This window comes from Jiella soli, from assembly GCF_020615385.1.
In the GTDB taxonomy this organism is placed as follows: domain Bacteria; phylum Pseudomonadota; class Alphaproteobacteria; order Rhizobiales; family Rhizobiaceae; genus VKMB-3413.
Window position 1 is genome coordinate 191,848 of record NZ_JAJAVB010000002.1, and the last position, 44,393, is coordinate 236,240.

Sequence of the window (44,393 nt, forward strand, 5' to 3'; positions counted from 1 at the left end):
GGGGCCGACGATGGTGGTGTGCAGCGAGCGATAGTCGTTCTGCTTCGGCGTCGAGATGTAGTCCTTGAACCGGCCCGGCACCATCGGCCAGGTCCGGTGGACGATGCCGAGCGTGCGGTAGCATTCCTCCTCGGTGCCGACGAGGACGCGGAAGCCGAAGATGTCGGACAACTGCTCCAGCGACAGCGCCTTGCGCTGCATCTTGGAGAACACCGAGTATGGCTTCTTCTGGCGGCCGTAGACCGTCGCCTCGATGCCGTCCCTGCGCAAACGCTCCGACAGGTCCTGTTCGATCGCAGCGATGGTCTGGGCGTGCCGGTCGCGCAGCTCCGAGAGGCGCTGGGTCACGGTCTCGAAGGCTTCGATATTCACATGGCGGAAGGCGAGATTTTCCAGCTCCTCGCGCATGTCCTGCATGCCCATGCGCCCGGCGAGCGGGGCATAGATGTCCATCGTCTCCTGAGCGATGCGGGCCCGCTTCTCCGGCGCCATGTGGCCGAGCGTGCGCATGTTGTGCAGGCGATCGGCGAGCTTGACCAGGAGCACGCGGATGTCGTCGGCGATCGCCAGCAGGAGCTTGCGCAGGTTTTCCGCCTGCGCCGCCTTCTTGGAGACGAGGTCGAGGCGCTTCAGCTTGGTCAAGCCCTCGACAAGCTGGCCGATCTTCGGACCGAAGAGCTGGTCGATCTCCTTGCGGGTGGCGTCGGTGTCCTCGATCGTGTCGTGCAGGAGCGCAACCGCGATCGTCGCCTCGTCGAGATGCATCTCGGTGAGGATCGCCGCGACTTCCAAGGGGTGGGAGAAGTAGGGATCACCGCTGGCGCGCTTCTGGGCGCCATGCTTCTGCATGGCGTAGACATAGGCCCGGTTTAGCAAAGCCTCGTCGAGATCGGGCTTGTAGGCCGCGACCTTCTCGACGAGTTCGTATTGGCGCATCATCGGCTTGTGGCGATCGCCTCACTTCTGGAACGCGACGGAAAAAGGGCGCCACCACATTCGCGGCGACGCCCCCAATATAGGAACCTTCAGCAGTGCACCGAAAGTGTCGGCTCGCCGATCCGGTTCAAAAATCTTCCGTCTTCTCCGGCGGGACCAGTCCCTCGATGCCGGCGAGAAGCTCTTCCTCGGACATGCGGTCGAAGGAGACCGGCTCGTCCTCGTCCGCCCCTTGCGGCGCGGCGGCCTCGGTCGGCGCAGCCTCGCCGGCGATCCGGCGCTGATGCTGGGCAGGCTGCGGCTGCTGCTGCTCGGGCTCGTCGACCTCCACATGCTTCTGCAGCGAATGAATGAGGTCTTCCTTCAGATCGCCGGGCGACAGCGTCTCGTCGGCGATCTCGCGAAGTGCAACGACTGGGTTCTTGTCGTTGTCGCGGTCGACCGTGATCTGCTGGCCCTGCGAAATCTGGCGCGCCCTGTGACTGGCCAGCAAAACCAGCTCGAAGCGGTTTTCGACCTTATCGACGCAATCCTCTACGGTGACACGGGCCATGCCTGTCTCCTGGCTCAACCGAATTCGATGGTGAAGGACAGCACATAGACCTTTCCCGCACGGCTCACAAGGCCCCTCGTGATCGCAGTGCGGAAAGTCGGGGAAATGCCCCGTTGGCAACAGGCGACACACCGCTTATTGTTTGCCGGGCTTAATGCGGATTCGCATCGCGGATGACCGCGAATGGCCGTCGGATTCGACGCCTCACTGCCTTTGTTTCATCACCAACGCCATAATCACGGAAGTTGCCTCCATGCAGTTCGATCAACGCGAAAAACTCGCCCTCTTCATCGACGGGGCCAACCTCTACGCGACATCGAAGAATCTCGGGTTCGACATCGACTACAAGAAGATGCTGGTCTGGTTCCACCAGCATGCGTATGTCCTGCGCGCCTACTACTATACCGCGCTAGTCGAGGACAACGAATATTCCTCGATCCGGCCGCTGATCGACTGGCTCGACTATAACGGCTACCGCGTCGTGACCAAGGCGGCCAAGGAGTTCACCGACCAGACCGGACGGCGCAAGATCAAAGGCAATATGGACATCGAACTCGCCATCGACGCGATGGAATTGGCCGACACGGTCGACCATTTCGTGCTGTTTTCCGGCGACGGCGACTTCCGTTCCCTGGTCGAGGCATTGCAGCGCAAGGGCCGCAAGGTCTCGGTCGTCTCCACCCTGTCGACGACGCCGCCGATGATCGCCGACGACCTCCGGCGGCAAGCCGACCATTTCATCGATCTCGTTTCGCTGAAGGGCGATATCGGCCGCAATCCGGCCGAGCGCGAAGCGCGCATGGCCCGCCGCGCCGAGGTCGAAGCCGAAGACGCCGACGACTATTGAGCCAGCCCCAAAAAGGGATCCGCCCTCTCATCCGGGCCCTCTCATCGGGCCTTCGCTTCCGACCTTCCTGACCGTTTGGCGGAAACCGCTCGGCAGGCGTCCGGATCGAAGTGACAGTTATGGAACGTAATCCATCAGCATGACCGATGCTCTCTCTTCCGGCGGCGACGCAGAGGCCGAGCCCGACCGCGACTGTCCGCTCTGCCCGCGGCTCGTCGAGTTCCGAGAGATATGGCGGGAGCGCGAACCCGGCTGGCACAACGCGCCAGTGCCGAGCTTCCTGCCGGCCGACGGACCGGATGCCGTGCGGCTGCTGGTCGTCGGCCTTGCACCCGGCCTCAGGGGGGCGAACCGGACGGGCCGGCCCTTCACCGGCGACTATGCCGGCGACCTCCTCTATGCGACGCTTTCGCGCTTCGGCTTCGCCAATGACCGGTTCGACGCACGGCCGGACGACGGGCTGGAACTCAACGGGACGGCGATCACCAACGCGGTGCGCTGCGTGCCGCCGGAGAACAAGCCGGTGGGCGCCGAGATCAACACCTGCCGCAGCTTCCTCTCGGCGACGATCGCCCGCTTCGCAAAGCTCCACGTCGTCGTGACGCTCGGCAAGATCGCGCATGATTCGACGATCCGCGCCCTCGGCACACGGCTCGCCGACGCGCCATTCCGGCACGCAGCCGTCGCCGAGATCGGGGATCTCAGCGTCGTCTCGAGCTATCATTGTTCGCGCTACAACACGAATACCGGCCGGCTGACGGAAGAGATGTTCGTCGACGTGTTCCGAAAGGTCGCGGAGCGTCTCGGCACGAACTGATCGTACGCGGCATAGGCAGCGGGCCCGCCGGCGTTCCATCTAACGGTCCGCCGTTCCGTCCGGACGTGGATTTCCGCCGCCTCCGACGGCGTTTGCGACGGGTCTCGCGCGACCTCCCGATCAGTAGAAGCAGCGGTACCCCGCATAGGCGTCGCCGATCCCTTCGCGGCGGAACTGGCTCGCCCGGCGTTCGGCCGCGCGCCGGCTCATCGGGCCGCTGCCGACCACAACAAGCCCGCTGCCGGCACTCGGGCTATCGGAATTGTCGAGTTCCAGGACCTGCGCACCGAGCCGGTTCGCCCGCCTGCGGGCCGCGCGGTGATTGCCGAAGGCGCCGGCAAAGGCATAGTAGCCGCAGGCTTCCGCAACCCGGATCTCGCCGCTCGCGGCAAAGCTTTCGGCGGGCATCGCCGCCGCAAAGGCGGCAAGAACGAGAGCAGTCTTGAGGCGGTGGAAACCCATCGCATCCTCCCTTCGCGGGACCTCAGCGGAACCAACTTCCGCAACGTTAGACGAGCCTCGCCATGCTGTCACCCCGAAGTCTCGCGGGATCGCAAGAGACCGACGATCCATGCAGTGTCTCTGAGGCGGCGTCCACCGTCGCGGACAGGGCCGAAGATACCAGGTTCGTCAGCGACTGCAGTGCGTGACCAGAACCGAGCAGTTCGACGTATGCCGCGCGCACTGACCGAGAGCCTTGCGCGAAGCGACGCGCGGGGACGAGCCCCAGGCGCTGCCCCATCCGCCGCGATGTCCGACGGCGACGGCCCCGCAAGCCTTGGTGAACCAGATCGCCGTCCGACATCCGCGGCTGCGCGCCGAACATTCGCTCAGCGCCCGGCGTTCCGCCGCACGTCGGCTCGGATAGTCGTGGGAGAAACCGAAGGCGCCGCTCGACTGGGAATAGGCAATAGCCCCGTAGCCGGCAAAGGCCGGCGATGCGCCCACAAGCAACAACAGGACCGCCGCCGCAGCGGAAACCTTGCAAGAGAACGAAGACATCATCGTCATATCCAGTTTCGAAGACCCCGTCAGATATTGCGCGATACTGCCCCCTTCGACAACACATTCCTTCAGGAATTTGGAGCGAGTGCGATCGTTTGGGTCGACGTCGTTATCGATCACCCGTGTCGCCGGCCCTGCATTGATGGCGGACGGTGCGCACACCCGGCCCCGGTGGATTCGTTCGCATTCGTGCAGAAGTTCTGTCATGAAGAAGGAAGGCTTATTGCAGCGCCATATCTTGCGGCGCCTGTGCGGCCTCCGTCTCGGCTGGCGAGTGCGGCGCGATGGCTCCCGAAGAGGACTGTGCGATGAGGATCCATCTGGGCTGCGAACTGGGCTACCAGTTTCCGAACCCGACGCCGATGATCGTCAATCTCAATGTGCACTTCTCCCGCGTCGGCGCATTGGAGAGGCCGGACCATCTCGTCACGACGCCGGTCGTTCCCATCACCAGCTATCGCGACAGTTTCGGCAATTGGTGCAACCGCCTCGTCGCCCCGTCCGGCGTCTTCACGCTCGGCACGGACGGCGTGATCCACGACGATGGCCTGAGCGACCCGGTGGGGCACGACGCCGTGCAACACAAGGTCGAGGATCTTCCCTCGGACACGCTGCTCTATCTGCTCGGCAGCCGCTATTGCGAAACCGACCTCCTGTCGAACGAGGCCTGGCGGCTGTTCGGCGAAACGCCGGAGGGGTGGGCGCGCGTTCAGGCGATCTGCGACTTCGTCCACAACCATGTCTCCTTCGACTACATGCAGGCGCGCGCGACCCGCAGCGCCGCCGAGACCTATCGCGAGCGCGTCGGCGTCTGCCGCGACTACACGCATCTCGCGGTTGCCTTCTGCCGGGCGATGAACATTCCAACACGCTACTGCACCGGTTATGTCAGCGATATCGGCCTGCCGCCGCCTTATGCGGAAATGGACTTCGCCGCCTGGATGGAAGTCTATCTCGGCGGCCGCTGGTGGACCTTCGATCCTCGCAACAATGCGCCGCGATGGGGACGCATCCTGATCGCGCAGGGACGCGACGCGTCCGACGTGCCGCTCACCCATACTTTCGGGCCGAACACTTTGACCGGCTTCAGGGTCTGGACCGACCAGATCGACGGGTAGGCCGCTCGGGAAGGCGGAGACAACCTCCGCAAGCCGCTTCGATCGTCCGGCACGGCGCTCGGGCGGCGCAGCCGCTGCAGGACCAACCGGGGCCGAGCTTTTCGGACTCGGTCGCAGACCTGCGGTGCTCGATTCAGGCAATTTTCAGCGTCGGCGTAAGATCCCGGTACCGGACCGCGAAGTATCGCGGGTAGTATCGGGAACCGACGATCCGTGATCGCCGGACGGATCGAAGGATCGGGGGCATGCGCGAAGGCAAGGCGGAGCAGATGGTTTCGCGGACGCTCGTTCGGCGTCTCACTTCGGCATTGCCGTGCGGGCGGCGGATGGCGGAGCGCCTCCGCCAATGCCTGCCCTCGGCAGTGCTCGCGCTGTGGCTCGCCCTTTGCAGCAGCACTGCCGTCGCACAGGAGGTGCGCGAGCCGCGGATCGCTCCGGCGGCAACGGCTGAAACTTCGCAGCCTGTCGCCCCGTCTGCGCAGCCGGCGGCGCCCCCCGCCGCGGCCGCACCGTCGACCACCGCTCCGACGACCGCTTCGGCGGAGGGTCCACTCCCGGCCGAGATCGACAGTCTGGCGCGGCTCCTCGCCGACCCGCGTGTCCAGACATGGTTACAAGCTCAAGCCGCCGCGCTTCAGCCCGCAGCGCCGACGGCGGCCGGTTCGACACCGGCCGGACCGGCAACGCCCCGAGGCGCCGGAACTGCGGCCGCCGGCGAGGGCAATGACGACCTCATGATGATGGAAGGCGCGATGATGATGGGCCAGTCGATGGCCCTCGTGCCGAGCCAGTTGCGCTCCGTCCGCGGCTTCCTTCGCGCGCTTGCGGATGCGGTGCCGCAGGTTCCCGCCGCCCTGTCGCAGGCGGGAAGCGTCCTGCGCGCCGATCTTGCCGGGCGCGAGCCGATCACGATCGGCTTCCTGATCCTCCTGTTCGTCGGCTGCGGCGTCGGAGCCGAACAGCTCCTGGCGTGGGCGATGACCGGCTTTCGCCGGCGCCTGACCCTCTTGCCGACGACGACCGCGGAACAGAGGCTTCGTGCCGCCGGCATCCGGTTGTCCTACGGATTCCTGCTTCTGTTCGCCTTCGCGGCAGGCAGTCTCGGCGTCTTTCTCCTGTTCGACTGGCCGCAGCATCTGGGCCGCCTCCTGCTCCTGGCATTGCAGCTCGCGCTCATCGTCCGGCTGGCGCTGCTCTTGTGCCGGTTCCTCATTGCACCCGGCGCGCCGCGCTTCCGCATCGTTCCGATGGCGACGCGCACGGCCGAGTTCTGGTTCGTCTGGTCTGCCGTCATCGTCGGGTATTTCTTCGCCGCGCAATTCGCGCTGGAGATCCTGCGCGCTCTCGCCATGCCGCGGATCGAGCTCCACGTCGTCGGCATCGGCCTCGGGGTCGGGCTGCTCGCTCTTGCCCTCCTGATCCTCTGGAGGGCCCCGGATCGCGAAACCGGCGAGCGCGAGATCGCCGCCAAGACCGGCGATCTCCGGATCTGGGCGCTGAGCTTCGCCCTTCTCGTCACCTGGCTCCTGCTCTTCACCGGGTCGACGCGCCCCTTCTACGTCGCCGTGATCTGCCTCGTCGGCGCCGCCCTGTTGAAGAACGCCCGGCTCGCCGTCAGGAACCTCATGGCCGTGCCGGACAGCGCAGGGACCGGCGAGCCGGTCCCGCAGGAACAGTCGCTGAAGACGCTGACGATCGAACGCGGCGTCGCCACGCTGATCCTGCTCGTCGGCATCCTGTTTCTTGCCACCGTGCTGCATGTCGGCCTGGCCCAGCCGAAGCTTCCGGAAACGCCGCTGCGCTGGGGCCTGCGCGCCGCCGTCAACTTCGCCGTCGTGGTGCTCGTCACGCTGTTCCTGTGGCGCTTTGCCGAGGCCTGGATCGACCGCAAGATCGCAGCCTCGGAGAAGCACGCGAGCGCCGGGCCCGGCCATGGCCAGGCCAACCGGCTGCGCACCATGCTGCCGATCCTGAAGAACCTGCTTCTCTTCGTTCTCGCCATCATCGCGGTGTTGACGGTGCTCTCCAATCTCGGCGTCGACATCGCGCCGCTGCTCGCCAGCGCCGGGATCTTCGGCATCGCCCTCGGGTTCGGCGCGCAGACGCTGGTCAAGGACATCATCGCCGGCCTGTTCTTCTTCGTCGACGACGCCTTCCGGATCGGTGAGTACATCGAAAGCGGCAACATCCGCGGAACGGTGGAGTCCTTCTCGCTGCGCTCCCTGAAAATCCGCCACCACCGTGGCGCGCTGCACACTGTTCCGTTCGGATCGCTCGACAAGATCACGAATTATTCCCGCGACTGGGTGATCGACAAGCTGGAGATCGGCGTCACCTACGACACCGACATCGCCAAGGTGAAGAGGATCATCAAGGAGATCGGCAAGCGCCTCGCCGAGGAGCCGGAATTTGCGCCTCATATCATCGAGCCGCTGAAGATGCAGGGCGTCGACCAGTTCGGCGACTTCGCGATCAAGCTCCGGATGAAGATGATGACCAAGCCGGGCGAGCAATTCGCGATCCGGCGCGCGGCCTACGACCTGATCAAGAAGCGGTTCGCCGAAGAAGGCGTGTCCTTCGCCTTCCCGACCGTCACCGTCTCCGGACATGCGCCGGACGATCGGTCGGCGCGCGCCGCCATCGCCCAGCAGGCAATGGAACTGACGAGGCCTCCGGCGGCGGCACCGGACACGCGCTGACACGGCGCGCCGGAAGCTCAGGCAGCAAATGCTTGACCGCCGCAGGCCGGTGTCGCAGGGTCCCGCGCCGATCGAGGAGAAACGGCTGGGAGGACGAGGATGGCGATTTACGCATTGGATGGCGAGCGGCCGGACCTGCCCGGGGACGGGGACTATTTCGTCGCTCCGGGCGCCCATCTCATCGGACGCGTCCGGCTCGGGCCGGGCGCCGGGATCTGGTTCGGCGCGGTCGTGCGCGGCGACAACGAGTGGATCGAGATCGGCGCGGCCACGAACATCCAGGACAATTGCGCCCTGCATTCGGACATGGGTTTTCCCCTGACCATCGGCGCCGGCTGCACGATCGGCCACAGCGCCATCGTCCACGGCTGCACGATCGGAGAGAATTCGCTGATCGGCATGGGCGCGACCGTCCTCAACGGCGCGAGAATCGGCCGGAACTCGATCGTCGGGGCGAATGCCCTCGTCACCGAAGGCAAGGAATTTCCGGACAATTCGCTGATCGTCGGCGCACCGGCACGCGCTGTCCGCACGCTCGACGAGGCAACAGCGGCGAAGCTCAAGGAATCGGCGGCTCACTATGTGGCGAATGCCCGGCGTTTCGCAAAGGGCCTTGAAAAGCTGACCGACTGAGCGCTGCGCCGAGCTCGCCCCGCCCCGCGACTTCGGTCGGCCGGGCCCTCTCCCCCTGCGCCTCTTCCCCCTGCCCCTTCTTTCTCTTCGTTTCGGACCGCCCATGCCGCTCTTCACGCCGCTCGCCCGCTCTCTGCCTGCAACCGTCCCCTTCGTCGGTCCGGAGGCGCTGGAGCGCCGGATGGGGATCCGTTTTGCGGCACGGCTGGGTGCCAATGAGAGCGTCTTCGGGCCCTCGCCGAAGGCCGTGGCGGCGATGGCGGAGGCGGCCGCCGGCAGCTGGGCCTATGGCGACCCGGAACTCCACGACCTCAAGCATGCGATTGCGGAGCATCACGGGATCGGTCCCGAAAACATCGTCGCCGGCGAAGGCATCGATGGGCTGCTCGGCTATCTGATCCGGCTGGCGGCGGGGCCCGGCGACACCGTCGTGACTTCGCGCGGGGCTTATCCGACCGTAAACTACCATGTCGCCGGCAATGGCGCGGCGCTCGACTTCGTACCCTACCGCGCAGACGATCACGAAGATCTCGACGCGCTCCTGGAGCGGGCGCGCAGGACACGGGCAAAGCTCCTCTATTTCGCCAATCCCGACAATCCGACCGGCAGCTGGCACGACGGGGCGGCAGTGGAGCGGCTGATCACAGAGTTGCCGGAGGAGACCATCCTGGCGCTCGACGAAGCCTATGGTGACCTGGCACCGGCCTCGGCGCTGCCGCCGATGTCGCTGATGCGACCGAACCTCGTCAGGTTCCGCACCTTCTCCAAGGCCTACGGCATGGCTGGCGTCAGGATCGGCTATGCGGTCGGAGAGGCCGCGACGATCGCCGAATTCGACAAGGTCCGAAATCACTTCGGCGTCTCGTGCATCGCGCAGGCCGGGGCGCTCGCGGCGCTCTCGGACCAGGCGCATCTTCGCGAAACGATCGGGGCGATCAAGGCTGCCCGTACGGAGCTGTCGCACATCGCATCGCGGTGCGGCCTGACGCCCCTGCCCTCGGCGACGAACTTCGTGGCGATGGATTGCGGCGGCGACGGCGTCTATGCGCGCCGGCTGCTCGACGCGATCCTGAGACGCGGCGTCTTCATCCGGATGCCCGGCGCCGAGCCGCTGGACCGGATGATCCGGGTGACGGTCGGGCGGCCCGAGGATCACGCCCTGTTCGAGCGGGCGCTCGCGGAGGCGCTGGCGGAGGTCGACAAGCCTGAGGCCGTACAGGTCGCCGGATAGGTCTGCGAGGCGATTGGCGGGTTCGAAGTCTCAGTGGCGGGTGAGCCAGTCGCGGGCAGAGCGAAGCGCGCGGCTGATCTCGGCCTTCGACAGCTGGCTGGCGACGTCCTGGCGATGGAAGGCGGCCTCGACGTAGCCCTTGCGGTCGGCAAGGTTGAAGTACATGTGCGCGGCGACGAGGTCGGCGGCGCCATCGCGGCCGGAAGCCGCGCGCATGCCGAGTTCGAAGAGGATCTCGCCCTCGACGAAATGGGCTCCGTTCGTCTCGGCGTTCTCGAAGGTCTCAAAGTCGATGCGGGCCATTGTCTTCGCTTCCCTGTTGCGATTGCTTGGCTTTCGATGACCCGAGAATGGCGCCAAGACTTGAAGACGCGCTTAAATGTTTCGATTAATTCGAACTAAATGCCGAACATCGCGGGCGCTCGGTGAGCCCGTACCAACCCACTGACAATTCTGCAGTTTTTGACCGAATTCGGCGACAGAACAGGCTCTGAGCCTTTACCTCGCATTCACCGCGACGCAACGTCAGGCGATCCAGATCATCCGCGTTGGGTCAGACCGTGGGTGGTTCCTGCAAGAAGCCCCACGACAATTGCGGCCCCCGCGCGAGCGCCGCGTCCTTGGCGGTCTGATCTGCCGTACGGACCGGCCGAAGCGCCGGTAGTGCCCTGATCGCCTGTGCCTGAACGAAGACGTGTCGGTCTCCCGGCTTCGATCGGGCGGCTTGTCACGCGACGGGGCAGTTAAACCCATGCGACAATCCATGGCCGGGCCGGTAACATTTCCGGAACCCACTCGCATTGTCACAATTCCTTCTCTAACTCCCGCCCCACACGGGTCCCAAACCATCCATTCGACGGAAAGCATGACAATGAAGACTTCAATCCTGGCACTCGCCACAATTTTCGCACTCTCCACACCCGCCCTTTCGGCCGAGCCCATCGTCGGCAAGTGGCGCGCTCCCGGCGGCGGCATCGTTCGCGTTTCGCCCTGCGGCGACGCCTTTTGCGCCACGGTCATCAGCGGCGAACACAAGGGCAAGTCGGTGGGCCAGATGACCGGCAGCGGCAAGACCTACAAGGGGTCGGTGACCGATCCGCGTGACGACCGCACCTATTCCGGCACGGTCTCGATCAGCTCCGGCAGCCTCAAGCTCACCGGCTGCGCGCTGAAGATCTTCTGCAAGACCCAGACCTGGATCCGGATCTAGGGTCGAAACGGGCCGACACGGCGTTCGGCTGCTCTCTGAGCGAGGGCAAGCCATTGCCGAAAGCGCCGCTGTGATTTCCGAAGCGTCAGCGGACGCCGCCTGGCGGTTTCTCCCGTGACATCGCGGACATTGCCCTGCAGCCGACACACCGACGGGACGTCGGCATGAACAAAGGCGCCGGCTCCTCGCCGACGCCTTTGCTTTTTCGAGCCCTCATTTACGCTACCACCGCATCCCTCTGCAGGATCGGCGGCTCGCGGTGCATCCGCCGCGGTCAGCGCGCCCGCTGGCCGAAGAGCACGCCCTGGGCGTTCTTGTCGGTGGCGAGGTTCATCTTCTCGCGCTCGGCCTGACCGACCGCCAGGCCCTTCTCCACCGCCGGCCGCGCCAGAAGTTCTTCGAACCAGCGCTTCAGATGGGGGAATTCCTCGATGTCCTGCCCCTGGTTCTTGTAGGGCTTGACCCAGCCGACCGAGGCCATGTCGGCGATCGAGTATTCGGCGCCGCCGAGATAGGCGTTGGCCTCCAGCCGCTTGTTCATCACGCCGTAGAGCCGGTGCACCTCGTTGGTGTAGCGGTCGATGCCATAGGCGATCTTCTCCGGAGCGTAGTTGCGGAAGTGGTGCGCCTGGCCGGCCATCGGGCCGAGGCCGCCGACCTGCCAGAACAGCCATTCGTCGACCGCGACACGGGCCCGCTCGTCGCTCGGATAGAACCGGCCGAACTTGCGCCCGAGATATTGCAGGATGGCGCCGGACTCGAAGACCGAGATCGGCTCGCCGCCCGGCCCCTCCGGGTCGACGATCGCCGGCATTCGATTGTTGGGCGCGATCTTCAGGAAGTCCGGCCTGAACTGGTCGCCGGCGCCGATATTGACGAAGTGCACGTCGTAGGGGACGCCCAATTCCTCGAGCATGATCGAAATTTTCCACCCATTGGGCGTTGGCCAATAGTGTAGCTCGATCGGGCGGGTCTGCGTTGCCATGTGCGCTCCTAGAAACCGGTCACATTTGAAACGAATCTTCTTTCGGCGGCTTCATGAACACCAAACCGCCATGATGTTGTCGCGACCTAGTGCGTGGGGGAATGCCCGCCCAGGCGGGACATCTGCCGACACTGCGTTCATGAATTTGAACCGGAGCTGTCGCAGGAGATCAGCTTCGCTTCAGACGCATCGTGCAATGACAGATCAAATGGCTTAGGGGAACGTCATGATGACACGCCTTACGATCGTCACCACGCTCATCGGCCTCTTCGGATTCGGCCTGAGTTATCTTGCGCAGCAATCGCCGGTCACCACCGGCAGCGCGGTCGCTTCCGCGGGAGGCGGCGACTGTGACTATACGAGGGGAATCGTCTGCCAGATCGAGCGCGACAATCGCGGCCCGACCGTGAATTTTTAGTCGCGATCGTCTTCCCGACGCCATGGGCCACGTCTAAAGAGGGCCATGGTTCAGTTCGATCCGATGCCCGACGACATCGCCGTGGAGACGCCGCCTCCGGCGCGTCCGCAGGCATTTGCCGATCCCGAAGCCGCGGTTGCGGAGCTGATCCGGCTCTATGATCGCTCGGTCGCCTTTCTGTCGGCGAGTTTCGACGCGCTCATCGCCAATGGCGAGACTGTGCGCCGCTATCGCGCCTTCTATCCGCAGGTCTCCCTGCGCACGACGTCTCATGCGCGCGTCGATTCCCGCCTCGCCTTCGGCCATGTCCCTCGGCCCGGCCACTACGCGGCGACGGTAACGCGCCCGCAGCTCTTCGAGCGGTATCTTGTCGAGCAGATCGGCCTGTTGATCCGCAATCACGGCCAGGCGGTCACGGTGGGCGACTCTTCCACGCCGATCCCGCTGCACTTCGCCTTTCCCGAAGGTGCTTATGTCGACGGGTCCCTCGCCGAGAAGCTCGGGCGGCCCCTGCGCGACATCTTCGACGTGCCCGACCTCGAAGCGACGGACGACCGGATCGTCAACGGCAATTTCGAGCCCCACCCCGGCGAGCCGATGCCGCTCGCCCCGTTCACGGCTCAGCGGGTCGACTACTCGCTGCACCGGCTTTCGCACTATACGGCGACGCATCCGGCGCACTTCCAGAACTTCATCCTGTTTACGAACTACCAGTTCTATGTCGACGAGTTCTGCGTGCTGGCGCGTGAGCTGATGCGCGAGGGCGGCAAGGGCTACAGCGAATTCGTGGAGCCCGGCAACCTCGTCACGGTCGCGGGCGAGGCGCCAGCCGGGCCCGGCCTCGTTCCGCAGCGGCTGCCGCAGATGCCGGCCTACCACCTGAAGCGGGCCGACGGTCACGGCATCACCATGGTCAATATCGGCGTCGGCCCGTCCAACGCCAAGACGATCACCGACCATATCGCGGTCCTTCGCCCGCATGCCTGGATAATGCTCGGCCACTGCGCCGGCCTCAGAAACAGTCAGGAGCTCGGCGACTACGTTCTCGCCCATGCCTATGTCCGTGAGGATCATGTCCTCGACGCCGACCTGCCGCTCTGGGTTCCGATCCCGGCGCTCGCCGAGGTCCAGGTAGCGCTGGAACACGCGGTCGAGGAGGTCACCGGTCTTTCCGGCTACGAGCTGAAGAAGATCATGCGCACCGGCACGGTCGCGACCATCGACAACCGCAACTGGGAACTGAGGGACCAGCGCGAGCCGGTCGAGCGGCTGTCGCAGTCGCGGGCGATCGCGCTCGACATGGAGTCCGCGACGATCGCCGCCAACGGCTTCCGCTTCCGCGTCCCCTACGGCACGCTGCTCTGCGTCTCCGACAAGCCGCTGCATGGCGAACTGAAGCTGCCGGGCATGGCCACGGAATTCTACAAGCGCCAGGTCGCGCAGCATCTGAAGATCGGGATGCGGGCGCTCGAACTGATGTCCGAGCTGCCGTCCGAGCGCGTCCATTCGCGCAAGCTGCGCTCGTTCTTCGAAACCGCCTTCCAGTAGAGCGCCGATGGACCGGACACGCGTCTCGGATCGCTGCCGCGTCGGCCGCACGCTGACCCTGGCCGCGACGCTCGCCTGCAGCCTGGTCGTGGTTTGCGGTTATTTCGGCGACATCGTGCCGTTCTTCGATACGCTGGCGCATTTCCGGGCTCACGCAGCGGTCCTGCTCGTCCTGTGCGGGCTGGCCCTCGTCCTCGCCCGACTTCCGCTTGCCGGGCTGATCGCGGTGGCGATCGCGGCCTACGCCTCGCTGAGCGTCGCGCCCTATCTGCTGCCGGGAACGAAGGCTACCGCGGCCGCCGGGCGCTCGCCCTATTACACACTCCTGCAGATGAACCTGAGATGGGACGCTCCGGATCCGTCAGCCGCGGTGCAGCTCATCGGACGCCTGTCACCGGACGTCGTCACGCTGCAGGAGGCGAACGGACAGTGGCCGGCGATCCTCGACCGGCTCGCGGACCGCTATCCCTACCGCTTCGCCTGCAAGGGCGCGCACGCGGTCCCCGACGCGACAATCCTGTCACGGCGCCCGTTCGTCCTCGACGAGCCCGGCCAGTGCGGGCCGCAGGGGCGCTTCGCCGCGCGGCGGATCAATCTCGGCGGTCAGCCGGTGACCATCGTGTCGCAGCACATGCGCTGGCCCTGGCCGGGCGGCCAGTGGCACCACCTCTCAAGCCTTCAGGGCGAGCTTCTCGGGCTCGAGCCGCCGACGCTCGTCGCGGGCGACTTCAACGGCACCCCTTGGGGCGCCGTGGCGCGCCACTATGCGGAGCTGACGAACACACGGATCGTGCCGCATGTCGGGGCGACCTGGCTGGTGAGGCCGCTCACCGGATCGCTCGGGCCGATCATCGGCCTGCCGCTCGACAATGTCCTGGCGTCGCCGACGATCCAGATCATCAGCGTCGAGCGGCAGGAGGCGACGTCCTCGGACCATCTGCCGCTGTTCGTCACCTTCACCCTGCCCGAGCCGGTGCCGCAGATCCAGCCCACCTCGCGGGTGGTATCGGGCAAGTCCTTGCCCGCATCGACGCGAACCGAATTGGGGCGCGCTGGCTGATCAGACCGCGGCATCTGCGTCTTTGCAGCCCTCGTCCCGATCGGTTATGGTCATTTCGCAATTTGCCCATAACCAGGCATCAGCGATGCACCCATGGCGCGATGCCATATCGCACAGCCTGTCCTCGCTCTCTGACGCCTCACGCGACGTGGTCGGGAAAAGCCTGACATCCGGACTGAAAGATCTCGGCGAAGATCCCGCGCAATTCGCCCTGCCCCTGAGAGCGAATTGAGACCCTGGGCCTCAACCGCCTCACATCACCTGATAGACCGGTCCCTCGCAGCCCTGTGGCGGCACCCAGTTGATGTTCTGGTTCGGATCCTTGATGTCGCAGGTCTTGCAGTGGACGCAGTTCTGGCCGTTGATCACGAACTTCTCCTTGCCGTCCTCCTCGACCCATTCGTACACGCCGGCCGGGCAGTAGCGCTGCGAGGGGCCGGCATAGACGGCGAACTCCGAGGAATGCTGGAGTTCGGGGTCCTTCACCTGCAGGTGGACCGGCTGGTCCTCCTCGTGATTGGTGTTCGAGAGGTAGACCGAAGACACCTTGTCGAAGGTCAGAACGCCATCCGGCTTGGGATAGGTGATCGGCGCATGCTGCGCCGCGGGTTCGAGGCAGGCATAGTCCGGCTTGCCGTGCCTTCGCGTGCCGAAGAAGGAGAAGCCGAACAGCGAGTTCGTCCACATGTCGAGACCGCCGAGCGCGATGCCGAGCATGGTGCCGTAGCGCGACCAGAGCGGCTTGACGTTGCGCACCGGCTTCAGGTCCCGGCCGATCGGCGAGGCGCGCCACGCCGCGTCGTATTCGGAAAGCCGGTCCTGCGAGCGTCCGGCCTTGATCGCGGCCGCGGCTGCTTCCGCGGCGAGCATGCCCGAGGTCATCGCATTGTGGGCGCCTTTGATGCGCGGCACGTTGACGAAGCCGGCGGAGCAGCCGATCAGCGCGCCGCCGGGAAAGTCGAGCTTCGGCACCGACTGATAGCCGCCCTCGGTGATCGCCCGCGCGCCATAGGCGATACGCTTGCCGCCATCCAGCAGTTCGGCGACGTCGGCATGCGTCTTGAAGCGCTGGAATTCTTCGAAGGGCGAGAGATAGGGGTTCTTGTAGTTCAGATGGACCACGAAGCCGACATAGACCTGGTTGTCGGCGAGATGGTAGAGGAAGGAGCCGCCGCCGGTACCGTCCGACAGCGGCCAGCCGAAGGAATGCTGCACCCGGCCGGGCTGCGACTTCTCCGGCGAAATCTCCCAGAGCTCCTTGATACCGATGCCGAATTTCTGTGGCTCGCAGCCGTGGTCGAGGCCGTAAGCCCGGATCAGCTCTTTGGCGAGCGAGCCGCGCACGCCCTCCCCGATCAGCACATATTTGCCGAGAAGCGCCATGCCGCGCTGGTAGTTCGGCCCCGGCTCGCCGGACCGTTCGACCCCCATGTCGCCGGTCGCGACGCCGATGACGCGGTTGGACTCATCGTAGAGAATTTCGGCCGCGGCAAAGCCGGGATAGATCTCGACGCCGAGCGCCTCGGCCTTTTCCGCCATCCATTTGCACACGAGGCCGAGCGAGACGACGAAATTGCCGTGATTGGCCATCAACCTCGGCATCAGCGCATTGGGCAGGCGCAGCGAGCCCTGCGGCCCGTAGAAATAGAAGCGGTCGTCGGTGACCGCCGTCTTGATCGGCGTCTCCTCCTTTCGCCATTCCGGCAGCAGACGGTCGAGCGCCGAGGGATCGAGCACGTTGCCCGACAGGACATGCGCGCCGACTTCGGCGCCCTTTTCGAGGACGACGACGGTCAGTTCCGGGTCGATCTGCTTCAGGCGGATCGCGGCCGCAAGGCCTGCCGGACCGGCCCCGACGATGACGACGTCGAACTCCATCGCTTCGCGTTCGGGCAGGTTCTCGGCTTCGCTCATCGTCATTCCTCGCAGCAGTGATCCAAGGTCGCCAGTCCCACGACCCTTCCGTCCGGCAGAACCGCCGGACTGATCCGAGTTCTAGCCGGAGCGGCTCCAAGGTCAAACGCCGCCCTTTGCGCCTGCGTCATCGAAGAGGCGCGGACTGGCGCCGCGAAGGCCCCCGGTGCTAAGGGGTGCGGACTATCCCCGACCAGCCCAGACACGGAGCAATTGCCTTGAACGCGATCTATCTCGGCATTGCCATCGTCTGCGAGATCATCGGCACCACCGCGCTCAAGTCGACCGCCGGCTTCACCCGCCTGACGCCGGCGCTCGTCACCGTCGTCGCCTATGTCTTCGCCTTCTATTTCCTCGCACTGCCGCTCCGGACGCTGCCGGTCGGCATCGTCTATGCGATCTGGTCCGGCACCGGGATCGTCATCCTGGCGCTGATCGACCTCCTCTGGTTCCGCCAGCCGATCGATATGGCCGGGCTGGCGGGCATCGCGCTGATCCTCGCCGGCGTCCTCGTGATCAACCTGTTCTCGCACAGCGTCGGCCATTGATGGCGTCGGCCCGGCAACGAAAGGACGTCGCGTAACCTTGAATTAGCGATCGCGCGATAGCGTGCAGCCTCGATCCAGCATTGAGGGTGAGCCATGTCGTCCAAGAAATTCCGCCTCGTCACGCGCAGCGACTTCGACGGCCTCGTCTGCGGCATGCTCCTGAAGGAGCAGGACCTCATCGACGAGATCACCTTCGTGCATCCCAAGGACATGCAGGACGGAAAAGTCGCGATCACCGAGCGCGACATCACCACCAATCTGCCTTACGTTCCCGGCGGCCATCTGGTCTTCGACCATCATTCGAGCGAACTCGAGCGCGTCGGCGAACAGCCCGACAACTACGTCACCGACCCCAACGCCGCCTCTGCGGCCCGCGTCGTCTACGAGTTCTACGGCGGCCCGAAGGCCTTTCCGCGCATTCGGCCCGACCTCATGGAAGCCGTCGACAAGGGCGATTCGGCCCAGTTCTCGCGGGACGAGATCCTCAATCCGAGCGGCTGGGTGCTGCTCAACTTCCTGATGGATTCGCGCACCGGCCTCGGCCGCTTCCGCAATTTCCGGATCTCGAACTACGAGCTGATGATGCAGCTCATCGACTACTGCCGCGACCACAGCGTCGAACAGATCCTCGACCTTCCGGACGTGGCCGAGCGCGTCGACCTCTATCGCGCCCACGAAGCGAAGTTCAAGGAACAGCTGCAGCGCTGCGGCCGCGTGTACGGGCCGCTCGTCGTCCTCGACCTGCGCGACGAGGAAATCATCTATGCCGGCAACCGGTTCATGATCTACGCGCTCTATCCCGAGTGCAACATTTCCATGCATGTGATGTGGGGCATGAAGCGGCAGAACACCGTCTTCGCCATCGGCAAGTCGATCCTCGACAGGAGCTCCAAGGTCGACGTCGGCGAGATCTGCCTCGGCTATGGCGGCGGCGGGCATCATGCGGCCGGCACATGCCAGGTCGCCAACGAGGTGGCGGAGGGCGTGAAGTCGCAGCTGGTCGAGACGATCAGCCGGACCCGGCCGCGTCGCCAACGCCAGCTCCTGAGCGCCTGACGGCCAAGGCGTCCGAGGCCGGACCTCGTCGTTGCGGCAGTCGGTCGATGAGCCTGCCGCGATGTCCGAACGGGACGGCTTGGCTCGACCGGCGCCGGCCGGCGCCTCGAATTGCCAGGAACCGGTCGCCCTCGCCCGCGCCATGCACTAGAAGCGTCTCATGAGCGCCGAGACCCCCCTCCTGACCCGCGACGCGGCGATCGCGCTTCTCGAATGGTATCGGGAGGCCGGTATCGACGCGCTCCTGGAGGAGCGTCCGCGCGACCGTTTCGCCGAGACGGCCGCCGAGAGCGCCGCCCGCCAGTCCGCTGCGGGAGCCAGTGGCGCAAAGCCCGTCGCACGCAACGATCCGGCGCCCGAACGCGCCAGCGCGCCTGCTCCAGGTTCCGGTCCGGCATCAGAGCCGAGCGGCGGCTTTCCGGCGATACGGGTTGCGGTGCCGGACGATCTTGCCGTCGCCGATGCGCGCGAGCGCGCCCGTTCGGCGGAGAGCCTCGCCGAGCTTCAGGAGGTCCTTGCCGCATTCGACGGCTGCAATCTCAGGATCAGCGCCAAGACCACGGTCTTCGGCGACGGGCCGGACGTGGCCGAGCTGATGTTCGTCGGCGAGGCACCGGGACGGGAGGAGGACATTGCCGGGGTCCCCTTCGTCGGCCGGTCCGGTCAGCTCCTCAACCGCATGCTGGAAGCGATCGGGCTGGAGCGCGAGGCCGTCCGCGTGACCAACACCGTGCCCTGGCGACCGCCCGGAAACCGGCCGCCCACCCCCGCGGAGACGCAGATTTGCCTGCCCTTCGTCCAGAGGCAGATCGAACTCGTCCGGCCGAAGATTCTGGTCTGCCTCGGATCGCCGGCGGCGAAAGCCATCCTCGGCGCGCAGGAGGGCATCATGCGCATTCGCGGAAAATGGACGCATTACAGTTTCGGTCTGGAGGCGAACCAGACGATCGCGGCGACGGCGATGCTGCATCCGGCCTATCTCCTGCGCCAGCCGGCACAGAAGCGGCTCGCCTGGCGCGATCTCATCGCGCTGAAGGCGCGGCTCGCCGAATAGGGCGAGCGACTCGCAATCGCCATCGAAGCGTCCGCATGCCGTCACGATTTGTCGGCATTCCTCCTCTCGTCAAATCGCTCACGAAGGCATAGGTGCTGCGGACGCGAGTCGGGCCGAATCGACTCCGCGGGCCCCAGCCGAACGAATGAAGTCCGTCCGCCATGCATCTGTTGCCCATCGCCGCCCTCCTCACCTCGACCTTCTTCCTGATGGCCGGAGCGGGTCTGATGGGGATTCTCCTGCCGGTCCGCGGATCGATCGAGGGCTGGACCAGCTACGAGATCGGCGCCCTCGGCACCAGCTATGCGATCGCCTTCACCTTCGGCTGCGTGGTGATCCCCTGGATCGTCCGCAGTGCCGGTCACGTCCGCACCTTTTCCAGCCTCGCGGCGCTGCTGGCGATCTCGATCCTGCTTTGCGCCATCATCGTCGATCCGCTCGCCTGGATCGTCTTCCGCGCGATGGCCGGCTTCGCGCTCGCCGGCACCTACATGGTCGTCGAGAGCTGGCTGAACGAGCGGGTCACCAATGAGAGCCGTGGCGCGATCTTCTCGGTCTACATGATCGTCACCATGGCGGCGATGATGGGCGGCCAATACGTCATGCCGCTGTCGAAGCCCGAGCTGACGATGCCGTTCATGATCTGCGCAATCCTCTTCGCGCTTGCGGTCATCCCGACGGCGCTGTCGCGGGCGCAGTCGCCGAAGCCGTTGACCACGGTGAAGCTTGATGTCGGCATGCTGTTCCGCAACTCGCCGGTCGCCGCCATCGGCGTGCTTCTCGCCGGCATCCTGTCGGGCGCGTGGAACAACATGGCGCCGGTCTTCGGCCAGCAGATCGGGCTGTCGACGACCCAGATCGCCACCCTCGTCGTCGTCGCCATGGCCGGCGGCATCGTCTTCCAGATCCCGCTCGGCCGGATCTCGGACCGGACCGACCGGCGCTATGTGATGACCGCCGCCGGGCTGATCGGCGTCGCGGCCGCAGTCGCCGGCGTTTATCTGGATCATGCGGGCCCGATCGCGCTCTTCTCGGTCGCCTTCGTCGTCGGCGGCATCATCTATCCCGCCTATTCGCTCGCGGTCGCCCATGCCAACGACTATGCGGCCGACGCCGACTTCGTGAAAGTCTCGAGCGGGCTCCTCATCCTCTATGGCGTCGGCACGATGATCGGGCCGCTCTACGCCGCCGTCCTGATGGAATCGCTCGGACCTGCCGGCATCTTCCAGGCTCTCGGCACGGGAATGGCGCTCTATGCCGCCTATTCCTTCTACCGCACGTTCCGGCGCGTCGCGATCCCCGCCGACCAGCGGCCCGACTTCCAGACGGTGCCGATCGCCCGTGTGCAGACGCCGGCGAGCTTCGCGCTCGACCCGCGCGCCGATATCGCCGACACGGAAGAGGACGCGGAGGCGGAGCGGCGGGAGAGCGAACGCCGCGATGCCGAACTGACCGCCGTCAAGTAAGAGAGCGATCGCCCGCGCGGGCTCCGGAATACCGGGGCCGACGGGTTCGAGGGACGCCGTGTCAGCCGTTCGGCGTGGAGGCGCGGCGCGCCTTCTTGCGTTCGATGCCGAGCCGGTGCTCGCGATAGATGATGAAGATGCCGGCCGACACGACGATCGCACCGCCGATCAGCGTCGTCACGGTCACCGTCTCGCCGAACAGGAAGAAGCCGATCGCGATTGCCAGGAGCAGCGAGGTGTATTCGAAGGGCGCGATGGTCGAGGTGTCGGCATAGCGGTAGCAGGCCGTCAAGAGCAGCTGGCCGACGCCGCCGCAAAGCCCCGCCGTAACCAGCAGCGCCGCCTGACCCGGCGTCGGCATCACCCAGCCGAGGACGATCGAGAAGGTCGCGATCAGCGAGCAGGTGAGCGAGAAATAGACCACGATCGTCGCCGTGCGCTCCTTCTGGGCGAGCCGGCGCACCTGGATCATCGCAACCGCCGAAAAGGCCGCGGCGATGATCGAGGCGGTGACGCCGACCGCCTCGCCCTGGCCGGCTCCGTCATCGAACAGCGTGAGATTGGGCAGCGACACGACCACCACCCCGACAAGGCCGATCAGCGCCGCCGTCCAGCGATAGGCGCGCACGACCTCCTTCAGAAGCAGGGCCGCAAAGACGACCGTGAGGAGCGGTGCCCCGTAGGAGATCGTGATCCATTCGGGATAGGCGAGCCGCGTCAGGGCGAAGAAGCCGAGGATCATCGAGGAGACGCCGACAAGGCCGCGCACGAGATGGCCCGGAATGTCGTCGGTAACGAGCGATGTCCTGAGGTCGCCGAGCCAGGCGAGATAGATCGCCACCGGCACGAGCGCGAAGAAGGAGCGGAAGAAGACGATCTCGCCGGCCGGAATACCCTCGCCCCCGGCCTTGATCGCCGTCTGCATGCCGACGAAGACGACCACGGACATGCATTTCAGGGCAATTCCGAGCATCGGGTTGGAGGTCTCACCCGTGCTCGGCCCGCTGTCCATTCTCTGCCTGCCCTTCCCTCGACCGCCTGAAGGCGGCCCATCCTTTTGTCCAGCGCGGATCGCACGCCGGACACGTCCATCACGGGGACAGGCTTACACCCCGAGCTCTGTGGGAAACTGGAAAGATTGCTTCGCAAGCAGAACAATCCTGCCCGCGAAGCATATTCCGTCGCCCTTCGCCTACGCCGCGGAAGAGGCGGACCGCAGGGCCTCCCAGACCCGCAACGGGGTTGCCGGCATGTCGAAGTGCTTCACGCCCGCCTGGCGGAGCGCGTCGGCGACCGCGTTCATGACCGCCGGCGTCGCGCCGATGGTGCCAGCCTCGCCGGCGCCCTTGATACCCAGCGCATTGGTCGTCGAAGGCACGTTCCGGGTCTTGAAGTCAAACATCGGGAAATCCCAGGCCCTCGGCATGGCGTAGTCCATGAAGCTCGCCGTCACCAACTGGCCGTCCTGATCGTAGACCGCGTTCTCGATCAGCGCCTGGCCGATCCCCTGCGCCACGCCGCCATGGATCTGGCCGGCGAGCAGCATCGGGTTCACTGTCACGCCGAAATCGTCGACGATGGTATAGGCGATGAGTTCGGTCGCGCCGGTGTCCGGATCGATCTCAACCTCACAGATATGCGTGCCGTTCGGGTAGGTCGCCTCGTCCTGCTTGAACTCGCCGACCGCCTTGCGGTCCTCCTCCGACTTTGCGGCGGCGGCGAGCGCGGCGAAGTCGATCGCGCGGTCGGTGCCGACGACGCGAGCGGTGCCGTCCGCCAGCTCGATGTCGGCCGCGGCCGCCTCGAGTTCGTCCGCGGCGAGCTTCTTCAGCTTTTCCGCCAGCGTCTGGCTCGCGCGGCGCACCGAAACCGCGCCCAGCGGGATCGAACGCGAGCCACCGGTGCCGCCGCCGGTGGGCGTGTCGTCCGTGTCGCCCTGGCGCACGTCGATACGGTCGTAGTCGAGCTTCAGAGCCTCGGCGACGAACTGCGCATAGGCGGTGACATGGCCCTGGCCGTTCGACTGCGTGCCGATCTTCAGCTCCACGCGCCCGTTCGCCATCAGCTCGACATAGGCCGGTTCCGAACCGGGAAAGGCGCAGGCCTCGACATAGGTCGCCATGCCTATGCCTCGGAGCCTGCCGCGCGCCCGCGCCTCCTCGCGGCGGCTCTCGAAAGTCTGCCAGCCGGAGCGGCGCATGCCCTCGGCGAGGTGTCCGGCGAAGTCGCCGGTGTCGTAGAGCCGGCCGAAGGCGGTGCGGTAGGGGAGCTGGTCGGGGCGGATGAAGTTGCGCCGGCGGATCTCTTCGCGCGGCAGGTTCATGTCGACGGCACACTGGTCGACCAGCCGTTCGATCAGATAAGCCGCTTCCGGGCGGCCAGCGCCGCGATAGGCGTCCACCGGCACGGTGTTGGTGAGGTAGAGCTTGCAGTCGACGTCGATTGCCGGGATGTCGTAGAGGCCCGTCGCCATCGACATGCCGAACCAGGGGATCATCGGACCGAACTGCGAGGTGTAGGCGCCGAGATTGGCGGACAGGCCGATCCGCAGACCGAGGAACCGGCCCTCGGCATCCATCGCCATCTCGCCGGTGACGAGATTGTCGCGGCCATGGGCGTCGGTGACGAAATGCTCGCCGCGGTCGGAGGTCCATTTGACCGGCCGGCCGAGCTGGCGGGCCGCCTCCAGAACGAGCACATATTCGCGGTAGACGAAGGCCTTGGTGCCGAAGCCACCGCCAACGTCATGCGTGACGACGCGGATCGTCTCCGGCTCGACATGGAAGACGGCATTGGCGAGGATGCCGCGCATCCCATGGACGCCCTGGCTGCCCGAGGTCAGCGTGAAATGCGCGGTCTCGGCGTCGTATTCGCCCACCGCCGAGCGGACTTCCATATAGTTGCAGACGAGCCTGTTCTGGACGAGGTCGATGCGCGTCACATGCGCGGCCTCGCCGAAGGCTGCGGTCGTGGCGTCGGCGTCGCCGACATGCATGTGGCCTGCCAGATTGCCCACAACGTCGTCCCAGACGAGCGCCGAATCATCGGCGCGCGCGGCGGCAATGTCGGCGACCGCCGGCAGCGGCTCCCATTCGACCGCGACGAGCTCAGCCGCATCGCGCGCCTGTATCGCCGTGTCGGCCACGACGAAGGCGACGGCATCGCCGACATGGCGCACGATGTCCTTGGCCAGGATCGGCGCGTTGCGCTTTTCCAGCGTCTTGCCGTCCACCTGCTTGGGCGAGGCCATGCAGGGCAGGTCGCCGAGCGCGGCGACATCCTGATGGGTCATTACGCGGTGGACGCCCGGCGCCGAGCGCGCGGCCTCGATATCGGTGATGGTGAAGCGGGCATGGGCGTGGGGGGAGCGGACCACCGCGGCATGCAGAAGCCCCGGCCGGGTCTCGTCGTCGGTATAGCGCCCGGCGCCGCGAAGCAGCGCGTCGTCCTCCTTGCGCAGCACCGAAGCACCGAGGCCGAATTTCGGGGTCATGACGTTCATGCGTGATGCTCCTTGGGCGCGGCAGGCGGGAAAGATGCGGGACCGCGAACGGATCTGCCGGCGCGATTTTCCGCCTTGCCAATTATTGCGGGGGCTCTGCTTCGTCGAGAGGAATAGACGCAACGAGGCCCCGCGCCAAGGAAAAGGCGTTGGCAATCGCCGTCTCGAGGGCTACCTCCGGCCGAGAACGAGAGGATCCGAAGCCATGCTGCGCACCGACGACGGCCAGACCATCAAGCTTGCCGACTACCGCCCGAGCGACTTCCTGCTGCACGCGGTCGATATGACGATCCGCCTCTTTGAGGGGCGGGCCGAGATCGAGACGCATCTTGCCCTGGAGCGCCGGCCGGGCGTCGCCGCGTCCGTGCCGCTGGAACTCGACGGGGACGAATTGTCGCTCGCCGGCCTGACGCTCGACGGCGCGCCGCTCGATTCTTCAACGTACAAGGCTTCGCCGGACGGCCTCACCGTCTTCTCGGCCCCGGCGAGCGGGCGCTTCACGCTGACCGTCGCGACGCGCCTGGTCCCCGAGGAGAACTCCAAGCTGATGGGCCTCTTCCGCTCCAACGGCATCTGGTGCACGCAATGCGAGGCCGAAGGCTTCCGGCGCATCACCTATTTCCTGGACCGGCCGGACGTGCTCGCGCCGTACCGCGTGAGGGTCGAGGCGGACAAGGCGGCGGCGCCCGTCCTCCTGTCCAACGGCAATCCGGTGGAAAGCGGCGATCTTCCCGGCGGGCGCCACTTCGCCGTCTGGGACGATCCCTTCAACAAGCCCTCCTACCTTTTCGCCATGGTTGCCGGCGACCTCGACGCCGTCCACGAGCAGTTCACGACCGCAAGCGGGCGCGCCGTCACGCTCGGCGTCTATACGGAGAAGGGCCGCTCGGCCCAAGCGGCCTACGCAATGGACGCCTTGAAGCGGTCGATGGTCTGGGACGAGCGGCGGTTCGGGCGCGAATACGATCTCGACGTCTTCAACGTCGTCGCCATCGCCGACTTCAATATGGGGGCGATGGAGAACAAGGGCCTCAACGTCTTCAACCACAAATATGTTCTGCTCGACGAGAACATTGCCACCGACTCCGACTATGCCGGCGTCGAGACCGTCATCGCACACGAATACTTCCACAACTGGACGGGCAACCGCATCACCTGCCGCGACTGGTTCCAGCTCTGCCTGAAGGAGGGGCTGACGGTCTATCGCGATCAGGAGTTCTCCGCCGACGAGCGCGAGGCGACGGTGCAGCGCATCGGTTCGGTGCGGCGGCTGAAGGCGCATCAGTTTCCCGAGGACCAGGGGCCGCTGCAGCACCCCGTCCGCCCGGGGGAATACCGCGAGATCAACAATTTCTACACGGCGACCGTCTACGACAAGGGCGCCGAGCTGGTGCGAATGGTCGCGACCATCCTCGGCCGCGATGGCTTCCGAAAGGGAATGGACCTCTATTTCGATCGGCATGACGGCATGGCCGCGACGATCGAGGAGTTCCTCGCCTGCTTCACGGACGCAACCGGTACGGATCTGACCCAGTTCGCGCTCTGGTACGCTCAGGCCGGCACCCCGACCCTCTCCGTGTCGCAGTCCTACGATCCGGAGGCGGACCGGCTGAGCGTCACCCTGAAGCAGGCGCTCGAGCCCGGCGCCGCCGCCACCCAGACGGCACCCATGCATATTCCCGTGCGCTTCGGTCTCGTCGGGTCGAACGGGCAGGACAAAGAGGCGGTCACGACGTCCGAGGCGGTCGTCGGCGACGTCATCCATCTTCGCGAGCCGGAGACGACGGTGGTCTTCGAGAAGCTCGGGGACCGGCCTTATCTCTCCGCTCTCCGGGACTTCTCGGCACCGGTGACGTTGAAGCACGAACAGAGCGAGGCCGACCGCCTGGCGCTCGCACGGCTCGACCCGAACCTCTTCAATCGCTGGCGGATCCTCAACGACCTCGTCGCCGAGGCTCTGACGACGGCCAGCCGCAGCGGTGCAGACGCCACGGCATCTCCCTTCGCCTCCGAGATCGTCGAGGCGATCCTCGCTTCGGCGAGCGATCAGTCGCTCGAGCCGGCCTTTCGGGCACAGGCGCTTGCGCTTCCCGGCGAAACCGACGTCGCCCGCCTCGTCGGTGAGAATGTCGATCCCGACCACATTCACGCGGTGGTCGAGGCCGCCCGGCGCCAGATCGGTGAAAGTGGGGCCCGGCTGTTCCAGGAGCTGCACGCGGAACTTGCGTCGGACGGGGCATTCTCCCCCGACGCCGCGAGCGCCGGCCAGCGGGCGCTCGCCAATTCCGCCCTCGCCTATCTGGTCGCCGCGACGGGCGACCCGGCGCCCGCGACCCGGCAGTTCTCCGAGGCGCGCAACATGACCGACCGGCTGAGCGCCCTCTCCCTTCTCCTTCATCACTTTCCGAATTCGCCCGATACCATTGCCGCACTCGCCGAATTCTACGAGCGTCACGAGGCCGACGAGCTCGTCCTCGACAAGTGGTTTGCCCTCCAGGCGACCATTCCCGATGCTTCGGCGCTCGAACGCGTGGAGACGCTCGCAGCGCATCCGAAATTTACCCTGCGCAACCCCAATCGCGTGCGGGCGCTGATCGGCACCTTTGCCGCGGCCAATCAGGTGGCGTTTCACCGGGCCGACGGAGCCGGATATCGCTGGGTCGCAGACCGGCTCGCCGAGATCGACCGGATCAACCCGCAGATCTCGGCGCGAATCGCCACGACCTTCCGAGCCTGGCGCAGCCTTGAACCCGTCCGGCGCGACTACGCCCGGAAAGTGCTACGCCAACTTGTTGATCTTGAACACTTATCAAAGGATCTTCGAGATATTGTGGAGCGCTCGTTGCGTTAGCGACTCATGTTCTTGATTTGTTGACACCTGCCATAATTGCACTCTGGACAAGCTGATTCGCGTCTGATCAATTGGCAGTGATTCGGGGGTGCGGCGTACCGAATCTGAGATGCGGCAAACGAGGGGTATGGCATGCGAGCGGACGCGTTCAACGCGCCGACGGGGAGACTATTGTCTCGTCTCCAAGGTCTGGTGCGTGGGAATTTCGAAATCGCAGGCTATGCCAAGATGCTGGCGGGGCCGAACTACTCGGCGGGGCTGCGTCCCGAGAAATTCCTCCGGCGTGTCATTCCCTTCCTGATCCTCACCTTTCTGGCGATCATCGCTATCGCCCGCCTCACCTCGCTCATCCAGGAGCGCGCGCATCTCGAGGCGGATGCGCAGAGCGACATCAAGGTCGCCGCGGCGTTGATCCGCGCCAGCAGCCAGTCGGCCGCCGATCAATCCCTCGCCGACGCGCAGGCGCTTCTGACGAGCGTCGCGGCGCCTGAGATGGCGCATTACGGACGCTTCGCCGTGATCAGCGACGAGAGCGGGAAGATCACGGCAACGCTTCCCGGCTTCGAATATCTCGTCGACCGAAGCCTGCAGCTGATGATCGAGGAGCCTCAGGCGCTCCTGTCCTTCGGGGAGCGTGCCGGCGTTCGGCGGACCGTCTTCTCGGGCCAGCCCGCCTATGTCGCGACCGCGGCGCTCGCCGGTGGCGGCTTCGTCACCCTCGTCCAGCCCACGGAATCGTTGCTGACCGGCTGGCGGCGGACGGTCTCGCTGAACGTAACCCTGTTCTCGATGACCAGCCTCGTCATGCTGGTGATCCTCTACGCCTATTTCCGCCAGGCCGGCCGCGCGGAAGAGGCCGATGCGCTCTACATGCAGACGCACCGTCAGGTGGACATGGCGCTGGCGCGCGGCCGCTGCGGCCTATGGGACTGGGACATCGCCCGAGGACGCATGTACTGGTCGCGCTCGATGTTCCAGATCCTCGGAATGGAATCGCGCGACGGCGTCCTGACCTTCGCCGAGATCGCGCCGCTCATGCATCCCGAAGACGGCGGCCTGTTCCATGTCGCCAGGCAGGTGGCCGACGGCAGCATCGCGACGCTCGACCGGGTGTTCCGGATGCGCCGCAGCGACGGCGACTATATCTGGCTGCGCGCACGCGCCGACGTGACCCGCACCGCGGACGACGAGATCCACCTGATCGGGATTGCCGTCGACGTCAGCGACCAGCAGGAACTGGCCCGCCGCAGCAGCGAAGCCGGCGCCCTCCTGAACAACGCCATCGAGAATATTTCCGAGACCTTCGTCCTCTGCGACGAGGACAACCGGGTCGTCCTGTGCAATTCGAAATACCGGGAGACCTTCGGCCTGAAGCCCGCCGACGTCACCCGTGGCACGGCGCTTGACGCCGTAATGGAGAAGGCGCGGCGGCCGATCGAGACCGTCCGGCTGACGAGCCCGACATTCGCCGCCGGCGAAAGTGCCGTCGAGGCGCAGCTTCCCGACGGCCGCTGGCTCCTGATCTCCGAGCGCCGGACCGGCAATGGCAGCCTCGTCTCGATCGGCACCGACATCACCCAGATCAAGCTGCACCAGGCCCATTCGCAGGACTCGGAGCGCCGTCTCCTCGCCACGATCGAGGATTTGACCGCCGCGCGCCGCGAAGCCGACCGCAAGGCCAAACAACTGTCGGACCTCAATTTGCGCTTCGGCGCCGAGAAGGAGCGCGCCGAAAGCGCCTCGCGCGCCAAGACGACCTTCCTCGCCAACATGTCGCACGAGCTGCGCACGCCGCTGAATGCCATTCTCGGCTTCTCCGACATCATGCGTCAGAACACGCTCGGCCCGCTCGGCACTCCCAAATATTCCGAGTATGCCGAGGACATCCACCTCAGCGGACGCTTCCTCCTGCGCCTGATCGACGACATTCTCGACATGGCGAAGATCGAGGCCGGCCGGGTCGAGCTCGTTCCCGAAGACATCGAACTCGGCGATATCGTCAGCGAAGCCACGAAGATCATCGAGGTCCAGGCGCGGGACAAGGACATCACGGTTCAGGTCCGCCTGCCGCGGCCGATGGCGATCCGGACCGACCGCCGGGCCACGAAACAGGTGATCCTCAACCTTCTATCCAATGCGGTGAAGTTCACCGGCCATGGCGGCGCGGTGAAGCTGAAGGTGCGCACGGTCGGCGCCAACGCGCTGATCTCGGTCGCCGACAACGGCATGGGGATCCCGCGCGAGGCGCTGCAGACGCTCGGACGGCCGTTCGAGCAGATCGAGAACGAATTGACCCGCAAGAACCGCGGCACCGGCCTCGGCCTCGCCATCGCCCGATCGCTGGTCGAGCTCCATGGCGGTCGGATGCGGATCTCCTCGCGCGTCGGCGCAGGAACGGTCGTGGCGCTGCGGCTGCCGCTGGATGGCCTGCGTCCCCGGTCGGCGGAGGAAGCCTGACCCGGAAGGTCCCTGAAACAGAGACCGGGCCGAAGAAGTTCGCCTGGATTTCCGGAGTGGCCTCGTTTCAGGCGGGCATCTCCGGTTCATTCTGCGAGGGTGCCGGCAACAGGACCTCGAAGGCCTGCCTGACACGTGAGGCCGTCTCGGCGAGGCGGGGCTCCAGTTCTTCGGCTCCGTCCAACCCGAGCGCCGAGGCCAGTCGATCGGCCAGCCCCTCGGGAATGTCGTCGCGGCGGGCGACATCGGCCGGGCCGAGGCGCAGGATCTGGATGACACGGGTGAAGTCGCGCATCGCCGCGGTGAGCAAGTCGGCAAAGCCCTGATGCCCCCCGAAATCGGTCGCCGACAGGACCGTATCGGTTGGAGCGCCGATGAGGCCGAGATCCGCCCGCCCGGTCAGGAGCGCCCATTGGGCGATGAATTCGAGGTCGATGAGACCGCCTGACAGGCGCTTCACATCGAGCGGACCCCTCGCCGGCTTGCTCTTCTCGATGCGCAGCCGCATGTCCGCGACATCCTGCCCGATCGCCGGATCTGACTGCCGTTCTGCGAGAACACTCTCGATCATCGCCGCGATCTCGTCGCACAGCCCGGTGTCGCCAGCGAACGCCCGCGAACGCGACAGCGCCATGCGCTCCCAGGTCCAGGCCTCGGTGCGCTGATAACGCGCGAATGACTCGACATGGGTAGCCAGCGGACCCTTGTTGCCGGAGGGCCGCAGCCGGAAATCGACGTCGTAGAGCACCCCCTCCTTCATCGGCGCCGTCAGCGCGGCGATGAGGCGCTGCGTCAGCCGGGTAAAATAGACGGGGGGAGGCAGCCGCTTCTCGCCGTCCGATTCCTCGGCATTCTCGTCGTGGTCGTAGAGGAGGATCAGGTCGACGTCCGAACCGGCGGTCAGTTCGCAGCTGCCGAGACGGCCCATGCCGAGCAGCGCGATCCGCGCGCCCGCGACCTCGCCGTGCCGGTCGGAAAACTCCTGCATGACTGCCGCAAGCGTCGCATCGAGAACGACGTCGGCGAGACCGCTGAAGGCGGATCCCGCCTCGTCGGCGGCGATAACGCCGGACAGCATGCGGGCTCCGATCAGGAAGCGCTGCTCGGAGGCAAAGAGCCGCAGCCTCGCCAGCTTATCCTCGTAATCCGCTGCGTCGGCCAGGAAGGCCGAAAGACGCTCGGCGACCAGCCCACGTCCAGGGACCTCGCCCAGGAAGGCGGGATCCAGCATCGCGTCGAAGACGTGGGGCCGGGCGGCGATCGTCTCGCGGAGCGCGGGAGCCGCGGTGATGATCACCGCGAGGAGTTCGAGTATCCTCGGATTGGACGCGATCAGGGCGAAGAACTGGACGCCGGCTGGGAGGCCGGCAAGGAACCGGTCGAATGCGGCAAGAGCGCCGTCCGGATCGCGCGCGCCGGCAAAGGCCGACAGGAGCATCGGCAGAACGCCGGACAGACGCTCGCGCGCCGCCGCAGACTGCGTCGCCCGGTAACGGCCATAGCCCCAGGAGCGGACGATCCGCGCGATATCCTCGGGCCGCTGGTAGCCGAGTTCGGCAAGCCGTTCCAACGCGGACCGGTCCTCTTCGCTCTCCAGAAGGCGCAGCAGCGCGGACGAGCCGTCGGAGGGCTCGTCCCGTCGACGCCGCCCGTCGTTGAAGAGCTTGGCGAAGTGGCCGTCCACCCGGCCGAGATGAAACAGCAGCGCCTCTGCGAAGGCGTCGCGATCGGCAAAGCCGGCAAGCCGCGCGACCGGCTCCAGCCGATCCGGCTCCTCGGGAAGCGTGTGGCTTTGCTCGTCGTCGACCATCTGGATCGCATGCTCGACGCGGCGCAGGAACCAGTAGTCCTGGGTGAGTTCGTCCCTTGTGGCTTCCGTGACCCAGCTGCCGGCCGCAAGCTCGCGCAGCGCCTCCTCCGTCCGACGCTGGCGCAGCCGCGGAGCCCGGCCGCCGGCGATGAGCTGCTGGGTCTGCGCGAAGAACTCCACCTCGCGGATGCCGCCTCGACCGAGCTTGACATTGTGGCCGGCGACACCGACCGCGTCGAAGCCGCGATGCCGGTCGATCCTGAGTTTCATATCCTGGATGTCGGCGATCGCCGCGAAGTCGAGATAGCGGCGCCAGACGAAGGGCGAGAGTTCCTCGAGAAAGGCCTCGCCCGCAGCCAGGTCGCCGGCGACCGGGCGCGCCTTGATCATCGCCGCGCGCTCCCAGTTGCGGCCGTTTCCCTCGTAATAGGTGAGCGCCATCTCGACGGGGATGGCGAGCGGCATCGCGCCGGGATCGGGCCGCAGCCGCAGATCCGTGCGGAAGACGTAGCCCTCGCCGGTCCGCTCGCCGACGATCCGGACGAAGCGCCGCACGAGGCGCGACAGCGTCTCGACTGCCTCCATGGCGTCCGGCACGAGGCCGGCGTCCGGATCGAACAGGACGATCAGGTCGATGTCGCTCGAATAGTTGAGTTCGCGGGCACCGAGCTTGCCCATGCCGAGGACGAAGAGGCCGCAGCCCGTCTCCGGCTCCTCCGGCTTCGGCAGTACGATCTTGCCGCTGCGATGCGCTTCGACAAGGCAGAAGCGCAGGGCGGCGCGCACGGCGCCTTCGGCAAGATCCGACAGGCGCGCCGTCGTCTCGGCCGGCGTCGCTTCGCCGAAAATGTCGCAGAGCGCGATCAGGAGAGAGACCTCGCGCTTGACGGTCCGAAGCCGCGCCATCAACGCGCTCTCTCCCTGCCCCTCCTCGGGCAGGGCCTGGAGATCCGCGATGCGCGCCGCGATGAGATCCTGCGCGGACGCCGACAGGAGCGCCTCCAGCCATTCAGGATGCTGGAGCAAGCCGCCCCGCAGATGCGGAGACAGGTCCATCACCGCCTTCAGCCGGTCAATCTGCGGCCCACCATCGTCCAGAACCGGCAGGAGCGCGTCGCATCCTGCAGCCTCGGCGGCGCGGCGAAGATCGGCGAGCCAACCCTCCGCCCGTTGCGGATCGATCGGCTCCGGCCGCAGATTGCCGCCGATCCTCAAACCTTCTCGCGGAGCTTCAGCTTTGACCATCCGGACGCGTGGTGTCCTCCCGTGGAAATTCCAGGACAACTCTAAGCCCGGGATCGGCATCCTCAAGTCTCAGCTGTCCGCCATGCACCTGCGCGATCGCCTGGACCAGCGACAGGCCGAGGCCTGAGCCGGGCATCGAGCGGCTCTGGTCGAGCCGGAAGAAACGTTCGAGAACGCGGCCATGCATCTCGGCGGGAATGCCGGGACCGTCGTCTTCGACGGACAGCCACCAACGCCGTTCGTCGGCTGCAAGCGCAACCGCGATCCGTGCAGGCCGGCCGGTGCCGCCGGCGTATTTCAGGGCGTTGTCGACGAGATTGGAGAGCGCCTGGGCGATAAGCTCGCGGCTCGCCAGGACCTTGAGACTCGTGGGCGCGTCGACGAGGAGCGCGGCGCCCGCCTCCTCCGCCAGCGGCTCGTACAGCTCGGCGAGATCGGCAACGATCGCGGCGATGTCGACCTCGGCCTTCAGCACCGCGTGCGAGCCGGCCTCGACCCGCGAAATCATCAACAGGGCATCGAAGGTGCGGATCATCTGGTCGGCCTCGCCGATCATCCCCTCGAGCGCGGAACGGGTCGTCGCCGTGTCGGCCGGCCCGGCAAGCGCCTCCTCGGCGCGGTTGCGCAGGCGCGTGAGCGGCGTCTTCAGATCATGGGCGATGTTGTCGGAGACCTGCTGCAGCCCCTCCTGCAACAGCGCTACGCGGGCGAGAAGGATGTTGAGGTTCTCCGACAGGCGGTCGAATTCGTCGCCGGCTCCCGTCACCGGCAACCTTTCGGTCAGATCGCCCGAGAGGATGCGCGCGCTCGAGACCGACATGCGGTCGAGCCGCTGCAGCGCGCGCCGTCCGATAAAGAGCCAGGCAAGCACGGCCGCCGCTCCCATCAGCGCGAGCGCCAGGATCAGCGCGCTCTGGACGACCGAACGGAACCGCACCTGCTCGGTCTGGTCCCGGCCGACCAGGATGCGCATGCCGTTCGGCAGCGCCACGACGTCCGCGATCGCGATGTGGTAGCGGTCCCTGGCATCGGTCGTGAAGCGCTCGTAGGCGAAGGCCTCCGGAGTGAAGCCCTCGTCGTCGAGGACCCCCGCCTGCAGGCTCTCGACATTGCCGGCGATGATTCGGCCAGTCGCGTCGGTGGCGAGATAGAGCGAGGCGCCCGGCTGGCGCGCGCGCCGGTCGATGGTGCGCACGAGGCCGATGATGCCGGAGGACTGGTAGATCTGCGCCAGCTCGGCGATCTCATCCTGGATCGCATTCCGGCTCTGGCTTTCCAGGAGGTTGGAGGCGGTCGCCGTGACGTAGACGACGAGGACGACGGCGCAGATCGCAAAGAGGAGGAAATAAAGCGCCGACAGACGGACGGCCGTCATGCGCATCAGCGCCTTCAGTCGCTCCATGTCGGGGACCTATCCGAAATTCTTACAGCCTCTCAGTCGTCTGCGCGCATGATGTAGCCCGACCCGCGCACGGTGTGCAGCAGCGGCTTGTCGAAGTCGCGCTCGATCTTGGAGCGCAGACGCGAGATGTGGACGTCGATGACGTTGGTCTGCGGATCGAAGTGATAATCCCAGACATTCTCGAGCAGCATGGTGCGGGTCACCACCTGGTTCGCATGCTTCATGAGATATTCGAGCAGGCGGAACTCGCGCGGCTGCAGGACGATCTGCTTGCCGGCGCGGCGCACCTCGTGGGACAGGCGGTCGAGCTCGAGATCGCCGACCCGGTAGCTCGTCTCCACGTCCTTGCCGATGCGGCGGCGGCCGAGCACCTCGATCCGTGCCAGGAGTTCGGAAAAGGCGAAGGGCTTGGACAGATAGTCGTCACCGCCGGCTCGCAGACCCTTGACCCGGTCGTCGACCTGGCCGAGCGCCGACAGGATCAAGGCCGGTGTCTCGTTCTTCTGCTCGCGCAGGCTGGCGATGACCGACAGGCCGTCGCGCCGCGGCAGCATGCGGTCGACGATCAGGACGTCGTAGGAACGGCTTTCGGCCATATGCAGGCCGTCGTCGCCGTTCTCCGCATGCTCGGCGACATGTCCGGCCTCGCGCAGCGCCTTCACCAGATAGGCGGCGGCCTCGCGATCGTCTTCGATGATCAATATGCGCATGGACCCCGTCGAGGGTTGGACGGCCGCGGTTACGGACATGATCGTCTTCCTAGATCGGTGATTCGGAGGAAAAAGGCAAAGTGCGGGAGCTCGGCGGTCCGGCAGCGCCACAAGCCGGCCGTCGGCGGCCGGTCGAAGGGGCGGGACATGTCGGCCCCGCCCCGATCGTTCAGGCTTGGCAGGAGCCGATCAGCTCTTGGCGACCGGCAGCGCGACGAAGCGGTTCTGGTCGCCGTTCTTCAGCTGGAACAGCGCGGCCTTGCGGCCCGACTTGGCCGCATCGGAGAGTGCCTTGCGGACCTCGTCCTGGCTCGCCACCGTATTGCCGTTCACCGCGACAATCGTGTCGCCCGCCTGCATGCCCTTGTCGGCCGCCGTCGAATCCGGATCGACATCGGTGATGACGACGCCCTGGCCGTCTTCCGACGGGGTCACGGTGAGGCCGTACCCCGAGAGCGAGGACGGATTGACCGGCGCACCAGAGCCCTGCGAGTTCAGCGAAGCCGCCTCGTCGAGATTGGCGAGATTGCCGAGCGTCACCTTGATGTCCTTGGCGGCGTTGTTGCGCCACACGGTGACGTCGATGGCCGTGCCCGGGCGGTAGTCCGCCACCTTGCGAGCGAGTTCACGCGGATCGGACACCGTTTCCCCGTCGATCGCGGTGATCACGTCGCCGGTCTCGATGCCGGCCTTGGAGGCAGGGGTCTGGTTGTCCGGCAGCGTGACGATCGCGCCCTTCGCGTCGCCGAGACCGACCGCATCGGCGATGTCGTCAGTGACCGGCGCGATCTGCACGCCGAGCCAGCCGCGCTCGACGCTGCCGTTCTGCTTCAGCGACTGCACGACATCCTTGGCGACCGAGGCCGGGATGGCGAAGGCGATGCCGACATTGCCGCCCGAGGGCGAGAAGATCGCCGTGTTGATGCCGATGACCTGGCCCTTGAGGTTGAAGGCCGGACCGCCGGAATTGCCGCGGTTCACGGCAGCGTCGATCTGGAGGAAGTCGTCATAGGGGCCGGCGCCGATGTCGCGGCCTCTCGCCGAAACGATGCCCGCCGTCACCGAACCGCCGAGGCCGAATGGATTGCCGACCGCCACGACCCAGTCGCCGACACGCACGGCATTGTCGTCACCGAACTCGACATAGCTGAACTTCTGGCCGTCCTTCGCATCGACCTTCAGAAGTGCCAGATCGGTGCGCTTGTCCGTGCCGATCAGCTTGGCGCCGAATTCCTTGCCGTCGTCCATGACGATCGTGTACTTCGAGCCGCCGTCGACGACGTGGTTGTTGGTGACGAGATAGCCGTCGTCGGAGATGAAGAAGCCCGACCCCTGGGCCATCGCATGGCGCGGGGAGGCGTGCGGAGGAACGCCCTTCTGACCCGGGATGTCGAAGAAGCGGCGCAGCGGATGATCTTCCGGAAGGCCCTGGAACGGATCGCCGAACTGCTGAGCGGTGGCGGCTGCCGGCTTGATGTCCTCGGTCACGCGAACCGAAACGACGGCCGGCGATACCTTCTGGACGACATCGGCAAAGCCGAAGGACTGTTGGGGAGCGTCGACACGAACCGGATCTGCAAGAACCGGAACGGTATTGCCGATTACGCCGCCGGAAAGCGCCAGTCCGGCAACGCCCGCCGCCAGGACGCCGGCCAGAAGGCCCTTGCGCTTTGCCGAATGCGTCTGATGATTTCTCATCGAATTTCCTTTCCCGTGGATGAAATGCGAGGGCGAATCCTTGCCTCGTCAGGTCCCGCCGTCGATGCCAAACTAGGGATCAGAAGATTACGGGAGTTTTTCGACCACGTGAAAACTTGGTAAGTTGAGGACGCTATCGAAAGGCTGCGCCTTTCGATTGCTTTGACCCTGCCGCTACCGGCGCGCCTTGACTACGTCGGCGATGGCCGCCTCTTCCTCGGCTGTCAGCGGCTGCGGTCCCCGCTCCTTGCGGCGGTTTGCCGCCCCCGCGAGCGCGAAGCCGATGCCCGCCAGCAGCACGATCGCGGGCGTCGCCCAGAGAGCGAGATTCATCCAGTCGAAGCGCGGCTTCAGGAGCACGAATTCGCCATAGCGCGAAACCAGGTAGTCGATGACCTCCTTATCGGTATCGCCGGCCTTCAGCCGCTCGCGCACGAGAATCCTCAGATCCTTGGCGAGATCGGCGTTGGAATCGTCGATCGACTGGTTCTGGCAGACGAGGCAGCGCAGGCCCTCCGACAGATGCCGCGCCCGCGCCTCGAGCGCCGGATCCTTCAGCATCTCGTCCGGATTGACCGCATAGGCCGGCGCGATCACGAGCCCGCCCGGCGCTGCCACGACGATGAGTGCCAAGATGGCAAGGACGATGGCGAGTGTTCTTTGCAAGGGCCTCACTCCGCGGCGACCAGCGCCTCGCGCCGACGCCTCTCCGGCGCACCAACCCTGAGACGCCGGTCGGCCAGCGAGACCAGCCCGCCGAAGGCCATGCACAGCGCGCCGAGCCAGATCAGCGTGACCAGTGGCTTGAACCAAATGCGCACGACGATTCCGCCATCGTCGGACGGATCACCGAGGGAGATGTAGAGCTGAGAAAACCAGTCGGTCCGGATGCCGGCTTCCGTCGTCGGCATCTGCCGGGCCGGATAGAGGCGCTTGGCGCTCTCGATCGTCCCGGCGGTCCGGCCTTCATCGAGAAGCGCGAAGGTCCCGTACTGCTCCTCGTAGTTGGGGCCGGCGCGCGGCTGCATGCCTTCGAACCGGATCTGATACCCTCCTGCCGCGACCGTCTCGCCCGGCTTCATGTTGGTGATCGTCTCGGTGCCGAAGGAGGAAGCCGCAACGATCCCGAGGACGGTGATCCCGAGTCCGAAATGGGCGATCATCGTGCCGAAGGCCGAGCGCGGCAGTCCGGCAAGGCGCTTGAGGCCCGTGCGGAGCCCGACCCGCTGGAAGCCCGCCCGATGGAAGAGATCGGTCAGGCTACCGACGAGCAGCCACAGGGCGAGCCCGAAGCCGAGCGAGGCGAGGATATGCGTGCCGCGGGTCACCGCCAGTCCGATCACGACGGTCACCAGCACCACGCCGACCGCGACATAGAGTCGCTGGGCGGCGGCATAGAGATCGCCCCGCTTCCAGCCGAGCAGCGGCCCGAACGGCACCGCGATCAGGAGCGGGATCATCAGCGGGCCGAAGGTCATGTTGAAGAACGGGGCGCCGACGGAGATCTTCTCGCCGGTGAGGACTTCGAGGAGCAGCGGATAGAGCGTGCCGACGAGGACGGTCGCACAAGCCGTCGTCAGGAACAGGTTGTTGAAGACCAGCGCGCCTTCCCGGCTGATCGGCGCGAACAGGCCGCCGCCTTCGAGCGAAGAGGCCCGGATGGCGAATAGCGTCAGCGACCCACCGATGAAGAGGCAGAGGATGACCAGGATAAAGACGCCGCGAGTCGGATCGGTGGCGAAGGCGTGCACCGAAGTCAGAACGCCGGAGCGCACCAGGAACGTGCCGAGCAGCGACAGCGAGAAGGTCAGGATGGCGAGGAGGATCGTCCAGATCTTCAGGGCCGAGCGCTTCTCCATCACCAAAGCGGAGTGGAGCAGCGCCGTGCCCGACAGCCAGGGCATGAAGGAGGCGTTCTCGACCGGGTCCCAGAACCACCAGCCGCCCCAGCCGAGCTCGTAATACGCCCAGTAGGAGCCCATCGCGATACCGCAGGTGAGAAAGATCCAGGCGATCAGCGTCCACGGGCGCACCCAGCGCGCCCAGGCTGCGTCGATCCGCCCGTCGATCAATGCGGCGACGGCGAAGGAAAAGGCGATCGAGAAGCCGACATAGCCGAGATAGAGCATCGGCGGATGCACCGCGAGGCCGATGTCCTGCAGGATCGGGTTGAGGTCCTGGCCCTCCATCGGCGCCGGGTTGAGCCGGGCGAAGGGATCGGAGGTCATCAGGATGAACAGAAGGAAAGCCGTCGAGATCCAGGCCTGAACCGACAGGACATTGGCCTTGAGGCTGGCCGGAAGGTCGCGACCGAACAGCGCAACGAGCGCTCCGAAGAAGGACAGGATCAGCACCCACAGGAGCATCGAGCCCTCGTGGTTGCCCCAGGTGGAGGTGAACTTGTAGAGCAGCGGCTGCTGCGAATTGGAATTCTGGAAGACGTTGAGCACGGAGAAGTCGGAGGTGACGTAGGCCGTCACCAGCGCCGAGAACGCCAGGGCGATGAGGAGGAATCCGCCGGTCGCCATGACGACGCCCGTGTCCATCAGCCGCGCGTCCCGGCTCCTCGCCCCGATCATCGGCAGTACCGACTGGAGCAGCGAGACCGACAGCGCCAGGATCAGGGCGTAGTGTCCGATTTCGACGATCACGAGCCGGCTCCCGTCGCGGTTTCGGCGGAGACGGTCTTCTCCGCCGGCTTCACCATTCCCTTGCCCTCTTCCCAGAGCCCGCGCTTCTTGAGGTCGTCGACGACCTCCTTGGGCATGTAGTTCTCGTCGTGCTTGGCAAGCACCGTGTCGGCGACGAAGACGTGATCGGGCCCAAGAGTGCCCTCGGCAACGATGCCCTGCCCCTCGCGGAACAGGTCCGGCAGAATGCCCACGTAGGTCACCGGCACGGTCTCGACGGAGTCGGTGACCTTGAAGGTGACCTTGTCGCTGCCGCCGCGCACGACCGATCCCTCCGCGACGAGGCCGCCGAGGCGGATGCGCTGGCCGGGATCCGGCGCTTTGGTGACGATGTCGGTCGGCGAGTTGAAATAGGCGACGGAATCGGAGAGCGCGGAAAGCACGAGGCCTGCGGCCGCGCCGATGACGAGGAGGATCGCGCCGATCGAATAAAGTCGCTTCGCCTTACGGGTCATTGCGTCTTCGTTCCCTCCTCTTGCGTCAGTCCCATCTGAGCGCCAAAAGCGGCGATTTCCCGGCCCGCTGCAGAGTTGTCGGCGAAGACCTGCCGGGCCTTGCCGAAGGCCTCGGCCGCCTTTTCCGGCTTGCCGAGAACCGTATAGGAGCGGATCAGCCGTTTCCAGCCTTCCACGTCGTCAGGTTCCTGCTCGAGCCGGGTGGCGAGTTGGGCCACCATGCCCTCGATCATCGCCTGGCGATCGCCTTCCGACATCCCGGCCGCCGCCGCGACATCGGCGGAGTTCGGCCCGGGCATGCCGGTGGGCGGCCCCGCCTGCTGGTCCTGTTGGGCGGAAGCGCCCTGTGCGGAGACCATCGGCGCCTCGCCGCTCTTGCCTTGCCGCTGCCTCGCATCGGCGAGGCCGGCCTGGGCGATCTTCAGCCAGGGCGCGTTCTGCGGGCTGGCCGCAATCAGTTTCGACCAGCGGCTCTCGGCCTCCGCGGCACGCTCCTCCTGGCTGGCGTCGAGCGCCAGGAAGAACTGCGCCGGCAAATAATCGGGATTGATCTTCAGCGCCCGCTCGAATGCCGCCTTGGCCTCGTCGGTCACCTCGCCGCCGGCAATCTGCGTCAAGGCCTCGCCCAGCCCGTCCTCGCGGGTCGCCGTGGAGCCGAGCAGGCGGATGGCGTTGCGGTAGGCCGTCGCGGCCTTGCCCGGCTGGTCGAGCTGCAGATAGACCGGAGCCAGGAGATCCCAGCCGCGACCGTCCGCGGGATTTTGCTTCAACCGTTCCTCGGCCGCCGCGACGATCTTGTCCATGCTCATGTCTGTGCCGGACGGAACTTCTCGGGAGGCGAGCGGAAGATCGGGGCGGCCGCCGCCGCCGTAAAACGCGTAGAGCCCGGTCGACAGCGCCGGAACCACGACGACCACAGCGAGGATCGCCGCCGCCGAGATCGATTTGCGCCATCCCTGCCGGCCGCTCCGCAGGGGCTGCCCGGCCCGCTCCGACGCCTTGAGAAGCCGCCGACCGATTTCGGCCCTGGCGGTCTCGGCCTCGGGCGCGGCCATCGTCCCGCGCTCGACATCGGCTTCCAGCTCGCGCAGCTGCGCGGCGTATACTTCGACGTCATGATCCGCCCGCGTCGCGAACTCGTCCGAGCGGCGGCGCAGAAGCGGCCAGAGAACCGCCAGCGTGACGGCTGCCGTCATGACGGCTGCGATGACCCAGAATTCCATGCGACTCATATACGGATCGGAACCGGCCGGCGAAACCTCGATGAGAGCCTTGCAGCCGGTCCGGCGGTAGGGTGTCCTTGCGCCATATCAGAGGCGCCGGGACTTGCCCATTCAATTCGTCAGGAGAGTCGCAAGCATGACAGCTCGTCGTCAGGCAACCGGTTTCCAGTAGCCGTTGGGCGTCTTGCAGGCGGCGCCGACCGCCTTGACCGGTTGGCCGACGCCCTCGATCGTATGGGTGTAGCCGCGGCAATCCTGCGACCCGATCCGGTAGGGCTGCGTCGAAACGACTTCGCCCTTGATCCCGTCATCGGCCCAGACGACCGGCTGGCCGGCCGGCGCATACTGCAGCGCCTGGAATTCCGCCGCGAGCGCCTTGGCCTTGACTTCCGAAGGCAGCTGCGACGCCACCGGATTTTGGCCGATGAGGCCGCCGCCGAGCGCCGTGAGACCCGCCGAGGGCGCCAGACTGTCGCTGCTTCCCGACGTCAGGCATCCCGCCAGCGGCAGGACCAGGAAGGGAACAAGGTGCTTGATCGCCATGGATGGGAGTCCGTCCGAAAGCTCGCCCGATCGGGCCGAGGGACAAGGGTGCGAGCGTTCGCAGTTCGCCCCTTACCGGCTTCATGTCAAGCCGTCGGCTCGTCCGAAAGCGAGGGGAGTTCCACGCGGGCCTTCAGCCCTCCGATCTCCGAGCGTCCGAGCTCGAGCGAGCCGCGATACTCCGCGACGATATCGGAGACGATCGACAGGCCGAGCCCGCTGCCAGGCGTCGCCTCGTCCAGCCGCTGGCCGCGCTTCCTGGCCTTCTCGATCTCGGCCTCGCTCAGCCCTTCGCCATCGTCCTCGATCGTCGTCGCGAACCGGTTGGGAGACACCCGGCTGCAGGTGACGCGGATCGTCGAGTGAGCCCACTTGCCGGCATTGTCGAGGAGATTGCCGACGATCTCCTCGTAATCCTGGCGTTCGCCGCCGAAGACCATGCCATCGGCCGAGGCCGGATCGAAGGCGACGAACAGGTTCGGGTTGAGCTTGGCGATCACCCGGACGATTCGCTCCAGCGCCGGGCGCACGGGCGTTCGAAAGACGACGCTCTCGCTCTGTGCCGCGACCCTTGCCCGGTCGAGATAATGCTGCACCTGGCCGCGCATGCGACCGCTCTGCTCGGCGATCACCCGGCCATGCTCGCCGCCGAGGGCTTCCGCTTCGTTGATCAGGATCGCGATCGGGGTCTTCAGGGAATGCGCGAGATTGCCGACCTGGGTGCGGGAGCGCTCGACGATGCGGCGGTTGTTGTCGATGAGGGCGTTCATCTCCTGGGCCAGCGGTGCGATTTCCGCCGGAAACCGCCCTTCCAGCCGCTCGGCCCGCCCGTCCCGGACATCGGCGAGCGACCTTCGGACCGTCGCCAGGGGCCAAAGGCCGAACAGGATAGCCAGCACGTTGACCAGCACCGAGCCCAGGCCGACGGCGCCCAGATAGAAGGCGAGCTGATGGTCGAACTGCGCAACGTCCGCAGCCACCGATGACAGATTTCCCATCACCCGGAACCGCGCCGCATGATTGGCGGGATCCAGCACGACCTCCGTTTCGGTAACCCGCAGCCGCTCGCCGCCGAGACCGTCGACATCGTAGGAACGCCGATAGGACGCATCGAAGGGCACGAGTTGCGCCGGCTGGGTCGCAATGTCCAGGAAACCGAGGGAGCCGGAGGTCAGCCGGCCATGGGTATTGGCGCTCGCCGGAACGACCTCCCAGTACCAGCCGGACAAGGGCTGCGCATAGCGCAGGTCGCCGAGGTCGGGATTGCCGGACAACCGCCCGTCGGGCGCGGCCGTCACGCTGTTGACCAGATTGTAGAGCTGGGCCGTCAGGAGGTCCTCGAAGCCGCGCATCGCCGTCCGCTCGTAGAGCGTCGAGATCAGGCCGCCGGCGACGACCAATGCAAGTACGACCCATAGGCTGGTCAACGCGATGACGCGCGCCGTCAGAGAATTCAGAGGGTTCCGCCGCGGACCACGGCGGCGCGGACGCGCGCGACCGCCGCCGCCGCGGGAGCCGAGCCATCGCAGGCCTCTCGCCAAGAAAGGCTCAGCTGGAGGCAGAGCCATCCCGCATCCTGTAGCCCTGTCCCCGGATCGTCTCGATGAGATCGACGCCGAGCTTCTTGCGCAGGCGTCCCACGAACACCTCGATCGTGTTGGAGTCGCGATCAAAATCCTGGTCGTAGAGATGCTCGATCAGTTCGGTGCGTGAGACGACCTGGTCCTGATGATGCATCAGATAGTCGAGAAGCCGGAACTCGTGGGAGGTGAGTTTCAGCGGAGTCCCGTCGACGCTGACGCGCGCGGCGCGGGTATCGAGCCGGACCGGTCCGCAGTTGATCTCCGAGGAGGCATGGCCGGCGGCGCGCCGGATCAGCGCGCGGACCCGCGCAAGAACCTCCTCCACGTGAAAGGGCTTCGCCACATAGTCGTCGGCGCCCGCGTCGATGCCGGAGACCTTGTCGCTCCAGCGATCCCTGGCCGTCAGGATGAGGACGGGCATAGTGCGGCCATCGCGCCGCCAGCGCTCGAGCACGCTCAGCCCGTCCATGACCGGAAGGCCGATGTCGAGGATGACCGCGTCATAGGGCTCGGTGTCGCCGAGGAAGTGAGCCTCCTCGCCGTCGAATGCGCGGTCGACGACGTAGCCGGCCGAGCTCAACGCTTCGGTCAATTGGCGGCTGAGGGTCTGATCGTCTTCGACGACGAGAACGCGCATTCCTATCGGCTCCTCTTCATGCGGTGCGGCCGGGCCCGAGACCAGTCTTGCGGCGGGTCAGGGCTTAATCGTGACGGTCTTCTTGCGCGGCCGCTCGCCGCCCTGTGCCGGCACCAGCACGGTGACGACGCAGACCATCTGCCCACCCTGCTGCTGTGTCGAGACGGACAAGACCTTTCCGCCGGTCTGCGATTCGGCCCGGGCCGCGGCGCCGGAGCAATCCCCCGCCGCCATGCGCAGAAGCGCCGGCCCAGGTGCCGAACGCTCCGTCGCCTCCCCGGCAAAGGGCGAGGAACCGGCACGTGCCGCTGCTGGCTCCGACGTGACCGCGCCGAACAGCATCACGAGGCTCGTCAGGCAGATCGCGAAGGATGTCTTGGAGGCGAGGAGCATGGCAGGCCAATCGGACGAAGAATTCTGCGGAAGAGCTGTGCCTGTCGTTGTAACCGTGGGCGGCTGAATAGCGAATGAATGGATGGGCGACCGGCC

37 protein-coding genes are annotated in these 44,393 nt (G+C 66.2%); 16 read left to right on the forward strand and 21 right to left on the reverse strand.

Annotated features, from left to right (window positions below; genetic code table 11):
* On the reverse strand, positions 1-939 hold a 939-nt coding region (locus LH400_RS01235), incomplete at its 3' end, for a RelA/SpoT family protein (RefSeq protein ID WP_229150827.1).
* 124 nt (positions 940-1,063) lie between these two features.
* Positions 1,064-1,489, reverse strand: coding sequence for a DNA-directed RNA polymerase subunit omega (gene rpoZ / locus LH400_RS01240; protein ID WP_229150828.1), 426 nt, complete (start codon positions 1,487-1,489; stop codon positions 1,064-1,066).
* Between the two features lie 253 nt (positions 1,490-1,742).
* Between rpoZ and LH400_RS01245 the strand changes: the two genes are divergently transcribed.
* Both LH400_RS01245 and LH400_RS01250 read left to right on the forward strand, forming a co-directional pair.
* Entirely contained in the window at positions 1,743-2,336 is a 594-nt protein-coding gene (locus tag LH400_RS01245) for a LabA-like NYN domain-containing protein (RefSeq protein ID WP_229150829.1), read from the forward strand.
* Between the two features lie 139 nt (positions 2,337-2,475).
* The gene (locus LH400_RS01250; protein WP_229150830.1) at positions 2,476-3,153 is read left to right on the forward strand and encodes a uracil-DNA glycosylase; all 678 of its coding nucleotides are present in this window, start codon (positions 2,476-2,478) and stop codon (positions 3,151-3,153) included.
* A gap of 120 nt (positions 3,154-3,273) precedes the next feature.
* On the opposite strand, the gene LH400_RS01255 is transcribed toward LH400_RS01250, so the two are convergent.
* Positions 3,274-3,615 carry an SPOR domain-containing protein gene (locus tag LH400_RS01255; RefSeq protein ID WP_229150831.1) on the reverse strand — a complete coding sequence of 114 codons (342 nt, stop codon included), beginning with the start codon at positions 3,613-3,615 and terminating at the stop codon, positions 3,274-3,276.
* A 168-nt stretch (positions 3,616-3,783) separates the two neighbouring features.
* The gene (locus tag LH400_RS01260; RefSeq protein ID WP_229150832.1) at positions 3,784-4,365 is read right to left on the reverse strand and encodes a DUF4189 domain-containing protein; all 582 of its coding nucleotides are present in this window, start codon (positions 4,363-4,365) and stop codon (positions 3,784-3,786) included.
* Between the two features lie 101 nt (positions 4,366-4,466).
* Here LH400_RS01260 and LH400_RS01265 point away from each other — a divergent pair, with 101 nt between their 5' ends.
* From LH400_RS01265 to LH400_RS01280, 4 genes are all read left to right on the forward strand, one after another.
* Entirely contained in the window at positions 4,467-5,276 is an 810-nt protein-coding gene (locus tag LH400_RS01265) for a transglutaminase-like domain-containing protein (RefSeq protein ID WP_229150833.1), read from the forward strand.
* Positions 5,277-6,010: 734 nt separating this feature from the next.
* The gene (locus tag LH400_RS01270) at positions 6,011-7,975 is read left to right on the forward strand and encodes a mechanosensitive ion channel family protein (RefSeq protein ID WP_229150834.1); all 1,965 of its coding nucleotides are present in this window, start codon (positions 6,011-6,013) and stop codon (positions 7,973-7,975) included.
* A gap of 99 nt (positions 7,976-8,074) precedes the next feature.
* Positions 8,075-8,608 carry a gamma carbonic anhydrase family protein gene (locus LH400_RS01275; RefSeq protein ID WP_229150835.1) on the forward strand — a complete coding sequence of 178 codons (534 nt, stop codon included), beginning with the start codon at positions 8,075-8,077 and terminating at the stop codon, positions 8,606-8,608.
* Between the two features lie 103 nt (positions 8,609-8,711).
* Positions 8,712-9,839, forward strand: coding sequence for a pyridoxal phosphate-dependent aminotransferase (locus LH400_RS01280; RefSeq protein WP_229150836.1), 1,128 nt, complete (start codon positions 8,712-8,714; stop codon positions 9,837-9,839).
* Between the two features lie 30 nt (positions 9,840-9,869).
* Here LH400_RS01280 and LH400_RS01285 read toward each other — a convergent pair whose 3' ends face one another.
* On the reverse strand, positions 9,870-10,142 hold the full coding sequence (locus LH400_RS01285) for a hypothetical protein (protein WP_229150837.1): 273 nt from the start codon (positions 10,140-10,142) through the stop codon (positions 9,870-9,872).
* Between the two features lie 568 nt (positions 10,143-10,710).
* Here LH400_RS01285 and LH400_RS01290 point away from each other — a divergent pair.
* Entirely contained in the window at positions 10,711-11,049 is a 339-nt protein-coding gene (locus LH400_RS01290) for a DUF2147 domain-containing protein (RefSeq protein ID WP_229150838.1), read from the forward strand.
* 274 nt (positions 11,050-11,323) lie between these two features.
* Here the strand turns inward: LH400_RS01290 and LH400_RS01295 are convergent, their stop codons facing one another.
* Positions 11,324-12,034, reverse strand: a complete 711-nt coding sequence (locus LH400_RS01295; protein WP_229150839.1) for a glutathione S-transferase N-terminal domain-containing protein — start codon at positions 12,032-12,034, stop codon at positions 11,324-11,326.
* Positions 12,035-12,260: 226 nt separating this feature from the next.
* On the opposite strand from LH400_RS01295, the gene LH400_RS01300 reads away from it, so the two are divergent.
* From LH400_RS01300 to LH400_RS01310, 3 genes are all read left to right on the forward strand, one after another.
* Entirely contained in the window at positions 12,261-12,452 is a 192-nt protein-coding gene (locus tag LH400_RS01300) for a hypothetical protein (RefSeq protein WP_229150840.1), read from the forward strand.
* Positions 12,453-12,515: 63 nt separating this feature from the next.
* Positions 12,516-14,000 carry an AMP nucleosidase gene (locus tag LH400_RS01305; RefSeq protein ID WP_229151231.1) on the forward strand — a complete coding sequence of 495 codons (1,485 nt, stop codon included), beginning with the start codon at positions 12,516-12,518 and terminating at the stop codon, positions 13,998-14,000.
* Positions 14,001-14,007: 7 nt separating this feature from the next.
* Complete coding sequence (locus tag LH400_RS01310) at positions 14,008-15,060, forward strand: endonuclease/exonuclease/phosphatase family protein (RefSeq protein ID WP_229150841.1); 1,053 nt, start codon at positions 14,008-14,010, stop codon at positions 15,058-15,060.
* A 252-nt stretch (positions 15,061-15,312) separates the two neighbouring features.
* Here the strand turns inward: LH400_RS01310 and LH400_RS01315 are convergent, their stop codons facing one another.
* On the reverse strand, positions 15,313-16,974 hold the full coding sequence (locus tag LH400_RS01315) for an electron transfer flavoprotein-ubiquinone oxidoreductase (RefSeq protein WP_229150842.1): 1,662 nt from the start codon (positions 16,972-16,974) through the stop codon (positions 15,313-15,315).
* Positions 16,975-17,192: 218 nt separating this feature from the next.
* Here LH400_RS01315 and LH400_RS01320 point away from each other — a divergent pair, with 218 nt between their 5' ends.
* The 4 genes from LH400_RS01320 (at position 17,193) to LH400_RS01335 (ending at position 21,098) form a co-directional block, all read left to right on the forward strand.
* Positions 17,193-17,522, forward strand: coding sequence for a DMT family transporter (locus LH400_RS01320; protein ID WP_229150843.1), 330 nt, complete (start codon positions 17,193-17,195; stop codon positions 17,520-17,522).
* Between the two features lie 93 nt (positions 17,523-17,615).
* Positions 17,616-18,578, forward strand: a complete 963-nt coding sequence (locus LH400_RS01325; protein ID WP_229150844.1) for an exopolyphosphatase — start codon at positions 17,616-17,618, stop codon at positions 18,576-18,578.
* Positions 18,579-18,738: 160 nt separating this feature from the next.
* The gene (locus tag LH400_RS01330; RefSeq protein WP_229150845.1) at positions 18,739-19,632 is read left to right on the forward strand and encodes a uracil-DNA glycosylase; all 894 of its coding nucleotides are present in this window, start codon (positions 18,739-18,741) and stop codon (positions 19,630-19,632) included.
* Between the two features lie 161 nt (positions 19,633-19,793).
* Entirely contained in the window at positions 19,794-21,098 is a 1,305-nt protein-coding gene (locus LH400_RS01335) for an MFS transporter (RefSeq protein ID WP_229150846.1), read from the forward strand.
* A 61-nt stretch (positions 21,099-21,159) separates the two neighbouring features.
* Here the strand turns inward: LH400_RS01335 and LH400_RS01340 are convergent, their stop codons facing one another.
* Together LH400_RS01340 and LH400_RS01345 are read right to left on the reverse strand one after the other, a co-directional pair.
* Complete coding sequence (locus tag LH400_RS01340; protein ID WP_229150847.1) at positions 21,160-22,110, reverse strand: DMT family transporter; 951 nt, start codon at positions 22,108-22,110, stop codon at positions 21,160-21,162.
* A gap of 180 nt (positions 22,111-22,290) precedes the next feature.
* The gene (locus LH400_RS01345; protein WP_229150848.1) at positions 22,291-24,600 is read right to left on the reverse strand and encodes a xanthine dehydrogenase family protein molybdopterin-binding subunit; all 2,310 of its coding nucleotides are present in this window, start codon (positions 24,598-24,600) and stop codon (positions 22,291-22,293) included.
* A 205-nt stretch (positions 24,601-24,805) separates the two neighbouring features.
* Between LH400_RS01345 and pepN the strand changes: the two genes are divergently transcribed.
* Both pepN and LH400_RS01355 read left to right on the forward strand, forming a co-directional pair.
* Positions 24,806-27,451: an aminopeptidase N gene (pepN, locus tag LH400_RS01350; RefSeq protein ID WP_229150849.1), complete on the forward strand. Its 2,646-nt coding sequence runs from the start codon at positions 24,806-24,808 to the stop codon at positions 27,449-27,451.
* A 171-nt stretch (positions 27,452-27,622) separates the two neighbouring features.
* The gene (locus LH400_RS01355; protein ID WP_229150850.1) at positions 27,623-29,908 is read left to right on the forward strand and encodes a PAS domain-containing sensor histidine kinase; all 2,286 of its coding nucleotides are present in this window, start codon (positions 27,623-27,625) and stop codon (positions 29,906-29,908) included.
* A gap of 67 nt (positions 29,909-29,975) precedes the next feature.
* Here the strand turns inward: LH400_RS01355 and LH400_RS01360 are convergent, their stop codons facing one another.
* The 12 genes from LH400_RS01360 to LH400_RS01415 form a co-directional block, all read right to left on the reverse strand.
* A complete protein-coding gene (locus LH400_RS01360; protein ID WP_229150851.1) occupies positions 29,976-32,963 on the reverse strand; it encodes a bifunctional [glutamine synthetase] adenylyltransferase/[glutamine synthetase]-adenylyl-L-tyrosine phosphorylase in 2,988 nt (995 codons plus the stop codon).
* Positions 32,950-34,365, reverse strand: a complete 1,416-nt coding sequence (locus tag LH400_RS01365; protein WP_229150852.1) for a sensor histidine kinase — start codon at positions 34,363-34,365, stop codon at positions 32,950-32,952. Before LH400_RS01365 ends, LH400_RS01360 begins: the two co-directional genes overlap by 14 nt.
* A gap of 32 nt (positions 34,366-34,397) precedes the next feature.
* The gene (locus LH400_RS01370) at positions 34,398-35,114 is read right to left on the reverse strand and encodes a response regulator transcription factor (RefSeq protein ID WP_304502354.1); all 717 of its coding nucleotides are present in this window, start codon (positions 35,112-35,114) and stop codon (positions 34,398-34,400) included.
* 150 nt (positions 35,115-35,264) lie between these two features.
* The gene (locus tag LH400_RS01375) at positions 35,265-36,773 is read right to left on the reverse strand and encodes a Do family serine endopeptidase (RefSeq protein WP_229150853.1); all 1,509 of its coding nucleotides are present in this window, start codon (positions 36,771-36,773) and stop codon (positions 35,265-35,267) included.
* A gap of 174 nt (positions 36,774-36,947) precedes the next feature.
* Positions 36,948-37,439 carry a cytochrome c-type biogenesis protein gene (locus LH400_RS01380; RefSeq protein ID WP_370638301.1) on the reverse strand — a complete coding sequence of 164 codons (492 nt, stop codon included), beginning with the start codon at positions 37,437-37,439 and terminating at the stop codon, positions 36,948-36,950.
* A gap of 5 nt (positions 37,440-37,444) precedes the next feature.
* Positions 37,445-39,424, reverse strand: a complete 1,980-nt coding sequence (locus tag LH400_RS01385; protein WP_229150854.1) for a heme lyase CcmF/NrfE family subunit — start codon at positions 39,422-39,424, stop codon at positions 37,445-37,447.
* Positions 39,421-39,918 carry a cytochrome c maturation protein CcmE gene (gene ccmE / locus LH400_RS01390; RefSeq protein WP_229150855.1) on the reverse strand — a complete coding sequence of 166 codons (498 nt, stop codon included), beginning with the start codon at positions 39,916-39,918 and terminating at the stop codon, positions 39,421-39,423. The genes LH400_RS01385 and ccmE overlap by 4 nt, the downstream gene beginning before the upstream one ends.
* Positions 39,915-41,141: a c-type cytochrome biogenesis protein CcmI gene (gene ccmI, locus LH400_RS01395; protein ID WP_229150856.1), complete on the reverse strand. Its 1,227-nt coding sequence runs from the start codon at positions 41,139-41,141 to the stop codon at positions 39,915-39,917. The genes ccmE and ccmI overlap by 4 nt, the downstream gene beginning before the upstream one ends.
* Positions 41,142-41,291: 150 nt before the next feature.
* A complete protein-coding gene (locus LH400_RS01400; RefSeq protein WP_229150857.1) occupies positions 41,292-41,684 on the reverse strand; it encodes an RT0821/Lpp0805 family surface protein in 393 nt (130 codons plus the stop codon).
* A gap of 86 nt (positions 41,685-41,770) precedes the next feature.
* Entirely contained in the window at positions 41,771-43,036 is a 1,266-nt protein-coding gene (locus LH400_RS01405) for an ATP-binding protein (protein WP_229151234.1), read from the reverse strand.
* 196 nt (positions 43,037-43,232) lie between these two features.
* The gene (locus LH400_RS01410; RefSeq protein ID WP_229150858.1) at positions 43,233-43,904 is read right to left on the reverse strand and encodes a response regulator transcription factor; all 672 of its coding nucleotides are present in this window, start codon (positions 43,902-43,904) and stop codon (positions 43,233-43,235) included.
* A gap of 57 nt (positions 43,905-43,961) precedes the next feature.
* The gene (locus tag LH400_RS01415) at positions 43,962-44,297 is read right to left on the reverse strand and encodes a hypothetical protein (protein ID WP_229150859.1); all 336 of its coding nucleotides are present in this window, start codon (positions 44,295-44,297) and stop codon (positions 43,962-43,964) included.
* Positions 44,298-44,393 lie beyond the last annotated feature (96 nt).

What these genes read in the sequence shown, in the direction of transcription:
- ccmI (WP_229150856.1), bottom strand. Translation starts at nt 41,141, where the DNA reads ATGGAATTCTGGGTCATCGCAGCCGTCATGACGGCAGCCGTCACGCTG.
- LH400_RS01415 (WP_229150859.1), bottom strand. Translation starts at nt 44,297, where the DNA reads ATGCTCCTCGCCTCCAAGACATCCTTCGCGATCTGCCTGACGAGCCTC.
- LH400_RS01375 (WP_229150853.1), bottom strand. Translation starts at nt 36,773, where the DNA reads ATGAGAAATCATCAGACGCATTCGGCAAAGCGCAAGGGCCTTCTGGCC.
- LH400_RS01365 (WP_229150852.1), bottom strand. Translation starts at nt 34,365, where the DNA reads ATGGAGCGACTGAAGGCGCTGATGCGCATGACGGCCGTCCGTCTGTCG.
- LH400_RS01340 (WP_229150847.1), bottom strand. Translation starts at nt 22,110, where the DNA reads ATGGACAGCGGGCCGAGCACGGGTGAGACCTCCAACCCGATGCTCGGA.
- LH400_RS01335 (WP_229150846.1), top strand. Translation starts at nt 19,794, where the DNA reads ATGCATCTGTTGCCCATCGCCGCCCTCCTCACCTCGACCTTCTTCCTG.
- LH400_RS01290 (WP_229150838.1), top strand. Translation starts at nt 10,711, where the DNA reads ATGAAGACTTCAATCCTGGCACTCGCCACAATTTTCGCACTCTCCACA.
- LH400_RS01310 (WP_229150841.1), top strand. Translation starts at nt 14,008, where the DNA reads ATGGACCGGACACGCGTCTCGGATCGCTGCCGCGTCGGCCGCACGCTG.
- LH400_RS01345 (WP_229150848.1), bottom strand. Translation starts at nt 24,600, where the DNA reads ATGAACGTCATGACCCCGAAATTCGGCCTCGGTGCTTCGGTGCTGCGC.
- LH400_RS01370 (WP_304502354.1), bottom strand. Translation starts at nt 35,114, where the DNA reads ATGTCCGTAACCGCGGCCGTCCAACCCTCGACGGGGTCCATGCGCATA.
- LH400_RS01300 (WP_229150840.1), top strand. Translation starts at nt 12,261, where the DNA reads ATGATGACACGCCTTACGATCGTCACCACGCTCATCGGCCTCTTCGGA.
- LH400_RS01275 (WP_229150835.1), top strand. Translation starts at nt 8,075, where the DNA reads ATGGCGATTTACGCATTGGATGGCGAGCGGCCGGACCTGCCCGGGGAC.
- LH400_RS01410 (WP_229150858.1), bottom strand. Translation starts at nt 43,904, where the DNA reads ATGCGCGTTCTCGTCGTCGAAGACGATCAGACCCTCAGCCGCCAATTG.
- LH400_RS01405 (WP_229151234.1), bottom strand. Translation starts at nt 43,036, where the DNA reads ATGCGCGGCTTCGAGGACCTCCTGACGGCCCAGCTCTACAATCTGGTC.
- LH400_RS01325 (WP_229150844.1), top strand. Translation starts at nt 17,616, where the DNA reads ATGTCGTCCAAGAAATTCCGCCTCGTCACGCGCAGCGACTTCGACGGC.
- LH400_RS01315 (WP_229150842.1), bottom strand. Translation starts at nt 16,974, where the DNA reads ATGAGCGAAGCCGAGAACCTGCCCGAACGCGAAGCGATGGAGTTCGAC.
- pepN (WP_229150849.1), top strand. Translation starts at nt 24,806, where the DNA reads ATGCTGCGCACCGACGACGGCCAGACCATCAAGCTTGCCGACTACCGC.
- LH400_RS01400 (WP_229150857.1), bottom strand. Translation starts at nt 41,684, where the DNA reads ATGGCGATCAAGCACCTTGTTCCCTTCCTGGTCCTGCCGCTGGCGGGA.
- LH400_RS01270 (WP_229150834.1), top strand. Translation starts at nt 6,011, where the DNA reads ATGATGATGGAAGGCGCGATGATGATGGGCCAGTCGATGGCCCTCGTG.
- LH400_RS01305 (WP_229151231.1), top strand. Translation starts at nt 12,516, where the DNA reads ATGCCCGACGACATCGCCGTGGAGACGCCGCCTCCGGCGCGTCCGCAG.
- LH400_RS01330 (WP_229150845.1), top strand. Translation starts at nt 18,739, where the DNA reads ATGAGCGCCGAGACCCCCCTCCTGACCCGCGACGCGGCGATCGCGCTT.
- LH400_RS01255 (WP_229150831.1), bottom strand. Translation starts at nt 3,615, where the DNA reads ATGGGTTTCCACCGCCTCAAGACTGCTCTCGTTCTTGCCGCCTTTGCG.
- rpoZ (WP_229150828.1), bottom strand. Translation starts at nt 1,489, where the DNA reads ATGGCCCGTGTCACCGTAGAGGATTGCGTCGATAAGGTCGAAAACCGC.
- LH400_RS01285 (WP_229150837.1), bottom strand. Translation starts at nt 10,142, where the DNA reads ATGGCCCGCATCGACTTTGAGACCTTCGAGAACGCCGAGACGAACGGA.
- LH400_RS01245 (WP_229150829.1), top strand. Translation starts at nt 1,743, where the DNA reads ATGCAGTTCGATCAACGCGAAAAACTCGCCCTCTTCATCGACGGGGCC.
- LH400_RS01265 (WP_229150833.1), top strand. Translation starts at nt 4,467, where the DNA reads ATGAGGATCCATCTGGGCTGCGAACTGGGCTACCAGTTTCCGAACCCG.
- LH400_RS01280 (WP_229150836.1), top strand. Translation starts at nt 8,712, where the DNA reads ATGCCGCTCTTCACGCCGCTCGCCCGCTCTCTGCCTGCAACCGTCCCC.
- LH400_RS01295 (WP_229150839.1), bottom strand. Translation starts at nt 12,034, where the DNA reads ATGGCAACGCAGACCCGCCCGATCGAGCTACACTATTGGCCAACGCCC.
- LH400_RS01260 (WP_229150832.1), bottom strand. Translation starts at nt 4,365, where the DNA reads ATGACAGAACTTCTGCACGAATGCGAACGAATCCACCGGGGCCGGGTG.
- LH400_RS01250 (WP_229150830.1), top strand. Translation starts at nt 2,476, where the DNA reads ATGACCGATGCTCTCTCTTCCGGCGGCGACGCAGAGGCCGAGCCCGAC.
- LH400_RS01360 (WP_229150851.1), bottom strand. Translation starts at nt 32,963, where the DNA reads ATGGTCAAAGCTGAAGCTCCGCGAGAAGGTTTGAGGATCGGCGGCAAT.
- ccmE (WP_229150855.1), bottom strand. Translation starts at nt 39,918, where the DNA reads ATGACCCGTAAGGCGAAGCGACTTTATTCGATCGGCGCGATCCTCCTC.